Annotated in this window: 42 protein-coding genes and 1 pseudogene; 11 read left to right on the forward strand and 32 right to left on the reverse strand. The window is 63.9% G+C overall.

Annotation, left to right across the window (positions count from 1 at the left end; translation table 11 throughout):
* Positions 1–128 precede the first annotated feature (128 nt).
* The 5 genes from NKJ94_RS28860 to NKJ94_RS28880 form a co-directional block, all read right to left on the reverse strand.
* A complete protein-coding gene (locus NKJ94_RS28860; RefSeq protein WP_352530016.1) occupies positions 129–1,067 on the reverse strand; it encodes an ABC transporter substrate-binding protein in 939 nt (312 codons plus the stop codon).
* 77 nt (positions 1,068–1,144) lie between these two features.
* The gene (locus NKJ94_RS28865) at positions 1,145–2,122 is read right to left on the reverse strand and encodes an ABC transporter permease subunit (RefSeq protein ID WP_502904224.1); all 978 of its coding nucleotides are present in this window, start codon (positions 2,120–2,122) and stop codon (positions 1,145–1,147) included.
* A 20-nt stretch (positions 2,123–2,142) separates the two neighbouring features.
* Positions 2,143–3,687 (reverse strand): sugar ABC transporter ATP-binding protein, encoded by a 1,545-nt coding sequence (locus NKJ94_RS28870; RefSeq protein WP_352530020.1) that lies wholly within the window; start codon positions 3,685–3,687, stop codon positions 2,143–2,145.
* Complete coding sequence (locus NKJ94_RS28875) at positions 3,684–5,063, reverse strand: FGGY-family carbohydrate kinase (RefSeq protein ID WP_352530022.1); 1,380 nt, start codon at positions 5,061–5,063, stop codon at positions 3,684–3,686. Before NKJ94_RS28875 ends, NKJ94_RS28870 begins: the two co-directional genes overlap by 4 nt.
* Complete coding sequence (locus NKJ94_RS28880) at positions 5,060–5,842, reverse strand: DeoR/GlpR family DNA-binding transcription regulator (RefSeq protein ID WP_352530024.1); 783 nt, start codon at positions 5,840–5,842, stop codon at positions 5,060–5,062. Before NKJ94_RS28880 ends, NKJ94_RS28875 begins: the two co-directional genes overlap by 4 nt.
* Before the next feature lie 213 nt (positions 5,843–6,055).
* Between NKJ94_RS28880 and NKJ94_RS28885 the strand changes: the two genes are divergently transcribed.
* Genes NKJ94_RS28885 through NKJ94_RS28895 form a run of 3 tightly spaced genes read left to right on the forward strand, consistent with a single transcriptional unit; the run spans position 6,056 to position 9,241 of the window.
* On the forward strand, positions 6,056–7,099 hold the full coding sequence (locus tag NKJ94_RS28885; RefSeq protein ID WP_352530026.1) for a class II aldolase/adducin family protein: 1,044 nt from the start codon (positions 6,056–6,058) through the stop codon (positions 7,097–7,099).
* A 1-nt stretch (position 7,100) separates the two neighbouring features.
* Positions 7,101–8,399 carry an FGGY-family carbohydrate kinase gene (locus NKJ94_RS28890; protein WP_352530028.1) on the forward strand — a complete coding sequence of 433 codons (1,299 nt, stop codon included), beginning with the start codon at positions 7,101–7,103 and terminating at the stop codon, positions 8,397–8,399.
* Positions 8,396–9,241 (forward strand): TIGR01459 family HAD-type hydrolase, encoded by an 846-nt coding sequence (locus tag NKJ94_RS28895; protein ID WP_352530030.1) that lies wholly within the window; start codon positions 8,396–8,398, stop codon positions 9,239–9,241. The genes NKJ94_RS28890 and NKJ94_RS28895 overlap by 4 nt, the downstream gene beginning before the upstream one ends.
* 20 nt (positions 9,242–9,261) lie before the next feature.
* Here the strand turns inward: NKJ94_RS28895 and NKJ94_RS28900 are convergent, their stop codons facing one another.
* The 7 genes from NKJ94_RS28900 to tesB all read right to left on the reverse strand — a co-directional run bounded on the left by NKJ94_RS28900 (position 9,262) and on the right by tesB (position 17,594).
* The gene (locus NKJ94_RS28900; RefSeq protein ID WP_352530032.1) at positions 9,262–10,068 is read right to left on the reverse strand and encodes an exodeoxyribonuclease III; all 807 of its coding nucleotides are present in this window, start codon (positions 10,066–10,068) and stop codon (positions 9,262–9,264) included.
* A gap of 372 nt (positions 10,069–10,440) precedes the next feature.
* Positions 10,441–11,124: an outer membrane lipoprotein carrier protein LolA gene (locus tag NKJ94_RS28905; RefSeq protein WP_352530034.1), complete on the reverse strand. Its 684-nt coding sequence runs from the start codon at positions 11,122–11,124 to the stop codon at positions 10,441–10,443.
* Positions 11,125–11,327: 203 nt separating this feature from the next.
* Positions 11,328–13,988 carry a DNA translocase FtsK gene (locus tag NKJ94_RS28910; RefSeq protein WP_352530036.1) on the reverse strand — a complete coding sequence of 887 codons (2,661 nt, stop codon included), beginning with the start codon at positions 13,986–13,988 and terminating at the stop codon, positions 11,328–11,330.
* Positions 13,989–14,261: 273 nt separating this feature from the next.
* Complete coding sequence (locus tag NKJ94_RS28915) at positions 14,262–14,537, reverse strand: hypothetical protein (RefSeq protein WP_352530038.1); 276 nt, start codon at positions 14,535–14,537, stop codon at positions 14,262–14,264.
* Positions 14,538–14,788: 251 nt separating this feature from the next.
* Positions 14,789–16,111, reverse strand: coding sequence for an ammonium transporter (locus NKJ94_RS28920; RefSeq protein ID WP_352530094.1), 1,323 nt, complete (start codon positions 16,109–16,111; stop codon positions 14,789–14,791).
* 49 nt (positions 16,112–16,160) lie between these two features.
* Positions 16,161–16,499 (reverse strand): P-II family nitrogen regulator, encoded by a 339-nt coding sequence (locus tag NKJ94_RS28925; protein ID WP_352530040.1) that lies wholly within the window; start codon positions 16,497–16,499, stop codon positions 16,161–16,163.
* A gap of 219 nt (positions 16,500–16,718) precedes the next feature.
* Positions 16,719–17,594 (reverse strand): acyl-CoA thioesterase II, encoded by an 876-nt coding sequence (gene tesB, locus NKJ94_RS28930; RefSeq protein ID WP_352530042.1) that lies wholly within the window; start codon positions 17,592–17,594, stop codon positions 16,719–16,721.
* Between the two features lie 108 nt (positions 17,595–17,702).
* Here tesB and NKJ94_RS28935 point away from each other — a divergent pair, with 108 nt between their 5' ends.
* Positions 17,703–18,953, forward strand: a complete 1,251-nt coding sequence (locus tag NKJ94_RS28935) for a ubiquinone biosynthesis hydroxylase (RefSeq protein WP_502904223.1) — start codon at positions 17,703–17,705, stop codon at positions 18,951–18,953.
* 7 nt (positions 18,954–18,960) lie between these two features.
* Here the strand turns inward: NKJ94_RS28935 and NKJ94_RS28940 are convergent, their stop codons facing one another.
* The 3 genes from NKJ94_RS28940 to NKJ94_RS28950 all read right to left on the reverse strand — a co-directional run bounded on the left by NKJ94_RS28940 (position 18,961) and on the right by NKJ94_RS28950 (position 20,227).
* Positions 18,961–19,488, reverse strand: a complete 528-nt coding sequence (locus tag NKJ94_RS28940; RefSeq protein ID WP_352530046.1) for a hypothetical protein — start codon at positions 19,486–19,488, stop codon at positions 18,961–18,963.
* A gap of 140 nt (positions 19,489–19,628) precedes the next feature.
* Positions 19,629–19,985 (reverse strand): YciI family protein, encoded by a 357-nt coding sequence (locus tag NKJ94_RS28945; protein ID WP_352530048.1) that lies wholly within the window; start codon positions 19,983–19,985, stop codon positions 19,629–19,631.
* 2 nt (positions 19,986–19,987) lie between these two features.
* The gene (locus NKJ94_RS28950; protein ID WP_352530050.1) at positions 19,988–20,227 is read right to left on the reverse strand and encodes a hypothetical protein; all 240 of its coding nucleotides are present in this window, start codon (positions 20,225–20,227) and stop codon (positions 19,988–19,990) included.
* A 222-nt stretch (positions 20,228–20,449) separates the two neighbouring features.
* Here NKJ94_RS28950 and NKJ94_RS28955 point away from each other — a divergent pair, with 222 nt between their 5' ends.
* Entirely contained in the window at positions 20,450–20,875 is a 426-nt protein-coding gene (locus NKJ94_RS28955; protein WP_352530052.1) for an OsmC family protein, read from the forward strand.
* 229 nt (positions 20,876–21,104) lie between these two features.
* On the opposite strand, the gene NKJ94_RS28960 is transcribed toward NKJ94_RS28955, so the two are convergent.
* From NKJ94_RS28960 to NKJ94_RS28990, 7 genes are all read right to left on the reverse strand, one after another.
* Positions 21,105–21,740: a YceH family protein gene (locus NKJ94_RS28960; protein WP_352530054.1), complete on the reverse strand. Its 636-nt coding sequence runs from the start codon at positions 21,738–21,740 to the stop codon at positions 21,105–21,107.
* A 233-nt stretch (positions 21,741–21,973) separates the two neighbouring features.
* The gene (locus NKJ94_RS28965; protein WP_023722699.1) at positions 21,974–22,753 is read right to left on the reverse strand and encodes a succinate dehydrogenase iron-sulfur subunit; all 780 of its coding nucleotides are present in this window, start codon (positions 22,751–22,753) and stop codon (positions 21,974–21,976) included.
* Complete coding sequence (locus tag NKJ94_RS28970) at positions 22,753–23,190, reverse strand: DUF3052 family protein (protein ID WP_352530056.1); 438 nt, start codon at positions 23,188–23,190, stop codon at positions 22,753–22,755. The genes NKJ94_RS28965 and NKJ94_RS28970 overlap by 1 nt, the downstream gene beginning before the upstream one ends.
* 2 nt (positions 23,191–23,192) lie before the next feature.
* Positions 23,193–25,031, reverse strand: coding sequence for a succinate dehydrogenase flavoprotein subunit (gene sdhA, locus NKJ94_RS28975; RefSeq protein WP_352530058.1), 1,839 nt, complete (start codon positions 25,029–25,031; stop codon positions 23,193–23,195).
* Positions 25,032–25,034: 3 nt separating this feature from the next.
* The gene (gene sdhD / locus NKJ94_RS28980) at positions 25,035–25,430 is read right to left on the reverse strand and encodes a succinate dehydrogenase, hydrophobic membrane anchor protein (protein WP_352530060.1); all 396 of its coding nucleotides are present in this window, start codon (positions 25,428–25,430) and stop codon (positions 25,035–25,037) included.
* Between the two features lies 1 nt (position 25,431).
* Positions 25,432–25,851, reverse strand: coding sequence for a succinate dehydrogenase, cytochrome b556 subunit (gene sdhC, locus NKJ94_RS28985; protein ID WP_352530062.1), 420 nt, complete (start codon positions 25,849–25,851; stop codon positions 25,432–25,434).
* Between the two features lie 241 nt (positions 25,852–26,092).
* Positions 26,093–26,311 carry a hypothetical protein gene (locus NKJ94_RS28990; RefSeq protein WP_352530064.1) on the reverse strand — a complete coding sequence of 73 codons (219 nt, stop codon included), beginning with the start codon at positions 26,309–26,311 and terminating at the stop codon, positions 26,093–26,095.
* A gap of 408 nt (positions 26,312–26,719) precedes the next feature.
* On the opposite strand from NKJ94_RS28990, the gene NKJ94_RS28995 reads away from it, so the two are divergent.
* Complete coding sequence (locus NKJ94_RS28995; protein WP_352530066.1) at positions 26,720–27,079, forward strand: hypothetical protein; 360 nt, start codon at positions 26,720–26,722, stop codon at positions 27,077–27,079.
* On the opposite strand, the gene NKJ94_RS29000 is transcribed toward NKJ94_RS28995, so the two are convergent.
* A complete protein-coding gene (locus tag NKJ94_RS29000) occupies positions 27,063–28,283 on the reverse strand; it encodes a GGDEF domain-containing protein (protein ID WP_352530068.1) in 1,221 nt (406 codons plus the stop codon). The genes NKJ94_RS28995 and NKJ94_RS29000 overlap by 17 nt on opposite strands.
* A gap of 78 nt (positions 28,284–28,361) precedes the next feature.
* Positions 28,362–29,558 carry a GGDEF domain-containing protein gene (locus tag NKJ94_RS29005; protein WP_352530070.1) on the reverse strand — a complete coding sequence of 399 codons (1,197 nt, stop codon included), beginning with the start codon at positions 29,556–29,558 and terminating at the stop codon, positions 28,362–28,364.
* Between the two features lie 246 nt (positions 29,559–29,804).
* Here NKJ94_RS29005 and NKJ94_RS29010 point away from each other — a divergent pair, with 246 nt between their 5' ends.
* A complete protein-coding gene (locus NKJ94_RS29010) occupies positions 29,805–30,032 on the forward strand; it encodes a hypothetical protein (protein WP_352530072.1) in 228 nt (75 codons plus the stop codon).
* A gap of 61 nt (positions 30,033–30,093) precedes the next feature.
* Here the strand turns inward: NKJ94_RS29010 and leuC are convergent, their stop codons facing one another.
* The 5 genes from leuC to rplS all read right to left on the reverse strand — a co-directional run bounded on the left by leuC (position 30,094) and on the right by rplS (position 35,073).
* The gene (gene leuC / locus NKJ94_RS29015) at positions 30,094–31,503 is read right to left on the reverse strand and encodes a 3-isopropylmalate dehydratase large subunit (RefSeq protein WP_352530074.1); all 1,410 of its coding nucleotides are present in this window, start codon (positions 31,501–31,503) and stop codon (positions 30,094–30,096) included.
* 303 nt (positions 31,504–31,806) lie between these two features.
* Positions 31,807–32,442 (reverse strand): class I SAM-dependent DNA methyltransferase, encoded by a 636-nt coding sequence (locus NKJ94_RS29020; protein ID WP_352530076.1) that lies wholly within the window; start codon positions 32,440–32,442, stop codon positions 31,807–31,809.
* 56 nt (positions 32,443–32,498) lie between these two features.
* A complete protein-coding gene (locus NKJ94_RS29025; RefSeq protein WP_352530078.1) occupies positions 32,499–33,317 on the reverse strand; it encodes an amino acid ABC transporter permease in 819 nt (272 codons plus the stop codon).
* Between the two features lie 155 nt (positions 33,318–33,472).
* Entirely contained in the window at positions 33,473–34,270 is a 798-nt protein-coding gene (locus tag NKJ94_RS29030) for a transporter substrate-binding domain-containing protein (RefSeq protein ID WP_352530080.1), read from the reverse strand.
* 263 nt (positions 34,271–34,533) lie between these two features.
* Complete coding sequence (gene rplS, locus NKJ94_RS29035; protein WP_352468080.1) at positions 34,534–35,073, reverse strand: 50S ribosomal protein L19; 540 nt, start codon at positions 35,071–35,073, stop codon at positions 34,534–34,536.
* A gap of 358 nt (positions 35,074–35,431) precedes the next feature.
* On the opposite strand from rplS, the gene NKJ94_RS29040 reads away from it, so the two are divergent.
* The gene (locus tag NKJ94_RS29040) at positions 35,432–36,184 is read left to right on the forward strand and encodes a sulfite exporter TauE/SafE family protein (protein ID WP_352530082.1); all 753 of its coding nucleotides are present in this window, start codon (positions 35,432–35,434) and stop codon (positions 36,182–36,184) included.
* Here NKJ94_RS29040 and trmD read toward each other — a convergent pair.
* Both trmD and rimM read right to left on the reverse strand, forming a co-directional pair.
* Positions 36,166–36,864 carry a tRNA (guanosine(37)-N1)-methyltransferase TrmD gene (trmD, locus tag NKJ94_RS29045; RefSeq protein WP_352530084.1) on the reverse strand — a complete coding sequence of 233 codons (699 nt, stop codon included), beginning with the start codon at positions 36,862–36,864 and terminating at the stop codon, positions 36,166–36,168. The two genes, NKJ94_RS29040 and trmD, sit on opposite strands and share 19 nt — an antisense overlap.
* Positions 36,861–37,460 (reverse strand): ribosome maturation factor RimM, encoded by a 600-nt coding sequence (gene rimM / locus NKJ94_RS29050; RefSeq protein WP_352530086.1) that lies wholly within the window; start codon positions 37,458–37,460, stop codon positions 36,861–36,863. The genes trmD and rimM overlap by 4 nt, the downstream gene beginning before the upstream one ends.
* Positions 37,461–37,592: 132 nt before the next feature.
* Here rimM and NKJ94_RS29055 point away from each other — a divergent pair, with 132 nt between their 5' ends.
* From NKJ94_RS29055 to NKJ94_RS29065, 3 genes are all read left to right on the forward strand, one after another.
* The gene (locus NKJ94_RS29055) at positions 37,593–38,531 is read left to right on the forward strand and encodes a tyrosine recombinase XerC (RefSeq protein WP_352530088.1); all 939 of its coding nucleotides are present in this window, start codon (positions 37,593–37,595) and stop codon (positions 38,529–38,531) included.
* Positions 38,532–38,616: 85 nt separating this feature from the next.
* Positions 38,617–39,684 carry a TraB/GumN family protein gene (locus tag NKJ94_RS29060; protein WP_352530090.1) on the forward strand — a complete coding sequence of 356 codons (1,068 nt, stop codon included), beginning with the start codon at positions 38,617–38,619 and terminating at the stop codon, positions 39,682–39,684.
* Positions 39,685–39,698: 14 nt separating this feature from the next.
* Entirely contained in the window at positions 39,699–40,103 is a 405-nt protein-coding gene (locus NKJ94_RS29065; protein WP_352530092.1) for a hypothetical protein, read from the forward strand.
* A gap of 366 nt (positions 40,104–40,469) precedes the next feature.
* On the opposite strand, the pseudogene NKJ94_RS29070 reads toward NKJ94_RS29065, so the two are convergent.
* Positions 40,470–40,571, reverse strand: a pseudogene (locus tag NKJ94_RS29070) (IS481 family transposase); the annotation flags it as partial.

Raw genomic sequence — 40,571 nt, forward strand, 5'->3', positions numbered from 1 at the left:
TGCGCTCCTTTCTCTTCTCGGTGTGGGTCTTTAGTTCTATTATATTAGCCAAACCTGTTTTTGTTTACACACAATCATCAACTCCTGGGGGCGGCCGTCACCCCGCGCCCCCACCAGGCTTGGGAGGCTTAGCGAGCCGCGGTCCAGCCCTTGTAGTCCTTCAGGTTCCCGGCCGTGATCAGCTTCGGGTCGAGCAGCACGGTGGGCTCGGCCGGCTTCTTGCCGGCAAGCAAGTCAGCCGCCATCGTCAGCGACTGCCCGGCCATCACGTAGGGATCCTGCGAGGCCGAGGCCTTGATCATCGACGTGCCGGAAGCGAGTTCCTTCTCGATATCGGGCGCGCCGTCGACCGCGGTGAAGATGAACTCCGAGCGGTTGAGCTGCTTGGCCGCAAGCTGGGCGCCGATCGCCGTCGGATCGTTGATGGCGAATACCGCGTCGATCTTGTCGAAACGGGTCAGCAGCGACTGGAACACTTTCAGGCCGCCGTCACGTGAGCCTTCGGCGTTCTGGTCGTCGGAAAGGATCTTGATGTCGGGGTGTTTTGCCAGGACGTCCTTGCAGCCCTTGACCCGCTCCAAGATCGACGATGACGACGGGCCGTTGAGGATGACGTAGTCGCCCTTGCCGCCGGTATGGTCGACCAGATACTGGCACGCCTCTTCGCCGGCCTTGACGTTGTTGGTCATCACAGTGACGTCGGCGCCCGGCGCCGAAACGTCGAAAGCGGCAACGACGATGCCGGCCGCCTGCGCCTTCTTCACCGCCGGCGCGATCGCCTTGGCATCGACGGCGTTGAGCATGATGACGTCGACGCCGGCGGCGATAAAGGAATCGACCTGCGAAACCTGCTTGTTGAGGTCGTAGTCGGCCGATACCGACGTCACCTGCACGTTCGGGTTGATCTTCTTGGCCGCGTCCTCGATGCCTTTGATGGTGGCGACGAAGAACGGGTTGCCGAGCAGGCCGACCGAGATGCCGACCTTGTTCAAATCCTTGGCCGATGCCGGCGCGATGACGGCGGCCGCAAGGGCGACGCCGCAGAGCAGTTTAGCGATGGTCTTCATTACTTTCCTCCGATTGCCCCGCGCCTCTCACGGTGCGTTACACATGAAACCGGCTCCTTGCCGGCGACTAAGGGCCATCACGTTCTTGCTCCTGCCTGGAGCCTGTAGCGGTCGAGGGCGACCGCCACGATGATGACCAATCCCTTGATGATGTACTGCCAGATGTCGGAAACACCGGCGAGGATGAGCCCATTGGAGAGCACCGCGATGATCAGGCCACCGATCAGCGTGCCCCAGATCGAGCCGACGCCGCCGACGAAGCTGGTGCCGCCGAGAATGACCGCGGCGATCGCATCCAACTCGTAGGACTGCCCGAGCTGCAGCCCGTTGGCGGCATAGAGCCGGGCCGCCGACATGGCGCCGCCAAGGCCGGCCAGAAGGCCGGAAACGCCGTAGACAAAGAGCAGCACCAGCGGCACCTTGATGCCGGTCAGCCTAGCGGCCTCGGCGTTGCCGCCGACGGCGTAGATCCAGGTGCCGAGCACGGTGCGCTTGAGCACCAGCCAGGACAGCACCACGACCGCCAGCGCGATGATCACCAGCCAGGGAATACCGAACAGCGAACCGTTGCCGATGAAGTCGAACGGCAGGTCCGAGTTGAATACCGTGGTGTCCTGGCCGAGCAGGCGGGCGACGCCGCGCACGGCGGTCAGCGACCCCAGCGTGACGATGAAGGGCGGCAGCTTGATATAGGCGATCAGCAGCCCGTTGATGATGCCGAAGCCGAGGCCGACGAGAATGGCCGCCGGCACGCCCAGCAGTCCCCAATCGGGCACCAGCGACACCATCACCGCCACCATCGCTGAGGCGGCAAGGATCGAGCCGACGGACAGGTCGATGCCGCCGGTCAGGATGACGAAGGTCATGCCGGCCGCCAACACGATGTTGATCGACGATTGCTGCATGACGATCAGCAGATTGGTCTGGGTGAAAAAGCGCGGGTTGATGAACTGGAAGCCGACGGCCAGCAGGATCAGGATCGGCAGCATGCCGAGCGCGGCAATAGCAGTGCGCCACCTTGTGCTCCTGCCGATCGCCCGGTCATCCGCTTTCATCGTGTCGGCCACCTTGTCGGTCATTGCTGAGCCGCTCCCGTTGCAAGTTCCATGATCGCTTCCTGCCGCAGTGGCTCGCCTCCCGACGCCGTCACCTCGCCGGCAATGGTGCCGTCGCGCATCACCAGCACGCGGTCGGCGATGCCGATCACCTCCGGCAATTCGCTGGAGATCATCAGGATGGCGATGCCTTTCTTGGCCAGATTGTCGATCAGCCGGTAGATCTCCGACTTCGCCCCGACATCGACGCCGCGGGTCGGCTCGTCGAGGATGACGACCTGCGGCTCTGTTTCCAGCAGGCGGGCGAGCAGCACCTTCTGCTGGTTGCCGCCCGACAGCGAGCCGGTATTGGCCTGCACAGGGCTGGTGCGGATGGAGAGGTCTGAAACCGCCTTGGCGGCGCGCTTTTCGGCAGCATTGAAGTCGCGCAGACCGCCGGCCTTCGCGTCCTTTGCCAGCACGCCCATGCTGATGTTGTCGGAGATCGACATGTCGAGGAACAGGCCAAGTTGCTTGCGATCCTCGGTCAGGTAGGCGATGCCGGCATCGAGCGCCTCGCGCGGCGAATTGATGGATATCGATTTGCCACCGAGTTCCAGCGTGCCGGCGGTGCGCCGGTCAGCCCCGAAGATCAGCCTTGCGAGTTCGGTGCGGCCCGAACCGACCAAGCCGGCCAGAGCCAGCACCTCGCCTTTGTGGAGGTCGAAGGAACAATTTTTTATGAGATTGCCATCCGACATGCCGCGCACCGACAGCGCGACGGCGCGCTTGCTGTCCGGCGGGCGGTGATCCTTCTTGTAGAAGGTCGACAGATCGCGCCCGACCATCATCGATACCAGGCGCGAGGCGTTCAGATCAGCGCGATCGAGCGTGCCGACATAGCCGCTGTCGCGCAGCACGCTGACGCGGTCGGCGAGCTGGTAGACCTCCTCCATGCGGTGGCTGATGTAGATGATGGCGATACCTTGCGACTTCAGCGTCGCGATCACCTCGAACAGCCGGTCGGTCTCACGCGAGGTCAGCGACGTGGTCGGCTCGTCCATGACGATGATGCGCGCATTGGTCGACAGCGCGCGGGCGATTTCGACCAGTTGGCGCTCGCCGAGCGACAGGCTGGCGACGGGAGTGCGCGCCGAAAAAGTCACGCCGAGCCGCGCGATGATCTCGCTGGCGCGCCGGTTGCACTGCTCGCGGTCGACGATGCCGAACCGTCGCGGCTCGTTGCCGAGGAAGATATTCTGCGCCACCGACAGATTGGGCGCCAGCGACAGCTCCTGATAGATGACCGCAATGCCGGCGGCGCGTGCCTTGATCGGGTCGCCGGTGGCGGCCGGCACGCCGTCGATCAGGATCTCGCCGCCGGGATCCGGCCGGTAGGCGCCGGACAGCACTTTCATCAGCGTCGACTTGCCGGCACCGTTCTCGCCCATCAGCGCGTGCAGCTCGCCGGCATGGACGGTCAGCGACACATCGTGCAAGGCGCGGATCGGGCCGAATGTCTTGGAGATATGGCGCATTTCCAGCACCGGCTGGCGGGCCGTCTCGATCCGGGCGGCGGCGCTCATCGTGCACCTCCCGCAGCTGCGCTGGCTACACCCCGGTCGGCGGCAAGGCCGCGCCAGTCGTTGCGGTAGCCGGCAAGGCCGCTGAAGCTTGCCGCATGCACCGCCTCCGGCGCCTCAGTGGCAAATTCGCGTCCGGCACTTTCGAAGGCAAGTGCCGCAGCACCGGTGGCGCTGCCCTCCAGCGTTGCGCCTTGCAGGAAGGCCTGCCCGGGGCGCAATTGCGCCAAGAGCGCGGCAAGCATGCCGCCATTGTTCAGGCCGCCATCGACGATCACCGTATTGTCGGAATGGATCAGCTCAAGGCACAAATCGACCATCAGCGCGACATAGAGCAGCGCCATGGCCGCCCGTTCCTCGGCATTGGGCGTACGCCCGACCAGTTCACCGCGGCGGTGTGGCATCGGGCCGCCGGGCGCGAAGCTCGGCAGCGCCATGATGCCGGCGTCGATCACCCGCTGGATCGAGGACGGCGCGATCGCACCCTGCCAGCCGGCGCTGATCGTCGCGAATTCGCGGCCGCCCATGAAGCGGATGGTCGGCACCGGGCCGCCACCGATATCGACGTTGACCAGCATGTCGCGCTCACCGTCGAGCGCGTCGAGCGGACAGTCCGGATTGAGCACGACGACCCAGGTGCCGGTCGAGACCACGGTCACCGGCCCGAGCTGCTGCCGGCGATAGGCATAAAGCGCGGCATTGCTGTCGTGGACGCCATTGTGGATGGCGACCGGCTTCGCGGCTTGGCCGAAGCGTTGCTCGCCGATCACCGCGCCGGCACGCTCGAAGGCGGGCATCTGGCCGCGCCAGCCCTCTTCGTCGACCAGCGAACTGAAATCTTGGCTGCGCGGCGCCCATAAATGCGAATGGCAGCCGAGATAGGACACTTCCGATACCGGCCGACCACCAAAACGCCAGCTCCAATATTGGGGGTAGCCGAGGATCGATTTCGCTGTGGTGAAGGCGTCGGGCTCCACCTCCTTCAGCCACAGCATGTGGCGGCCGTAATTGAAGCCAAGCGGCAGGCGCGGCGAAAAGGTCTCGGCAAAATCCGGAATGCGGCGGTCGATCCGCGCGGCGATTTCGGCTGGCGGTTCCTGCTCGTAATCGAGGATCGGATACGTCAGCGCAGCGTCGTCGATCAACGCGAAGGTGCAGCCATGGCCGGATACCATCAGCCCGTCCACGCCATGCGTGTCGACCGCGTCATCGATGGCGCGGGCCGCCCAGTCGTGCAGCGCTGCCTCGTCGAGCACGCTGAAGCCGCCTTTGCGGATCCAGCTCGGCTGGGTGCGGCGCTCGTCAAGGATGCGCCCGTCCTGGCCGAAGACGAACAGCTTCGAATTGGTCTTGCCGAAATCGAGGACCGCGATGTTCACTGGGCGCCTCCCGAGGACGCGGCGATCCGCACCATGACGCCGGCGTCTTCGAGCACGCGCGCATCGGCGTCGGACAGGCCGTCATCGGTGACCAGCGTACCGATCCGCGACAGCGGCAGCGCCACGTTACGCGCATGGATCGACAGTTTGCGGCTGTCGGCCAGCACGACGATCTGGTCGGCGCACAGGCTGAGCTCGACGATCGAGCGGACCAGCAGCGGGTGCGATTCCAGCAGGCCTTCCTGGCCGATGCCTTGCGCGCCGAGAAAGAACTTCGAGGCGTAGAACGGCACCGCCTGGGTCAGCGAATGGATGATGCCCGGCTCACGGTGCAGTTCGCCGCCGGCGACGGTCAGGCTGCAATGGCCGTGGTCGCTGAGATAGGCCGCGAGCGGCATCGAGTTGGTGTAGAGCCGGATGTTGCGGTCGGCGAGCTTGACGCCGAGATGGAAGCAGGTCGAACCGCCATGCACGATGACCGCGTCGCCGTCGCGCACCATGGTCGCCGCCAGAGCGGCGATCTGCCGCTTGGCCTCGACGGCGAGGTCGCGGTTCTCGTCATAGGGCCTGGCATAGGCGACGCCGGCTTGCGAAGCGCCATCGAGCGCCGAGATGCCGCCATAGACCTTGCGCGCTTCGCCGGCCTCGTCGATCTTGTCGATATCGCGCCGCACCGTCGCCGCCGACACGCCAAGCCGCTCCTGCAGTTCCCGCACCGATGCGAAAGGCCGGTCCCGCAAAAGCTCGACAATCTGACGCTGGCGGCCGGAGTCGCTCAAACCTTACCTCCCAATGCCCTTTGCCTCCCCAGTGCCATTTGCGTGGCAATTGGTGCAACTTACTCAACGCACCTCGGATTGCAAGCGTGATTTGACGCGATAACATCACTGTTGACGTAACTTACTCGCATCTGCGATACCAGCGTCAGTCTCGTCCCGGCAACGGGACGTCCAAAGCCGTGGCCACGCGGCCGGTTTGTGGAGGAATTTCCGATGACGATCAGTGCGGATGCGCAGGAATTGGCAGCGCTGCGGTCGCTTTCAGCCGAGATCGGCAACGACCCGCATCTGACCCAGGCCGCCGGCGGCAACACCTCGCTGAAAGCCGGCGACACGCTGTGGATCAAGGCCTCGGGTACCTGGCTAAAGGACGCGCTGGCCGAGGACATCATGGTGCCGGTCAGCATCCCGCCGCTGCTTGAAGCCATCGAACGGCGCGACCTGGCCGCCGAACAGCCGCAGGCCTTCGCCATCGAAGCGCTCAATGCCCGCGGCCTGCGCCCGTCGATCGAGACCACGGTGCATGCGCTGATGCCGCAGCGCATCGTTCTGCATGTCCACTGCGTCGAGACCATTTCGCTGGCCGTGCAGGCCGACTGCGAGGCCGAGGTCGCCAGGCGGCTCGATGGCCACCAATGGGCCTATGTTCCCTATCGCCGGCCGGGACTGCCGCTTGCCCAGGGCATCGCCGAGCGCTTGCGGCCCGGGGTGGACATCCTGATCCTCGGCAATCACGGCCTGGTCGTTGCGGCCGAGACCGTCGCCGAGGCCGACATGCTGCTGCGTCGCGCGACACGGCTGCTGGCGCGGCCGCCACGCCAGGTGGCGGAGCCGGACATCGCGGCGCTGACGGCGCTGGCCGGCGACAGCGGCTACAGATCGCCGGGCGATGTCGAGGCGCATGCGGTGGCGATCGACCCCGAAAGCTGCCGCATGGCTTCGGGGGGCAGCCTCTACCCCGACCACGTCATCTTTCTCGGCGAGGGTTCGGTCGTGGCGAGACCGGGCGAGGACGTGAAGCGCGTCGTCGGGCGGTGCGGCACGGCGCCGGTGGCGATCCTGTTTCCCGGCCTTGGCGTGCTGATGCGCGGCGGCGCCAGCGCCGGTGCCGACGCCATGCAGCGCTGCCTCGCCGACGTGACCGCGCGGGTCGACGTCGCGGCGAAGCTGAACTATCTGACAGCGGCGGAGAATGACGAACTGATCAACTGGGACGCCGAGCAGTATCGCCAGAAACTCAATGCTGCCGGCAGCTGACATGTCGCTTTCAATCGGCCCACTTGCCATCGGCATCGACATCGGCACATCCGGCGCGCGCGCCGTCGCCATGCGCCCGGATTTTTCGATCGCCGCGCAGTCCACCGTTCCACTCGACAGATTTGGCCAGAACGCCCGCGACCCCGCTACCTGGTGGTCGGCGGTAAGCGCAGCACTGACTGAGCTGCTTTCCCAGGTCGATCGCACCGCGGTCCGCTCGATCGCCGTCGACGGCACTTCGGGCACGCTGCTGCCGGTCGAGGCTGCCGGGCGGCCGCTGGCCGAGCCGTTAATGTACAACGACAAGGTCGCTGACAAAGCTATCCTGGCCGCTGTCGCTCGCCAGGCGCCGGCAGCGAGCGCCGCGCATGGCCCGACCTCGGGTCTTGCCAAGGCGCTCTGGTTCCAGCGCCTGCCCGGTGTCGTCCCCGAAATCATCAGGGTGCTGCACCAGGCCGATTGGATCGCGGGACAGTTTTCCGGTCGCTTTGACATCAGTGACGAGAACAATGCCCTGAAAACCGGCTACGACGTCGAGGCCCGCCGCTGGCCGGACTGGATCGCCGCAACCGGCATGCACATGGACCTTCTGCCTCGCATTGTCCGGCCGGGCGACATCACAGGCACGCTCTCGCCGAGCACCGTGGATCTGTTTGGCCTGCCGCATGACGTGGTCGTGGTCGCCGGCACCACCGATGGCTGCGCCTCGTTCCTGGCGACCGGTGCAACGGCTGCGGGCGACGGCGTCACTGCGCTCGGCTCATCGCTGACCATCAAGATCCTCTCCGATCGGCCGATCTCGGCGCCGCAATTCGGCATCTACAGCCACAGGCTGGGAGACACCTATCTGGCGGGCGGCGCCTCGAATTCCGGCGGCAAGGTGCTGGCCCAGCATTTTCCCGTCGGCCGCATCATCGAACTCAGCAAAAAAATCGACCCCGCGACGCAGACCGGCCTCGACTATTACCCGCTGCCGGTGCCCGGCGAGCGCTTCCCCATAGCCGATCCGGCGCTGCCGCCGCGTCTCGAGCCGCGGCCTGCCGACGACGCCGATTATCTGAAAGCCATGTTCGAGGGTATTGCGGCGATCGAAGCGCTCGGCTATCGCCGGCTTGCTGAACTCGGCGCACCCCGGCTGACATCGGTCAGGAGCGTCGGTGGTGGCGCGGCAAATCCGGCCTGGACGGCGATCCGGCGGCGCAAGCTTGGCGTCGCCCTCTTGCCGGCTCTGTCGGATGAGGCCGCCGCCGGCACGGCGCGGCTGGCGCTGATGGGCGCAAGCGCAGCGGGGCTTTTATGACGGCAGTTCAACATCTCGACGGCATCGGCGCGCTGGCCGAGCGCTACCAGGTGTTCCTGGTCGACCAGTTCGGCGTGCTGCACGACGGCATCAACCCGTATTCCGGCGCTGTCGAAGCATTGTCGGCGCTCAAGCGCGCCGGCAAGACCACCGTGCTGATCTCGAATTCCGGCAAGCGGGCCGAACCCAATGAGCGCCGCCTGCTGAAGCTCGGCTTCGAACCGGGAAGCTGGGATCACTTTGTCTCCTCTGGCGAGGTGGCGTGGCGCTCGTTCCACGAAATGGCGGCATCCGGAGCCCTGCGCTCGGAGACAAAATGCCTGCTGATCAGCCGCGACAATGACCGGTCGGCGGTCGACGGCCTGCCCTTCGTCCTGGCAAAGGACGGTAGCGATGCCGAACTGGTGCTGATTTCCGCCAGCGAGGGCGACCGTTACGACCTCGACCACTATCGCCGGCTTCTTGGTCCGGCGGCAGCGCGGCAGGTGCCATGCTTCTGCACCAATCCCGACAAGATCATGCTGACTGCCGTCGGCCCTCGCTTCGGCGCCGGCCGGCTCGCCGATCTCTATGAGAGCCTCGGCGGCAGCGTCACGCGCATCGGCAAGCCCTATCCGCAGATATTCGAGGCAGCCCTGGCACTGGCGGACAATCCGGATCGCGACAGCGTGGTCTGCGTCGGCGACAGCGTCGAACACGACATCGCCGGTGGTATCGGCGTCAGCGTCGCGACCACGCTGGTCCTGTCAGGCATATTGGCGGACACGCCTGATCTGGAGGATGTTTTCGCCTCGCTGAACGCCCGCCCGGACTACATCGCCGAGTCCTTCAGGTTTCCCTGAGCTGCGTAAGGCGGACAAAACTAATCCAGGTCGAAGCGTCCGATCACCGGCACATGGTCCGAGGGCCGTTCCCAGCCGCGTGCCAGCCGCTGGATTTCATAGCCGGCAAAATGCGGCACAAGGTTTGGCGACGACCAGATATGATCGAGGCGCCGGCCGCGATTTGAGGCTTGCCAATCCTGGGCGCGATAGCTCCACCAGGTGTAGAGCTTCTGCTCGTAAGGGACATTGAGCCGCATCAGGTCGACCCAGTTGCCGGCGAGCCGCATCGCCTCGAAATTTTCCGTCTCGACCGGCGTATGGCTGACGACGTTGAGGAGCTGCTTGTGCGACCAGACATCGTGCTCGAGCGGCGCGATGTTGAGATCGCCGACCAGGATCGAGCCGGAGTGATCGTCATGCTCGGCGCGGACGGCATTCATTTCGGCAACGAAATCGAGCTTGTGCTTGAACTTGCGGTTGACGGTCGGGTCTGGCTCGTCGCCACCGGCCGGAACGTAGAAATTGTGCAGCAGGATCGTCTTGCCGCCGGCCTTGACGGTGACCGATAGATGCCGGCTGTCCTCGATCTCGCAGAAGCGGCGCTTTTCGACGATCTCGATCGGCCGGCGCGCTATGGTCGCAACGCCGTGATAGCCCTTCTGGCCATGGAAGGCGATGTGCTCGTAGCCGAGCTTACGGAAGGCCTTCTCCGGAAACAATTCGTCTGGAACCTTGGTTTCCTGCAGGCAGAGCACGTCCGGCCCCTGCTCGACTAGCGGGCGCTCGACGATCGGCATGCGCAGCCGGACGGAGTTGATGTTCCAGGTAGCGACGGAAAAGGACATGCACAAAGGATCCGGAGCCGCGCATGAAATGCCAAAGGTGAACGCCTTTGGCCAGGGGTCATGCGCCCATGAAAGAGTCGGCCCGGAATCTGCCAGCCGCAAGCCTCAAAGACAAGCCGCCGCACTGAGCTGGGGGGTGTTGATGTTCAAGAAGGTCGGCGCCGCCCCTCATTGCCCTGCCGGGCATTTCTCCCCGTATAGTGACGGGGAGAAAGACGCTGGCCGTGGCCTCGGGGTCCTTTTTCTCACGCTGGGAATTGGCGAAATCTTCCGTGGCTGCGTCCTTCTCCCCGTCACTATACGGGGAGAAGATGGCGGCAGCCAGATGAGGGGCAGCACCAACGCCGGACCCCTTCCCACAGCGGTGGAAAGCTACCGCGACTTGGTGTTCAGTTCCCGGTTCGCCGTATAGTCGATGGCAAAAGTGTCGGGGGCGAAGCTGACGCCCTCCTTGGTGTTAAAGATCATCACCGTCGTGTCCTTCCCTTGCGCATCGGTGATGGTCCACTGCCGCAATTCATAGGATTTCGGATCGAACATCATGGTGATCTTCGAATTGCCGAACACCGATTTGTCGGCAAGCTGGATGGTGGTGAGGTCGTCTTCTTCCTTGACGGCTCTGACACGCCCGCCCGACAGATCGATCTTGTCGTCCAGCAGCAGCTTCAGCGGCGTTTTCGACAGCGGGTAGAGGTCGGAGGTCCGCAGCTTCTTGTTGAGGATGACCACCGACTTGCCGTCGGAAATCACCCTGAAATTCGAGGCGCCGTCATAATTGAAGCGGATCTTGCCCGGCCGTTCCAGAAAGAACTTGCCGCCGGTCTGCTCGCCCTTGGGCCCGAACTGCACGAACTCGCCGCTCATCGATTTGACCGAGGAGAAATGGTCGGCAATTTTCTGCGCCGTCGCCGGAACCGCTGCTTGCGCCGACGCCAGCAGCTGGAAGCCGGGCACGACGTTGAGGGCTGCGGCACCAACCAGGACCAGGCCGAGGCCGAGCACCTGCCGGCGGGTTGGGGCGAAATCCCTGCTTGGGGCGAAAGATGCGTTTTTCATGCCGGTCACCATCATCTGATTGCTTGCTCGTTGTATTGGTCTGGCCCCCCAGTTGGGCTTAAGTTTGGCGGGCAGCGCAGCGCTCATCCGTTGCAACGCGCCAAGAGGTTCACAGTTGCCGGCGCGGTCCGGCCGGTGGATCGGAGCATGATCCTGAAAAGTGGATAGAGTTCCATCCCGATTCTACCGGGATGGAACGGGCGCTAGAATTTGTCGTCCTCCGTCGGCACCAGGATTTCGCGTTTTCCGGCATGGTTGGCCGGGCCGACAATGCCTTCCTTCTCCATCTTCTCGATGATCGACGCGGCGCGGTTGTAGCCGATGCCGAGCCGGCGCTGGATGTAGCTGGTCGAGGCCTTGCCGTCGCGCAGCACCACCGCAACCGCCTGATCGTAGGGATCGTCGGAATCCTCGAAATTTCCGCCGTCGCCGCCGCCACCACTACCTTTGCCCGACGGCTCGTCGTCATCCTTGTCGTCGTCCTCGGTGATGGCGTCGAGATATTCCGGCACGCCCTGCAATTTCAGATGCGCGACGATCCTCTCCACCTCGTCGTCGGAAACGAAGGGGCCGTGCACGCGCTGGATGCGGCCGCCGCCGGCCATGTACAGCATGTCGCCCATGCCGAGCAGTTGCTCGGCACCCTGCTCGCCCAGGATGGTGCGGCTGTCGATCTTCGACGTCACCTGGAACGAGATGCGGGTCGGGAAATTGGCCTTGATGGTGCCGGTGATGACGTCGACCGACGGCCGCTGCGTCGCCATGATGACATGGATGCCGGCGGCGCGTGCCATCTGCGCCAGGCGCTGCACCGCGCCCTCGATATCCTTGCCGGCGACCATCATCAGATCGGCCATTTCGTCGATGATGACGACGATGTAGGGCATCGGCTCGAGGTCGAGGTTCTCCGTCTCGTAGATCGCCTCGCCGGTCTGCCGGTCGAAGCCGGTCTGCACCGTACGGGAGATCCTTTCGCCTTTTTTCTCGGCCTGCTGCACGCGCGCATTGAAGCCGTCGATGTTGCGAACGCCGACCTTCGACATCTTGCGGTAGCGGTCCTCCATCTCGCGCACGGTCCATTTCAGTGCCACCACCGCCTTCTTCGGATCGGTGACGACCGGCGTCAGAAGATGCGGGATGCCGTCATAGACCGAGAGTTCCAGCATCTTTGGATCAATCATGATCAGCCGGCAGTCCTGCGGCGTCAGCCGGTAGAGCAGCGACAGGATCATGGTGTTGATGGCGACAGACTTGCCCGAACCGGTGGTGCCGGCGACCAGCACGTGCGGCATCTTGGCGATGTCGACGATGACCGCCTCGCCATTGATGGTCTTGCCCAGCGCCAGCGCCAGCTTTGCCTTGGTGGTCTCGAAATCGCGGCTGGCCATGATCTCCCTGAGATAGACGGTCTCGCGCTTGGCGTTCGGCAATTCGATGCCGATGGCATTGCGGCCGGGCACTACGGCGACGCGGCAGGCGATCGCGCTCATCGAGCGGGCGATGTCGTCGGACAGGCCGATCACCCGCGACGATTTGATGCCTGGCGCGGGTTCCAGCTCATAAAGCGTGACGACCGGGCCGGGGCGGACATGGATGATCTCGCCCTTGACGCCGAAATCCTCCAGCACGCCCTCGAGCAGGCGGGCATTCTGCTCCAGCGCGTCCTTGGACAGGCTGGCGTCGCGCACCACGTTCTTTGGCTCCGACAGGAAATGCAGCGACGGCATCTCGAACTTCTCCGAGCCGATCAGCGAGGTCTGTGCCTCGCGCTGGACCCGGGCGCCGGGTGCCGGCCGTGGCGCCGGCGCCTCGACGCGTGTCGCCGCATCGGAGCGGAAGTTCTGCACCTTCGCCGTCGGCGCGGCGCGGCGTTGGCCGGCCGGCTCGGGCGCGAAATCCATGTCGTCGTCATTGTCCTCGTTATCGAAGACATCGGCATCGTCGGGGTCGATCGAGGCACTGCGGTCGTTGACCATGGCGGCGAAGAATTCCGGCTCGACGCGGGCGCGCCCGCCCGGGCTCATCCGCGCCTCGGCGAACTCGGCCGATTCGACCCGTTCGGCCGCCCGCCGCCAGGCGCTGGCGCGCGGCTCCATCTCGGGCTCGAAATCGTCGCGCTCGCGCCGGCGCGCGGCGCGGCGGCGCAAATAGGCCCGCAACGACAGCCACCAATGGGTGATGGCGCCAAGTGCCAATATGCCTTCGTCGCCCTCGTCCTCTTCATTGTCGAAAAGCAGGTCGTCCTGCGGATCGGGCGCGGCAGGCTGATCAAGGACGGCAAAGCCATTCTTGCGTGAAATCAGCGCCGAACCATACAGAAACAGCCCCAGCGCCGGTGCTGCAAGGAGCACGGCGAGCACGCTGGCGACGAGGCCGGTCGGGTAGCCGCCGATGACCAGGCCGGGAATGTTGAGCACCATATCGCCGAAGACGCCGCCGAGACCGGTCGGCAGCGGCCAGGTCTTGGGTGGCACCACGCAGCCGGCAATTGCCGCGCCAAGCAGCGAAAAGCCGAACCCGGCGAGCGCGCGCTTCGGCAGCCGGTCGACGCCACGTGCGGTAAACAGCAGAAATCCCCAGATCACCGCCGGCACCAGTGCCGCAACCGCGGCAAGTCCGAAGAACTGCATCGCAATGTCGGAAAAGACGGCGCCCGCATAACCCATTGCATTGGTGACGACGTTGTCGGTGGCATGCGAAAAGCTCGGATCGGCGACGTTCCAGGTGGCAAGGGCGGCAACGCCGAAGCCAACCACCGCAAACAGCCCGGCACCGACCAGCCGGCCGACCTGGCGCCTCGCGAACGCCCGGATGCCGTGCCCCGTATCGGCCAGCGCAAGCGGTGCTGAAGCCCCTGAACGCATGCTCTTCCCCGTCTGTCGTTGCCCGGCCGGGCGCGGACGCGCAACACGGCAGATTCGGCTGTCAGACTAGCGGCGGGAAGGTTAAGGGCGCATTAACCATGGGCAGTCTGCGTCTCCGGAACTGGCGCGAGATGTCATGCCTGGCTTCCTGTTCGAACACGGCGCTGATCCTGCGACGGGCATTGGAAGCCACCCCGGCTCGGCAATAATGGCGGGCACGCTGGCCCGCCATCGTGGTGATGAAACGATCAGGCTGCAGCCTGATCGAGATTGTCAGTTGGCGCCGCCGAGTGCCTGCACATTGGCGCAGAATTCGGCATGCGGCTTGCTCATCGCCGCATCGTTGCATTCCTTCTTCATGGCTTCCTGCTTTTCCTTCGGCATCGCCATGAACGCGGTCTTGAATTCCGCCATCGGCTTCATGGTTTTCATGCCGGAATCGGTGAAGAACGGCGCCATGTTGTCCGGCTCGTCCAGCGCACCGGCCAGTGCCGTCCCGCTGACCAGGGCAAGAGCGAGTGCTCCGAGGCAGATTTCCTTGATGTTCATGATGGTTCCTTCCCTATGTTTTGACGACGTCCAAATGACGACCGCCACCACAGTTCGGAGCCGCTGCGGCCGATATTTCACGCCGCCGGCGGATCGAGCACCTGATCAAGCGATTGTGATCGAGCCATCACGGCCATCTGCGCACAAAAAGAGGCCCGGAAGATTTCCGGGCCTCAAGGCGTGAGCCCTTTCGGGAGCATCACGACGGGATCTTTCCGGCACCGGCAAAACGCCGGTGCCGGCCAAATACCTTACGGCACCACTTCGCCGTGCTGGCTGATGTCGAGGCCTTCGACCTCTTCCGGGGTGGAAGGACGCAGGCCGACCAGCGCCTTGACGATATAGAGGATCACGAAGCTCGCGATCGCCGTCCACAGGATGGTGAAGACGATACCGTAGAGCTGCTTGCCGACAGAGGCACCCGCCCCGAGGCTGTTGATCGCTGGATCGGCGAGCACGCCGGTCAGCAACGCGCCGATGATGCCGCCGATCCCGTGCACGCCGAACGCATCGAGCGAGTCGTCATAGCCGAACGCGTGCTTGAGCTTGACGGCCGAGACGTAGCACAACACGCCGGCGACGATGCCGACGATGAAGGCGCCGGTCGGATTGACGAAGCCGGAAGCCGGCGTCACCGCGACCAGGCCGGCGACGGCGCCCGAGATGATGCCGAGAACGCTCGGCTTCTTGGCGACGATCCATTCGGCGAACATCCAGGCGAGCGCCGCAGCGGCAGCGGCAACCTGGGTGTTCAGCATCGCGGCACCGGCAAGGCCGTCGGCGGCCAGTTCCGAGCCGGCGTTGAAGCCGAACCAGCCGACCCACAGCAGCGAAGCGCCGATTACGGAGTAGACAAGGTTGTGCGGCGCCATATTGGTGGTGCCGTAGCCTTCACGCTTGCCGAGAACCAGCGCGCAAACCAGGCCGGCGACACCGGCATTGATGTGAACGACCGTGCCGCCGGCGAAATCGAGAACGCCGGCCGTGCCGAGGAAGCCGCCGCCCCACACCCAGTGCGCGATCGGGGCATAGACCACCAACAGCCACGCCCCCATGAAGATGAGCAGCGCCGAGAACTTCATGCGTTCGGCGAAGGCGCCGGCAATCAGCGCCGGCGTGATGATGGCGAAGGTCATCTGGAACATCGAGAAGACGAATTCAGGAATGTTCGCCACCCCCGGCAGCCACAGCGACGAGGTGGTGATGCCGTTGTGGAAGAACTTCGAGAAGCCGCCGAGATAGGCATTCATGCCGCCGCCATCCGAGAAAGCCAGCGAATAGCCGAACATGAACCACAGCACCGTCACCAGACAGGTGATGGCAAAGCTCTGCATGATCGTGGCGAGCACGTTCTTCTTGCGCACCATGCCGCCGTAAAACAGCGCCAGGCCCGGGATGGTCATCATCAGCACCAGCGCCGTCGAGGTCAGCATCCAGGCGGTGTTGCCGGTGTCGAGCGCGGGCGCAGGGGCGGCCGGTGCTGCCGGAGCCGCTTCCTGCGCGAACGCAGCAACCGTGCCCAATGCAGCGAGAGCGAGCGAGCCCAAAACGGCCGCGCGCCCCGTTATCTTCAAGGTGGAAGGAATATTCATTGAACTCTCCATTGGAATACGTATCCGCAGCTCAAAGCGCGTCGGTGTCTGTTTCGCCGGTGCGAATGCGCACCGCCTGGTCGATGCCGAAAACGAAGATCTTGCCGTCGCCGATCTGGCCGGTCTTGGCCGCCGCGGTGATGGCTTCGACGGCCTTGTCGACCATGTCGATGGCGACCGCGACTTCGATCTTGATCTTCGGCAGGAAGCTGACCGCGTATTCCGCCCCGCGATAGATTTCCGTGTGCCCCTTCTGACGTCCGTAGCCTTTGACTTCGGTGACGGTCAGGCCCTGGATGCCGACTGCGGTGAGCGCCTCGCGCACCTCGTCGAGCTTGAACGGCTTGATGATTGCCATCACGATCTTCATAAGGTTTCACCCTTTGCTGTTGCGCGTTCCCGCGTTTGTACGACTTCGCCGATCCCCATGAGAGCCGGAGAGTGCCCGCTAGGATTCAAGCTCCGTGCCAATTGCCGAAGCAGGGTGTTAAGCTATTGTTAAACAAGGAAATCGGGAAGGTTTGCCGGCTGCCTGTTCACAGTCGCGGCAGTGCATCTGATTAAAAAATAGGCAAATTTCGAAAAATGCCTACTCCGCAGGCGGCCGCTTCAGCCGGATGAGCCCCTCCTGGGCAACCGAGGCGATCAACGTGCCGTCGCGGGCAAACAGCGAGCCGCGGGTAAAGCCACGCGATCCTTGCGTCGACGGGCTGTCTTGGGTGTAGAGCATCCAGTCGTCGAGCGGGTGGCTGCGGTGGAACCACATGGCGTGGTCGAGGCTCGCCGCCTGGATGTCGCGATCGAAAATGGCGCGGCCATGGGCAAAGGTCGAGGTGTCGAGCAGCGTCATATCGGAGAGATAGGCGAGCACGGCCGCCTGCGTGGCGCGGTCGGCCGGCACCGGGCCGGTGGTGCGGATCCAGATGTTCTGCTTCGGCTCGAGCTTTTCCCGGCTGGTATAATGCTTCAGCATCACCGGCTTCATCTCGATCGGCCGGTCGCGCTCCCAATAGCGCTTGATGCCGTCGGGCACGGCTTCGCCGAACTTGCCCAGCAATTCGCGCTGCGACAGCAATGTGTCGGGCGCCGGCACGTCCTGCGGCATCGGCACCTGATGTTCCAGGCCGACCTCATCTTGCTGGAACGAGGCTTCCAGCGAAAAGATCGCCTGGCCGTGCTGGATCGCCACGACGCGCCGGGTGGTGAAGGAGCCGCCGTCACGAATGCGGTCGACCTCGTAGATGATCGGCACCTTGGTGTCGCCCGGCCGCATGAAATAGCCATGCAGCGAATGCACGTGGCGCTCGGGCTGGACCGTTCGCTGCGCGGCGACCAGCGCTTGGGCGATGGTCTGGCCGCCGAAGATGCGCTGCCAGTCGAGCTTGGGGCTGCGACCACGATACAGGTTGTGTTCCAGCTGCTCGAGGTCGAGAATGCCGAGAAGCTCGTCCATGGCTGCCGTCATGTTTCGTGACCTCGCCGCAAAATTACCATGGCGGTTTCCGACAGGAATGGCGGGCAGTCAAGGGCGGAATGGCCCCGGCTAGGTCAAGAGGCTGGCGCCGTAAAAGGAATGGTCATGGTGGACAGCAAGAATTCGCTCGACGTTCTGGTCGCCGGCGCCGGCTATGTCGGCTTGGCCGCCGCCGTATCACTGAAGCAGGCGCGGCCGAGCCTCGCCGTCGCCGTCGTCGACGCCGCGCCCGCCGGCGTCTGGCGGAAGGACGGCCGCGCCTCGGCGATTGCCGCCGCCGCTTGCCGCATGCTCGACCAGCTCGGCGTCTGGAACGAGATCGCGCCGGAGGCGCAGGCGATCACCGAAATGATCGTCACCGATTCGCGCACTTCGGATCCGGTCCGCCCGGTGTTCCTCACCTTCGACGGCGAGGTTGCGCCAGGCGAACCGTTTGCGCACATGGTCGCCAACAAGGATTTGAACGGCGCCTTGCGCCGGCGCGCCGAACAACTCGGCATCGGCATCATTGAAGGCGTCGCCGTCAGCGCCTTCGACATCAACGGCGCCGGCATCACCGTGCATCTTGCCGACGGGGCGACGCTGAAGGCGCGGCTGCTCGTTGCCGCCGACGGCGTCAACTCGAAGCTGCGCGACATGGCCGGCATCAAGACCGTGAAATGGGAGTATGGCCAGTCTGGCATCGTTTGCACCGTGGCGCATGAGCGGCCGCACAACGGCCGCGCCGAAGAGCATTTCCTTCCCGCAGGCCCCTTTGCCACGCTGCCGCTCAAGCCGGGCAAGGGCGGCACCAACCGTTCGTCGATCGTCTGGGTCGAACGGTCGCAGGATGCCGAAAAGCTGGTCAAGGGCGACACCCTGGTCCTGGAATATGAGCTCGAGCAGCGCTTTGGCCTCAAGCTCGGCGAAATCCATATCGCCGACAAGCCCCGCGCCTGGCCGCTCAGGCTGACCATTGCGCGCGCCTTCGTTGCGCCGCGCATCGCGCTTGCCGGCGACGCCGCCCACGGCATCCACCCGATCGCCGGCCAGGGGCTCAATCTCGGCTTCAAGGACGTGGCTGCGCTGGCCGAAGTGGTGGTCGAGGCCGACCGGCTCGGCCAGGACATCGGCGCGCTCGACGTGCTCGAGCGCTACCAGCAATGGCGGCGCTTCGATACGGTGCAGATGGGCATCACCACCGATGTGCTGAACCGGCTGTTTTCCAACGATTTCGGCCCGCTGCGCACTTTGCGCGACGTCGGCCTCGGCCTCGTCGAGCGCATGCCGCGGCTGAAGGAGTTCTTCATCCGCCAGGCGTCGGGTCTGTCCGGCGACACGCCGAAACTGTTCAAGGGCGAGGCGATCTGAGCGTTGCTCAGTTGACCTCGAAGCCCAGCTTCTGGCGCAGCCGGAGCATTCGCTGATCGGAAATCTGCAAGCTTTGCTCGCCGGCTTTCGCCACACGGCCGACCATCTGCAGCAGATCGTTCCTTTCAGCCGCGTCGAGGTGCTCGCGCAGGAACGGCGCCAGCTTGTCGATGACGATCGTGGCGTCATCGATTTGCGAAGCCGCCCATTTTGCATAGATCACCGCCTCATCGGTCTGCTTTTTGTCGGCAATCTCCGAAATCACCGATCGAATGGCGGCTTCGCGTTGCGGCAGCATGGGACCATTCTCGGAGACGATGGCGGTGATCAGCGTCGCGGCCGCCACGACCGGATCGTCGATCGCCGTCAGCGGCGAGAGCGCCGCCTGCTTGCGCAGTTTCTTGCGGCGCACATTGCCCTGGACCCGGCCGACGACGTCGGCAACCTCACGCGCCGCGTCGTTCATGATCTTCAGCCGGTACCACCAGAAGGCCGCTGCTCCCAACAGGCCGATTGCCGCAATCAGTATATGCATGCCCCGAGATCCCCCAATCTCGGCGACGATAGGAGAAGTATTGCTTCGCTTCAACACGCAAAAGTTGCGTCCGACGAAGAAAGCGAAAGTCCGCGCCAGTTGTTGGTCGGCACCGCTCCGCGGAGCAGCTATCGAGATCTCTATGATCCCGGCACGTTGTAGATCGCCCGCACCTCGATCGTGCCGATTTCGGCCAGCGGAATCTCGCCCGCGATCTCCAGCGCCCCGTCGAGACTCTCGGCCTCGATCATGACGAAGCCGAGCAACTGCTCCTTGGTTTCGGCGAAGGGGCCGTCGGTGACCAGCCGCTTGCCCTGGCGCCTGCGAACGGTTTTCGACGTTTTCACCGATTGCAGCGCCTGCGCGATGATCAGCATCCCGCGTTGGTCCAATGACCGGTCATGGGCCATCGAATCGGCGTCGAGCTTGGCCAGCCTCTCGGGCGTCATTGCGTAGAGATCTTTTTCTTCACCATAGACCAGACAAACATACTTCATTTTTATCTCCATTCCTGGCTTGAAGTGGAAGACGAGGCTACGGAAATCTCCGCGGAGCCCTTGCCTGCCGTAGAATCGAGACCGGCCGCAGCATAGTCGAGAAGAGACACCGCAATCCCGATAATGGCAATCGCCGCAAGCAGTCGGCCGAAGCCGGAGGGCTGCAGGCGCGACCAGTCGGCTTGTTGTTCACCGGCCCTGTGGCCGGTGCTTGTCCAGTGAGCAGAAAACAGATTGTTCATGTGGTCCTCCATCCGGCCACCAAGTCCATGGCCGCCCGCAGGACGGCCGGGACAGATGGAAGTCGACATTTTTGCACGCGTATTTTTTTCGAATTTTTTTCGCTCGACATGATGCGTCACGCTGCCGCCGATACGAAAGCGTGGGTGGCCTTCGCTCCAGCGCGCGCTATAGTCGACCGGACGCCGACTACGGGCTCAATCACGACAATCAAGGAGGAATTGATGGACCGCACCGCCAACGCCGTTTGGAAAGGCAGTTTCAAGGAAGGCAAAGGCACGCTCGAAACCCAGAGCGGGACGCTGAAGGGCACGCCCTATTCCGCCAAGATGCGTTTCGAGGACGAGAGCGGCAAATCCGGCACCAATCCGGAAGAGCTGATCGCCGCCGCCCATGCCGGTTGCTATGCCATGCAGCTTTCGCATTTTCTCGCCGAAAATGGCACTCCGGCTTCCGAGCTCGACGCCAAGGCCGTGGTGACGCTGGTCCCCGGCACCGGCATCACCGGCAGCGCGATCACGCTGGTCGGCAAGGTGCCGGGCATCGATGCCGCCAAGTTCAAGGAATTGGCCGAGAAGGCCAAAGCCGAATGCCCGGTGTCAAAGGCGCTCGGCGCCATCAAGGTATCGCTCGACGCCAGGCTCGGCTGAGAGAGCCATCGGCAGACCAGCGAAGGATATAAACGTCGACGATCCTTCGCGCCCCCCTCTGCCCTGCCGGGCATCTCCCCCACGAGGGGGAGATTGGCAGCTTCGCCGGTCTCGCCCTCTTTTCAGCGTTAGAGATTGGCGGAAGCCAGGGATGACGTCCAATCTTCCCTCGTAGGGAGATGTCCGCCAAGGCAGAAGGGGCGCTGTCCGCCGACGTATCGAAGGTTCGTTATCGTCTGTCGCCGGTCAGCGCGTCGATTCGGGCGCGCAGCTCGGCAATTTCTTCCTCGAGGGCCTGCACGCGCATTTCCAGATCCGAGGCCGGCGAGGACGGCAGGGGCGCGGCGGCAGCCGACAGCTGCGGCGGCCCACTGAGGAGATGGACATAACGGTCTTCGCGCTGGCCGGGGCCGTGATCGATCTGCTGCACGAGCGGCGGCCTGCGGCCGATCAGCAGATCGAGATTGCCGCGAAGCTCGTCGATCGACGGCAACCGTGCCATGCGCTCGCTTCGTGCCAGCAATTCATAGGCTGTCTGCGGGCCGCGCAACAACAACAGGCCAAGCAGTGCGATCTGCGCCGAGGTCAGGGAAAAGCGCTGCGCCACGACATGCTCGTAGCGTTCGACGCGCGACGCAAACACCTGCCTGACGAGGCCCTTCTGCTCCAGCTGGCCAAGCGCCCGTCTGACCTCGGCAAGCTCGACCGACATCACCGGCTCGCGCGCCGTCTTCTGGTTGGCGGCGGCAAGTGCTGCATTGAGCGTCAGCGGATAGACGTCCGGCGTCAGCTCCTTCTTCTCGATCAGGCAGCCGAGCACGCGCGCTTCGATGGGGGAGAGGATGGGCAATTCGATATCGGTCATAGGATCGGCTACCCTTCTGAGGCTGGAGGGACGGCGCCCCTCTGTCCTGCCGGACATCTCCCCCACTTGGGGGGAGATTGGATGTCACGTCGGCTTTCGCCAACCTCCAACATTGCAGACGGGCGATGTCAGCTGCCGATTTCCCTCCTTGTGGGGAGATGTCCGGCAGGACAGAGGGGGGCGCGAAGGATCACTACCGACGAGATGATCCCTGCAGCACAACCCGTCCGCCGCTATACCCGTCGCTCCACCATCATCTTCTTGATCTCGGCGATCGCCTTGGCCGGGTTGAGCCCCTTCGGGCAGGTCTGGGCGCAGTTCATGATGGTGTGGCAGCGATAGAGCCGGAACGGGTCTTCGAGATTGTCGAGCCGCTCGCCCGTGGCCTCGTCCCTGGAATCGATCAGCCAGCGATAGGCCTGCAGCAGTGTCGCCGGGCCGAGATAGCGCTCGCCGTTCCACCAGTAGCTCGGGCAGGAGGTCGAGCAGCAAGCGCACAATATGCATTCGTAGAGCCCGTCGAGCTTCTCGCGGTCCTCGTGGCTTTGCAGCCATTCCTTGGCCGGCTCGGGCGACACCGTCTTCAGCCACGGCTCGATCGAGGCATGCTGGGCGTAGAAATTGGTGAGGTCGGGCACCAGGTCCTTGACCACTTGCATGTGCGGCAGCGGATAGACCTTGATCGCGCCGGAAATGTCGTCGCAGCCCTTGGTGCAGGCCAGCGTGTTCGACCCGTCGATGTTCATGGCGCAAGAGCCGCAAATGCCCTCGCGGCAGGAGCGGCGCAGCGTCAGCGTCGGGTCGATCTTGTTCTTGATCCAGAGCAGCGCGTCGAGCACCATCGGCCCGCAATCGTCCATGTCGACGAAATAGGTGTCCATGCGCGGGTTCTCGTCATCATCCGGCGACCAGCGGTAGATGCGGTATTCGCGCAGATTGGTGGCACCCTCCGGCTTCGGCCAGGTTTTTCCGGCCATGATCTTCGAGTTTTTCGGAAGCGTCAGTTCGACCATTACCTCAGGTCCTTTCGGATGACGAGCTTCAGCCCGGACCAGATCCCGTTGACGGCGGCGACCTTGACGTCGACGAGGTCGAGCTTCAGCGCCTCGGCGCGGATAACGTCCTCGGTGACGTCGGTCGGCACTTTCGACGCCTTTTTCGGCCAGGACACCCAGACCATGCCGTCGCGCTTGATCGCCGCTTCGACGTCGGCGAGACGGTCCTCGATCTCTGCACGCTGTCTGGTGAAGGCGTGAACGGCATCGTATTTCAAGGCAGCATTTGAAATCTTCGACCAGTCGGCCAGCCTGTCGACATGGGCAAAGTCGACGGCTTCGGCCAGATCGTCGAGTTCCGCCGGCAGTGCGATAAACGCGGCGGTCATCCCGTCCTTCAGGCCGAGCTTGGCCGGAAGGGGCGTGCCGGAATATCCAGCTGCCGCCAGCGCCATCGTCAATACACCCTGGCCTTTGGCGCGATCTTGGCCGGGTTGATGCCGCCGTCTGCTTCCCTAAGCAGCGTTTCGGTGTGCACCGGCCGGTAGCTGAGCGCCACCTCGCCGGCCTCGTTGAGCCGGGCCAGCGTGTGCTTGCGCCAGACCGCGTCGTCGCGGGCCGAAAAATCTTCGCGCGCATGGGCGCCGCGGCTTTCCTTGCGCGCCTCGGCGCCATAGACGGTGGTGATGGCGTTGGCCATCAGGTTTTCCAGCTCCAGCGTCTCGACCAGATCGGAGTTCCAGATCATCGAGCGGTCGAACACCTTGACGTCGCTGAGTTCGCCCCAGATCTGCGAAATGCGGTTGCTGCCGCTTTCCAGCGATTCCTGGGTGCGGAATACCGCAGCGTCCTCCTGCATCGCCTTCTGCATTTTTTCGCGCAAAACCGCTGTCGGCGTCGAGCCGTTGGCGTGGCGCAGCCGGTCGAAGCGGTCCATGATCTTCTCGACCGAGGCCTCGTTGGGCGACGGGACCGCCGATGTGCGGTCGATCACCTGCCCGGCCCGGATCGCCGCCGCGCGGCCGAACACCACCAGGTCGATCAGCGAGTTCGAGCCCAGCCGGTTGGCGCCGTGCACCGAGGCGCAGCCGGCCTCACCGACCGCCATCAGCCCGGGCGACACCTGGTCCGGATTCAACGCCGTCGGGTTCAGCACCTCGCCCCAGTAATTGGTCGGCACGCCGCCCATATTGTAGTGGACGGTTGGCAGCACCGGGATCGGTTCCTTGGTCAGGTCGACGCCCGCAAAGATCTTTGCTGACTCCGAAATACCCGGGAGCCTTTCGTGCAAAACGGCCGGATCAAGGTGGTCGAGGTGGAGAAAAATATGGTCCTTCTTGGGACCGACGCCACGGCCTTCGCGGATCTCCAGCGTCATGCAGCGTGAGACCACGTCTCGGGAAGCAAGGTCCTTGGCCGACGGTGCATAGCGCTCCATGAAGCGCTCGCCCTCGGAATTGACGAGATAGCCGCCCTCGCCGCGCGCACCCTCGGTGATCAGGCAGCCGGCGCCGTAGATGCCGGTCGGATGGAACTGCACGAACTCCATGTCCTGCAGCGCCAGGCCTGCCCGTGCTGCCATGCCGCCGCCATCGCCGGTGCAGGTATGCGCCGAGGTGGCCGAGAAATAGGCACGGCCGTAGCCGCCGGTCGCCAGCACCACCATTTTGGCCGAAAAACGGTGGATGGTGCCGTCGTCGAGGTTCCAGGCGACGACGCCGGTGCAGGTGCCGTCCGGCTCCATAATCAGGTCGAGCGCGAAATACTCGATGAAGAACTGCGCATTGTGCTTCAGCGACTGGCCATAGAGCGTGTGCAGCATGGCATGGCCGGTGCGGTCGGCGGCAGCACAGGTGCGCTGCACCGGCGGCCCCTCGCCGAAATTCATCATCATGCCGCCGAACGGCCGCTGGTAGATTTTCCCGTCCTCCGTGCGGCTGAAGGGAACGCCGTAATGTTCGAGTTCGTAGACCGCCGCCGGCGCCTCGCGCACCATGTATTCCTGCGCGTCGGTATCGCCCAGCCAATCCGAGCCCTTGACGGTGTCGAAGAGATGCCACTGCCAGTTGTCGGGGCCCATATTGGCGAGCGAGGCGGCGATGCCGCCCTGCGCCGCGACGGTATGCGAACGCGTCGGGAACACTTTGGTAATGCAGGCGGTGCGCAGGCCCTGTTCGGCCATGCCGAGCGCCGCGCGCAGGCCGGCACCGCCGGCGCCGACGACCACGACATCGAATTTGTGGTCGACATAGGTATAGGCGGAAGCCGTGTTGGCGTTCTTCGCGTCCTTGGCCAAAAATCAGCCTCCAAAAGCCAGTTTAAGCAGGGCGAAGACCGAGGCGACGCCGACCACTAGGGGGAAAAATGTGTTGAGGGCGAGCAGCGCCAGCCTGGTGCCCTCGCCATGCACATAGTCTTCGATGATCGCCTGCATGCCGAGCCGCATATGGTAGAGCACCGACAGCAGCACCAACGCCAGGACCAGCGCCACGAACGGATTGGCAAGTGCGGCGCGCACCTCACCATAGCTGGCGCCATTGAGCGCAATCAGGAAGCCGACGAAGAACAATATCAGTGGGATGTTGGAAATCGCCGTCAGCCGCTGACGCCAGAAATGGCCGGTGCCTTCGCGGGCGGAACCGAGGCCGCGGACCTTGGCCAGCGGCGTGCGCATGTCGGTGTTTTTGCTGCTCATGTCAGGCTCCCCGCGCCATATAGCCGGCGATCCAGATCAGCAGCGTCAGTACAACGGAGCCGGCGAGCGTCGCCCAGGCGATCCTCGACGCCGTATGCTTTTCAAGGCCCGTGCCGGTGTCCCAGATCAGATGACGCACACCGCCCAGCATGTGGTGCATCAGCGCCCAGGTGTAGCCGAACAGCACCAGCCGTCCGAGCCACGAGCCGAAGGCCCAGTTGATGGCATTGAAGGTCGCCTCCGAACTCGCCGCCGCCATCAGCCACAGCGCGACCAGCAGCGTGCCGAAATAGAGCGCCCCGCCGGTGATGCGATGGACGATCGACATCGTCATCGTGATCGGCGGCCGATAGACGGTCAGATGCGGCGAAAGCGGCCGTTCACGTCTGGCAAATTCGCGGGTGGCTGGTGATTTGCTCATGGCTCCCCCAGTTCGGCGTCTCTGGAGCCTCAGGTGGAAATGCGGCATTGCCGCTTCCGGTTGCGACTTCGGACAGCCGGTTTCTAATGCTCTTTTTGCACCGCGTCAAAGCCGGAAAATCGTTTTGAAAACGTAATTTAGTCTGATGAAAGCCAGGCTTTTGGCTTCAATCGATTAGGCTGTGGGCTTGAGCCGGCACAACGTCGCTGCACTGCGGAACATGGCTGCCGCGCCGGGTCGATCAGCGTGTACAGACCACCGGTGAGGCACCGCCCTTCATCACCAGCGCATCGCGCCCGTCGATCACGATTGCGTCATGCGCCTCGCCGTAACGGCTTGTCTGATTGGCGGGTGAGGCCGGCAACTCGGCGCTGGTGCCGTCCGGGCCGAGCACGCGCACCGACGTCCCGAGATTCTCGATGGTCATTATGCCGCCGTCGGCGCACTTGTACGTTGCCATGCGCGGCTGCGGTGCCGTCGATTGGGTGGGAGTGATCGCGGCAGACGCGGCCACTGTATTCCCGAGCTTGGGCGCACTGCTCTGCGGCGCGCAGGCGGCGGCAACCAGCAGAGGCGGAATGCCCAGCGCCATCCGAAACGTTCGGCGTAACATCATATGCTGCTTTCCCCGCCCATCGAACCGGCCGCGATGTTCCGGCAAGCCACCGGATTTTCATGCTTTTTGAGTCGCGCTCGATGCCGGCGATGGTGGGAACAAGCATGGCCGAATGATGGCCGGTGGGCCGCCGGATATTAACCATGTTTTCCGAGACCTCGCAGCGGCGGCGGTTGCCCTCTTAACAAAGGTTAATAAAAGGTTAATTTCTGATTCGAGGAGGCTTGCCTCTCAGCAATGGAGCAGCACGCCGTGCATTCGAATTCAGCAAGATCGCGCCTTCCCGGGCTCGTATTGGCGGCGCTCGCCGTCGGCATCGCCGCACCGGCACTTGCCGGGGCGCGCCACCACGACCGCGTCTACGCCGATTCCTTCGGCAATCTCGTCATCGAAAGCGCCGCCGGCTACAAGCGTATTCTCGTCGGCGAGGGCAAGCTCGCCAAGGAATTGTCCGACTACACCAGCGCCGGCCAGCCCGACGTGATCTATGAAAACGAATCGGACGATGTCCGCGGCGGCGACTGCTACAGGCCGCCGGTTTTCGTGAAGGGCCGCAGCTATATGTACGGCCTCGCCGACGGCGAGATGCCGGAGCTCAGCCCCTGCCGCTGACGGCCGCGCTGCCGTTTGTCGCCGGCGCCGGCTGGGCAGCGGCCGGCCCGGCCGAGACACGCACGCAATCGCGGCCGCTGCCCTTCGCCTGATAGAGCGCTTTGTCGGCGCGCCGCAGCAGGTCGGAAAAGCTTTCGCCCGAACCAAGCTCGGCAACGCCGAAACTGGCGCTGCAGCGATGATCCGCCGGCAGGCAGTCGATGGGCGTGGCACCGAAGGCGGTACGCGTGCCCTCGGCGAAGAGCCGGGCGGCGGCGAGGTTGGTCCCCGGCAGGAAAATAGCGAATTCCTCGCCGCCGATGCGGCCGGCGACATGATGGTCGGCCGCGGCATCGCGGAGAAAACCGGCAAAGGTCTCGATGACCCGATCGCCGGACGCGTGGCCGTACGTATCGTTGATGCGCTTGAAATGGTCGAGATCGGCAATGACCAGTGCCGCCGGGACAGCCCGCCGCATGGCGTCGCGCAGTGCGATCTCGGCATGGCGCTCGAAGCCGCCACGGTTGAGCAGCCGTGAAAGCGTATCGGTTTCCGATTTCGACGTCGCCTCGGCGAGCACGTCGCGGACCAGGATAGCCAACGTCACCAGCGCAAGCGCCAGGCCGAACACGGTGCCGATAGACTGCGACACCAACGCGTAGCTGGTCTGCGCATAAGATTGCGGGTTGGCGCCCCAGCCGCCAAGCGCATGGGCGATGAAGGGTTTGCTGGCGAACTGCAAGGTGCTGGCCGCCAGGACAGCCATCAGCATATAGTCGAGCCGCTCGCGTCTTTGCCTGGACGACAAGACGATCGTCAGCCCGGTGAATTGCATAGCCGCATAGGGAAGCTGGTAGGCCGCCATTCGCACAAAGGATTGACGTGGCAGGTCCTGTACGAAGTAGACCGCCACGGTGGCGAAGACCAGGAAGAAGAGCATCGGCGGCCACGGGCGCGAAACGCCGTATTTATGGGCAAGCCCGCCATTGAAGGCGACGGTAGCGCCAAGGAAAGCGGCAAAGGCTGCAACAACCACCGGTCGTGCATTGTCGAAGGCAGGGATGCTGAATTCGATGGCGAAATAGGCCATGCCCAGTACATAGCCGAACGCAAGCCGGCGAGCCGACACCCGCCCTGCGTCATAGACGGCGATCGTCATGAAGGCCGCCGCCAGCAGCCCGGCAACGAACAGGTTGATCACCAGGATGAAATTGGCGCTGCCCATTGCGTTTTTGGCACTCCCCGCCGAACAGCAAACCACCGAGGCGCGAAAAAGACGTTAATTCGAGGCCGCCGCTGACGCTCAGCCGGCACTGGTCCGATGGGGAAAGAACACCGTTTCAGGCCGCTGATAGGACAGGCACACGCTGTCGCGGCCATTCCTCTTGGCTTTGTAGAGCGCTTCGTCGGCACGGCGCATCAGCGGGTCCAGCCCTTCGTCGCCGGTACGGGCGGCCACGCCGAAGCTCGCGGTCACTCTTGTGTCAGGCGGAAGCCCGTCGATTCTGCCCGCCGAATAGAGCATGCGAATGGCTTCGGCAAACAATCTTGCCGCGCCAAGGTCGCTGAGCGGCAAAAGCACGGCGAACTCCTCGCCGCCGATGCGGCCAGCAACGCCGCGCGTGCCTGCAGCCGACAGAAGCTTGGCGGCGAAGTCGGCGATGACGCGATCCCCGGCCGCGTGGCCATGCTGATCGTTGAGCGCCTTGAAATGATCGAGATCGGCCAGCACCAGCGCAACCGGCAACCGCGCCGTGGCACAGTACTGCAGGACAAGCATGGCGCGCTCCTCGAAGCCGCGGCGGTTGAGCAGGCCCGATAGCGGGTCCGTCAGGGTTTCGGTCTTCAGGGCCTTCATCACATCGAGCGCGGCGGCGCCGAACAGGCAAAGCGCGATAAGCAGCGACAGCAGTGCATGCGACAGCAGCGCCGTCGTCCAATAGGACGAGGAGTAAAGCCCTTCATAGCTCGTGAACGGCCCATGCGCGATGACAACGGCAAGGGTCCGCACCAGGAAGTTCAGACCGGAAAGCAGCGACAGCACGAACAGGATCATTTCCGTCGGACCGTTGTTGCGCACCGCGCGCAACTCGGCCGCGACAACCAGGCTGATGCCGCCGAAGCTGAAATTGATGGCAAGGATCCGCCAGGTGATATCCGGCCGGGCAAAGAGAAACCACGAGACCGCGGCCAGGCCGCCGCCCGCCAGAATGCCGATCGCTGGATAAGGCACGCGCCGCCCATAGCGTGCAATGACCGCGCCGGCGAGACAGCAGGTCGCAAAGGTGAAGCATAGGATGGACATGAGCTTGGTCGGCGCCATACCGACCGGCAGCGTGAAATACTGGAGCAGGAAGCCTGCGGCCGAGGCCGAGTAGCCCGCCGCCAGCACGATCAGATAGGGACGGTGGCGTTGATAGAACCACAGCACGAGAAATGCCGCGCCGAGTGTGAGGGCGATGCCTGGATTGAGCAGCGCTATGAGCAGGCCGGTGTCCAAGCGCTGTAACTTCCCCTCGCTTCCCCTCAGGAGACCTTAGAGCGGAAGCCCAAACAAGCGGTTAAGCGAAGGCGAATATACGACGGATGCGTCGGTGAAGCTGCTAGACGGAACCGGGAACGGCGGGCGGCGTTTCACGACGGCAACCAGGAGACGCTCTGATGGCCGACACGATCATGCTGGACCGATCACGATGCAATTCGCTCATGGGTCGCGGCGCGCGCCGGCTTTCCGGCGATCGTCGACGTGTCGCCCGAAACCGGAACGCAGGCCATGCTGAGGCTGGTCTTCGGCCAGCACGCCTACCAGGACCAGGACGAGGCCGAACGCCCGGTCCATGCCGGCGGCTACGAACTGGTTGAATGGGACGAATGGTTCAAGCTTTTCGACGAGCGCCAACTGGCGCTGGTCGTGGCGAAGGATCAACCCGGCCGCCGTGAGGAATTCCACGAATTCATCAGGCGCCCCGGCTGAAGAAAGGCCCGAACCGCATTGCGGCTCGGGCAAGTCATATCAGATCCCGGTGCTCCGGGTGCTATTTCCACTCGCGGATGTCGACGAAATGGCCGGCGATCGCCGCCGCCGCCGCCATTGCCGGCGACACCAGATGGGTGCGGCCCTTGAAGCCTTGGCGCCCTTCGAAATTGCGGTTCGAGGTCGAGGCGCAGCGCTCATGCGGCTTCAGCCGGTCGTCGTTCATGGCAAGGCACATCGAGCAGCCCGGCTCGCGCCAGTCGAAACCGGCGGCGAGAAAGATCTTGTCGAGACCTTCGGCTTCTGCCTGTTCCTTGACCAGGCCGGAGCCCGGCACAATCATCGCATTGACCCGCGGATTGACCTTCTTGCCCTCGATCACCTTGGCGGCGGCGCGCAGATCCTCGATGCGGCCATTGGTGCAGGAGCCGATGAAGACGCGGTCAACTTCGATATCGGTGATCTTGGTGCCCGGCGTCAGGCCCATATAGTCGAGCGCGCGTTGCTTGGAGCTGCGCTTGTTCTCATCAGTGATGTCATCCGGGTTCGGCACGATGCCTTGCACCGAGACGACGTCCTCGGGCGAGGAACCCCAGGAGACGATCGGCGGCAGTTTTGCCGCGTCGAGCACGACCACCTTGTCGAAATGCGCGCCTTCGTCGGATTGGAGCGTCTTCCAATAGGCAAGCGCGGCATCCCAGGCTTCGCCTTTGGGAGCGCGTGGCTTGTCCTTGACATAGGCGAAGGTCGTCTCGTCGGCCGCGATCAGGCCGGCGCGCGCGCCGGCTTCGATCGACATGTTGCAGATCGTCATGCGGCCTTCCATCGACAGCGCGCGGATCGCCTCGCCGGCATATTCGATGACATAGCCGGTACCGCCGGCAGTGCCGATCTCGCCGATGATGGCGAGGATGATGTCCTTGGCGGTGACGCCTTCCGGCAGCGCGCCGTCGACGCGCACCAGCATGTTCTTGGCCTTGCGCTGGATCAGCGTCTGCGTCGCCAGCACGTGCTCGACTTCCGAGGTGCCGATGCCATGCGCCAAGGCGCCGAAAGCGCCGTGCGTCGAGGTGTGGCTGTCGCCGCAGACGATGGTCATGCCGGGCAGCGTAAAGCCTTGCTCCGGGCCGATGATGTGGACGATGCCCTGGCGGATATCCTTCTCTGAATAATACTCGACGCCAAAATCCTTAGCGTTCTTGGCCAGCGCCTCGACCTGGATGCGGCTTTCTTCATTTTTGATGCCGAATTTGCGTTCCGGCGAGGTCGACACATTGTGATCGACCACGGCCAGCGTCTTTTCCGGATGCCGAACCTTGCGGCCGGTCATGCGCAGGCCTTCGAAAGCCTGCGGGCTGGTCACTTCGTGGACCAGGTGGCGGTCGATATAGAGCAGGCAGGTGCCGTCGTCCTGGCGGTCGACGACATGGTCGTCGAAAATCTTGTCGTAGAGGGTGCGCGGTGCGCTCATGTGCATAAATCCGTCGATTTAAAAAGGGAAAAGGACGCCGGTCGGCCCGGCGAAACAGCCTGGCGGATCGCCCTAGCTAAGTCGGCTGGTCAGTGCCCCGCAGACGCGCGCGGAAAATCGCGACGGCAGGCGTTTTCTGTCCTGCAGCACGAAACCCTTATAGGCCGGATCGCCAAAAAGCTCTTCCATGGCGCTGCTCTTATCAATGTTTTGGCTTTTCAGCAATCGCGGCTGCCTTCGCAGAACCTGGGTTCCTCCCCCGCTACGCGAGGGCGAGGAACCCAAGTCCTGCAAACAGGCGCTTCAAAGCACCTCGAACACGAAGGTCTTCACCAGCGCCTCGGGCTCGGCGATCGCGTAGCAGCGGAACCACGGGCTCTCTTCGACCGGCCGCCATTTTGTCGCCTGCTCCAGTTCGTCAAAGACGTCGCGAAACCCGCCGCTTGCAAAAACCTGGTCGCGAACCGTGAAGATGGCGTGGCCGCCCTTCTTGGTGATGCGCACCAGCTCCGGCAGGCCGGACGCCGGCGCATGGCTGATGGTGAACACGCCGGTCGAGAAGAACGCGCGGAAATGGCCATCGGGCCAAGGCAGTGGCCCGCCGAGCATCGCCTGTTTCAGCTCGCTGTAGGCCTGCCGACTGCCGGCAATTTTCAGCATGTCTTGCGACAGGTCGAGCCCGGCAATGTCGTGGTAGCCGAGCGCCTTGAGCGACGGTCCCGACAGGCCGGTGCCGCAGCCGGCGTCGAGCAGCGGCCCTTCGCCTGATGGCACATGGCGCGCCACCCAGGCGGTGATCAGGAACGGCAGGAGATAGCCGAGCGCCGCGGTTTCGCCGTCATAGGTCGCGGCCCATTCTGCATAGGCCTTGGCGAGCGCCTCAGGCGTATCGGCCGTATAGACCGATTCCAGCGCCGCATTGGCTTTGTCGACGATCATGGGTCCTCCTGGGGCGGTCGCATTCACTCGATAGTAGCGCCTCCTTCGCCCGCCTTCTATTCCCCATTCTGGTGGCGCAGCCGCTTCTCCAGCGACCGCAAGGCCAGTGACAGACCGACAGTCAGGATGAGATAGATATAGGCGACGATCGAATAGGTCTCGAAGAAGCGGAACGAGCCCGCGGCGTAGATCTTGCCCATCTGGGTGATGTCGGCGACGCCGAGCACCGAGACCAGCGAAGAATCCTTGACCATAGCGACGAAATCATTGCCGAGCGGCGGCAGAATGGTGCGGATCGCCTGCGGAAAGACGATCAGCCGAAAGCGCTGCGTGCGCGTCAGCCCGAGCGCCTTGGCCGCCTCGATCTGGCCTTTCTCGACCGCCTGGATGCCGGCGCGGAAAACCTCCGAGATGAAGGCCGAATAGCCGATGGTCAGCGCCATGATGGCGCGCCATAGCAACGACACGTCGCGTACCAGCAGTTCGCCGAACAGGCCGGCGCTTTGCAGCGGCGCCGTCAGTGCGTTCCACGCCGCGACGAAGGCCGGCGCGCCGGCAAAGGCGATCCAGAACAACAGCACCAGGATCGGCACGCCGCGGATGATCTCGACATAGAAGCGGGCGATCTGGCTGAGCCAGCGCGAGCCCGAAAGCCCCATCAGCGCGACGGCAAGCCCGATGGCGCAAGCCAGCGCGAAGGCAATCACGGTGACGAAGATAGTGACGCCGATGCCCTTGGCGACGGTCGCGAAAACCGGGGCATAGAGGTCGCTGGCGGCGATGAAGACGGCGGCGGCCAGCGCGATCGCCACGGCCACCGCAAGCCACCACGGGAAGTCGGGTTTTGGCGTGGATGATGGAGGTGCAGGGGGCATCAAGCGACGCTGGCAAAGCAGATACCGGAGATCTCTCCCGCAAGGGAGGTCGGCAGTGCCTCCTTTGCAAGGTTAGCGATTGGCGAAAGCGCTGGTGACGGCCAATCCTGTTCATCAACGTTAGCGACTAGCGAAAGCCGAAGCGCCAAGACTAACTACTGCCCCATCTTGTAGTCGAGGAACCACTTCTTATTGAGCGCGTCGAGCGTGCCGTCGGCCTTCAGCGCGGCGATCGCGGCGTTGACCGGCCCCACCAGATCCGAGCCCTTGGGGAAGATGAAGCCGAAATCCTCGGTGCCGAGCGGACCGCCGATCAGCTTCAGCCCGCCATTGGACGCATCGACATAGCCCTTGCCGGCGGTGCCGTCGGTGAGCACGACGTCGACGTCGCCGGCCTTTAGCGCCTGCACCGTCGCGCCGAACGTCTCGAACAGCTTTATGCGCGGGTTCTGCTCATTGCCGTCGAGCACGCTGTAGACGGCGGTGTAGAACGGCGTGGTGCCGGCCTGCGCGCCGATCAGCCCGTCCTTGAAGGCGGCAAACGTCTTGGCGTCGGTGAAGCGCTTCTCGTCGCCGCGCACCAGCATGAACTGTTCCGAGCGCATGTAGGGATCGGAGAAATCGACCTTCTGCTTGCGGTCGTCCTTGATCGTGATGCCGGTCATGCCGATGTTGTACTGGTTGTCGGAAACCGCCTGGATCATCGCGTCCCAGGAGGTGTTCTGGTACTCGACCTTGAAATTCAGCCGTTTGGCGATCTCGTTCATCGCGTCATATTCCCAGCCGATCTGCTTGCCGGTCTTTGCATCGATAAACTGCAGCGGCGGATAGGCGTTTTCGGTCACCACCACCACTTTCTTGCCGCCGAGGTCGGGCAGCGCCTGCGCCAGAGCCGCGACAGGCACGAGAAGGCAGGCCACCAGGCCGGCCAGCAGCAGTTTCGATTTGGTCATGACGCGCTCCCCAGGAACTGAACCGCCTCGATCGGCCGAGGCATGCAGGAAATCCGGCGCCGACTTTAGCTTTCCGCAGGCGCCTTGCAAGCCGGTCCGATGCGCCGCTCGGCATGAAAATGAATTCCAATGCTTTCAACGGAGGGATTACGGAACGATCCGTATCGATTGTGGACCGATGCGGCCCGGCAAAATCGAATCCACCTCGCGAACCAAAAAGGCGGCCGAAGCCGCCTTTCCGAAAACATGGGTTTGAAGACGCCTTATTCGGCGGCAGCTGCTTCCGCGGCCTTGGCGGCCTCGTCGGCGGCCTTCTTCTCGGCGGCGTCCTGCGCTGCCTTCTCGGCGGCCAGCGCCTGGGCGGCGGCCACTTTCTCGGCCTCGATGCGCGCCTTCTCGGCGTTCAGCGCATCACGCTCCTCATCGTTGAGCTTGCGGGCGCGCACGCCGGTGTTTTCCGAAATACGGGCCGACTTGCCGCGACGGTCACGCAAATAATACAGCTTGGCGCGACGCACCTTGCCGCGGCGCACGATCTCGACGCCCTCGACCATCGGCGAATAGACCGGGAACACACGCTCTACACCTTCGCCGTAGGAGATCTTGCGGACGGTGAAACTTTCCTGGAAGCCGGCGCCGGCGCGGGCGATGACCACGCCCTCATAGGCCTGGACGCGGGTGCGGGTGCCTTCGGTCACGCGGACCTGGACGCGCACGGTATCGCCGGGCTGGAATTCGGGGAGCTTGCGCTTGGCTTCGATCTTGGCGGCCTGCTCGGCCTCGAGCTGACGGAGGATGTCCATCTCAAAAATCCACTTCTTGTTCTTCCGACAGTCAGAGCGTCCGACACTCGCCTTGCAGTCCCATCGACCGCTCGGCTATGCCCTTCGTTCGAGAACATCTGTTCGAGAACATCGGGCAGGGGCGACTACACCGTCATTGTTGACGGGTCCGGCAAATTTTTCTTCCGGTTCGGCGCGCACATACAGCTATTTCGGCGCGTTGTCACGTCTTCGCTGTTTCTTTTTTGGTGCCGCGTTCCTTTTTGACTAGCGCCCGCTGTGGCACTCCTGCGATCGCTTGTGGTCCAGGGGGTTGCGCCCGCGCGTCAAGCTTTCTAAGCCGGATGATAGGCATTTTCCTCCAGCGACGACGGCCCTCATGCCAATTTTGGACGCGGTCCTGCTCTTCCTCGCCGGCTTTCTATCAGGCGCGGTCAACGCCGTTGCCGGCGGCGGCACGTTCATAACCTTTGGCGCCATGACGCTGGCCGGCCTGCCGCCGATCGTCGCCAATGCGACATCGTCGGTGACGCAGTTCCCCGGCTACATCACCTCGACGCTCGCCTATTGGGACGACATCAAGCATTTCTGGCGCGGCGCACTGCTGCTCAGCCTCATTTCGGCTCTCGGGGCGCTGGCTGGCGCGCTAATCCTGTTGGCGCTCGACAACCCGTCGTTCCGCGCCTTGGTGCCGTGGCTGCTGCTGGCGGCAACCGCATTGTTCGCTGCCGGGCCATGGCTGAAGCCGGCGCCCAAGCCCGGGCATGAGGCCGCGGTGGGTTCGCTGGTCGGTTCCCTGGCGCAGTTCGCCACCGCCGTCTATGGCGGCTTCTTCGGCGCCGGCATGGGCGTCATGATGCTGGCAACTCTCGGCCTCACCCAGTCCGGCGACTATCACCGGCTGAATGCACTGAAGAACATGCTGGCCGTGGTTATCGCGGCAATAGCCATCCTGGTTTTCGTCTCCGGCGGCGTCATCGCCTGGCTGCAGGCGATCATCATGATCCCGGGTGGCGCGCTCGGCGGCTATGCCGGCGTCTGGATCGCCAGGCGCGTCCCACAGAACGCGGTGCGCGGCTTCGTCATCGCGGTCGGCCTGTTCCTGGCATTTTACTATTTCGACAAGGGCTGAGCGGCTAAAAGATCCGGCCTTCGCTCTTTCGTCAGCCTCTCCGCTTCGGCCCGCCGCCATGCGGCGATCTTCTTGTGATTGCCCGAAATCAGCACCTCGGGGATCGGCCGGCCCTCGAACGCCTGCGGCCGCGTATAATGCGGATGTTCGAGCAGGCCGTTTTCAAAGCTCTCTTCCTCGCCCGATACCGCATTGCCCATGACGCCGGGCAGCAGGCGCACCACCGCGTCGAGCAGCACAAGTGCTGCCGGCTCGCCGCCGGACAGGATGAAGTCGCCGATCGACACTTCTTCGAGCTCTCGCGCTTCGATGACCCGCTGGTCGACGCCTTCGAAACGGCCGCAGACGATCACCGCACCCGGCCCGGCGGCGAGCTCGCGCACACGGCGCTGCGTCAGTGGTTTTCCACGCGGACTCATTAGCAGTTTTGGACGCCGATCGCCCGGCGACGAGGCATGGTCGACGGCGCTGGCCAGCACGTCCGCCCGCATCACCATGCCGGCGCCGCCGCCGGCCGGCGTGTCGTCGACGGTACGGTGACGATCACTGGCGAAGTCGCGGATCTGGATTGTTTCGAGCGACCAAGTGCCGGTCTCCAGCGCGCGTCCGGCCAGCGACAGGCCGAGCGCGCCGGGAAACATTTCGGGATAGAGCGTCAGCACCGAAGCAAAAAAACTCACCGGTTGCCTCCGGCGTCCCTCGGCCCGCGCGGCCTGCCCTTCGGGTCGAAACCGTCGTCACCGGGAGGCTCGCCGTCCTCGTCCTCGACCAGCCCTGCTGCGGCTGGATCGATGCGGACAAAGCCGCCGGCGATCGAGACTTCCGGAACGGCGGCCTGCGTGAACGGGATGAGCACGCCTTTGCGTTCCGCCAGCGTCACGTCGAGAATGTCGCCGCCGCCGAAATTGTGCACGGCGACGACCTTGCCGATGATCGCACCAGTGTCGTCCTTGACCTCCAGCCCGACGAGGTCGGCATGGTAGAATTCGTCCTCTTCGCCCTCGTCCGGCAACACCGAACGGTCGACGAACAATTCGGTGCCAGCGAGCGCCTCGGCGGCATTGCGATCGCTGATGCCCTTAAAGCGCACCACCACCACGGTGTTGGCAGGCCTGATGTCGACGATCTGGAAGGCGCGGCCATCCCTGGCATAGAGCGGACCGTAATCGGCCAGCGCCAGCGGATCGCCGGTAAAGCTCTTGACGCGCAATTCGCCCTTGATGCCATGCGCGGCACCGATCACGGCCATCTGGACGGGGTTTTGCGGCTTGGTCATCTGCGGAAAATCCTTTGCCTTGCTCTAACCCCAGCCAGTCGTCATTTCAATGACGACGCTCTTCACCGCTTCCTAACCCGACTGTCGGAAGATGGCCCAGAATTGGATGGGCGGAATACTGGAAGAGCGCAAATGCAGGAATTCCTCATACCGGCGAAACCCGACCTTCAGGCGGCGCGCGAGAACTGGCTGAAGATGCTGGCGCGAGAACGCCGGCTGTCGCCCGAAACCGTCGAGGCCTATGAGCGCGACACGCGCCAGTTCCTGCATTTCCTCACCGGCCATTGCGGCGGCTCGCCCGGCATTTCCGACATCGCCGATCTGCGCCCCGCCGATTTGCGCGGCTTTCTCGCCGCCCGCCGTGCCGAGGGCGCCGGTGCCCGCACGCTCGGGCGCGGGCTGGCCGGCATCCGCTCGCTGCTGCGTTTCCTCGAACGGCGCGGCCTCGCCAATGCCGCGGGTGCCGCAGCCTTGCGCGCGCCGCGCCAGCCGAAATCACTGCCCAAGCCGCTGACGGCAAGCGATGCAAAACACGTCGTGTCGGTGGAAGGCCAACTGGCGGAGGAGCCGTGGATCGCCGCCCGCAACGCTGCCGTGCTGACGTTGCTTTACGGTTCGGGCTTGCGCATTTCCGAGGCGCTCGGCCTGTTGGGCGCCGATCTGTCCTCGCCTGGTGATACCGTGCTGCGCGTCACCGGCAAGGGTGGCAAGACCCGGCTGGTACCGGTGCTGCCGGTGGCGCTGCGGGCGATTGCCGAATACCGCCGCCTCTGCCCCTGGCATCTCGATCCCAAGGGCCTGCTGTTTCGCGGTGCCCGCGGCGGCCCGCTGAACCCGGCAATCGTCCAGCGCGATATGGCCAAGCTGCGCTCGGCGCTCAACCTGCCCGACACGGCGACGCCGCATGCGCTGCGCCATTCCTTCGCCACGCATCTGCTTGGGCGTGGCGGCGACCTGCGCACCATTCAGGAATTGCTGGGCCATGCCAGCCTGTCGACCACCCAGATATACACCGGCGTCGACACGGCAAGGCTGCTCGAGATTTATGAAGCAGCACATCCTCGTGCGTGATGGATGCATGAATCCGTGGCCATCTCGCAACAATTTTGATGCGCCGGTTAACCGTTTTGCCGCTTTTTGCGCCTAGAACCGCAGCATGAAACGCCTCATCGTCATCGCCGACCGCGCGACTCATGTGTCGCTGAAGCTGCTTGTCGCGCTCAACGCCCTGTTTTTCCTCTCCTTCCTCATCATCGCGCTGCTCGCCGCCGGCAAGGCACGCGCCGAGACCCCGGTCTGCGCCGGTACCGATATGCTGAGCGCGCTGCAAAAGGGCGACCCGGCCACCTACGGCAAGATCGAGGCGGACGCGGCAGCGACGCCGAACGGCAAGGGCTTGCTGTGGAAGCTCGAAAAATCAGGCGAAAAACCGTCCTTCCTGTTCGGCACCATGTACGTGACCGACCCGCGCGTCACCACGCTGCCGCCCGCCGCGCAGAAGGCATTCGATGCCGCCGGCACCGTCATCATCGAGACCACCGAAGTGCTCGACAAGCAGAAGATGATGGCAGCACTGCTGAAAGAGCCGGATCTGATGATGTTCACCGACAAGACGACGCTTTCGTCGCTGCTGTCGCCGGACGATGCGGCGGTGGTCAACAAGGCGCTCGATGCGCGTGGCATCCCGCCAGCGACCGTCGCCAAGATGAAGCCCTGGTTGCTGTCAGCGATGGTGGCGCTGCCTGCATGCGAAGTCGCCCGCCAGGCTGGCGGCGCGCCGGTGCTCGACGTCAAGCTTGCCAAGGACGCCAAGGCTTCGGGCAAATCGGTCGAGGGGCTGGAGACAGTCGCCGACCAGCTGCGCGCCATGGCCTCGCTGCCGATCGCCTTTCACTTGAAGGGGCTGGTCGATACGCTGAAGCTTGGTGACAAGGTGAACGACGTCAACGAAACCATGATCGTGCTTTACCGGCGTGGCGACACCGGCATGTACGTACCGCTGTTTCGGACCGTCATTCCCGAACAGGTCGACGACCAATCGGGTTACGCCGAATTCGAGCAGACCATGATCACCAGCCGCAACAAGGTGATGGTCGATCGTGCCGCGCCGATCCTCGCCCGCGGCAACGTCTTCATGGCGGTCGGCGCCATGCACCTTCCTGGAGCGCAAGGCTTGGTCGAGGGTTTCCGCAAGGCCGGCTACACCGTCACCGCCGTCAACTGAACAGCACGGCGGAGTTGCACACCGAATCATTGCCAAGCTGGGTCAACCCTGATTCGTGGCGCGACGGCGGACCAGCCGCGCTTCGTGCCAAGAAACTGAAAAAGGTTCGGTTTGGCTCGATCGAAACCCATTTCGCGGTGGAAATGCATGCCTGCAAGCGATTCCGGATCAGAATTGCCCTGTTTTCGGCGTTTTCGACGCCTAATGTGAAACCCATTCAACGATTGTACGTTGATGGCTATTACTTGATGTTTTTCATCCACGGAGGACACTTTTATGGCGAACACACCCAATCCGAACGACCCATTCACCTCGCCCGGCACCGCAAGGCCAAGTCGCGGCGGTGGCAGCGGCTGGCTGATTGCCCTGGTTGTCGTTATCCTGGCAATTGTCGCCTATTATGTTTTTGGAAGACGTAGCGAGGCACCTGCGCCTGCCGAACCGCCCGCAGCCAGCACCCCGGCTCCGGCTCCTGCACCCGCCGAGCCGATGAAGCCAGCCGAACCGGCTCCTGCGCCAGCAGCTCCGGCAACGCCCGCTCCCGCTCCAGCTCCGGCAGAACCAGCACCCGCTCCGGCCCCTGCGCCGGCACCCGCTCCGGCACCGGCACCGGCGCCTGCCCCAGCACCGGCTCAGTGATCAGACTGCTGATTTCATGACGAACGGCCCGCTGAAAGGCGGGCCGTTTGGTTCAAGCTCCAGTCGTCGATCATTCTGCTAATAGCCAAAGGACGCCATGCCTTCGTCATCCTGGGGCGGAGCGAACGCGAAGCGGAGCGCAGATCCTAGGTGTTTAGTCCCGGCGTTTGATGGGTGGGATCGAGTCGGAACCGTTCGGGCTCTTTTGCCCAAATTTTGCAGATGAACTCATAGGGTGTGAGACCCTT

Source organism: Mesorhizobium sp. M0060, from assembly GCF_040323155.1.
GTDB lineage: Bacteria > Pseudomonadota > Alphaproteobacteria > Rhizobiales > Rhizobiaceae > Mesorhizobium.

Bases quoted from the DNA above. Each gene is read 5' to 3' on its own strand.
- NKJ94_RS28860 (WP_352530016.1), bottom strand. From the start codon at position 1,067: ATGAAGACCATCGCTAAACTGCTCTGCGGCGTCGCCCTTGCGGCCGCC.
- NKJ94_RS28865 (WP_502904224.1), bottom strand. From the start codon at position 2,122: ATGAAAGCGGATGACCGGGCGATCGGCAGGAGCACAAGGTGGCGCACT.
- NKJ94_RS28870 (WP_352530020.1), bottom strand. From the start codon at position 3,687: ATGAGCGCCGCCGCCCGGATCGAGACGGCCCGCCAGCCGGTGCTGGAA.
- NKJ94_RS28885 (WP_352530026.1), top strand. From the start codon at position 6,056: ATGACGATCAGTGCGGATGCGCAGGAATTGGCAGCGCTGCGGTCGCTT.
- NKJ94_RS28890 (WP_352530028.1), top strand. From the start codon at position 7,101: ATGTCGCTTTCAATCGGCCCACTTGCCATCGGCATCGACATCGGCACA.
- NKJ94_RS28895 (WP_352530030.1), top strand. From the start codon at position 8,396: ATGACGGCAGTTCAACATCTCGACGGCATCGGCGCGCTGGCCGAGCGC.
- NKJ94_RS28900 (WP_352530032.1), bottom strand. From the start codon at position 10,068: ATGTCCTTTTCCGTCGCTACCTGGAACATCAACTCCGTCCGGCTGCGC.
- NKJ94_RS28905 (WP_352530034.1), bottom strand. From the start codon at position 11,124: ATGAAAAACGCATCTTTCGCCCCAAGCAGGGATTTCGCCCCAACCCGC.
- NKJ94_RS28910 (WP_352530036.1), bottom strand. From the start codon at position 13,988: ATGCGTTCAGGGGCTTCAGCACCGCTTGCGCTGGCCGATACGGGGCAC.
- NKJ94_RS28915 (WP_352530038.1), bottom strand. From the start codon at position 14,537: ATGAACATCAAGGAAATCTGCCTCGGAGCACTCGCTCTTGCCCTGGTC.
- NKJ94_RS28925 (WP_352530040.1), bottom strand. From the start codon at position 16,499: ATGAAGATCGTGATGGCAATCATCAAGCCGTTCAAGCTCGACGAGGTG.
- tesB (WP_352530042.1), bottom strand. From the start codon at position 17,594: ATGACGGCAGCCATGGACGAGCTTCTCGGCATTCTCGACCTCGAGCAG.
- NKJ94_RS28935 (WP_502904223.1), top strand. From the start codon at position 17,703: ATGGTCATGGTGGACAGCAAGAATTCGCTCGACGTTCTGGTCGCCGGC.
- NKJ94_RS28940 (WP_352530046.1), bottom strand. From the start codon at position 19,488: ATGCATATACTGATTGCGGCAATCGGCCTGTTGGGAGCAGCGGCCTTC.
- NKJ94_RS28945 (WP_352530048.1), bottom strand. From the start codon at position 19,985: ATGAAGTATGTTTGTCTGGTCTATGGTGAAGAAAAAGATCTCTACGCA.
- NKJ94_RS28950 (WP_352530050.1), bottom strand. From the start codon at position 20,227: ATGAACAATCTGTTTTCTGCTCACTGGACAAGCACCGGCCACAGGGCC.
- NKJ94_RS28955 (WP_352530052.1), top strand. From the start codon at position 20,450: ATGGACCGCACCGCCAACGCCGTTTGGAAAGGCAGTTTCAAGGAAGGC.
- NKJ94_RS28960 (WP_352530054.1), bottom strand. From the start codon at position 21,740: ATGACCGATATCGAATTGCCCATCCTCTCCCCCATCGAAGCGCGCGTG.
- NKJ94_RS28965 (WP_023722699.1), bottom strand. From the start codon at position 22,753: ATGGTCGAACTGACGCTTCCGAAAAACTCGAAGATCATGGCCGGAAAA.
- NKJ94_RS28970 (WP_352530056.1), bottom strand. From the start codon at position 23,190: ATGGCGCTGGCGGCAGCTGGATATTCCGGCACGCCCCTTCCGGCCAAG.
- sdhD (WP_352530060.1), bottom strand. From the start codon at position 25,430: ATGAGCAGCAAAAACACCGACATGCGCACGCCGCTGGCCAAGGTCCGC.
- sdhC (WP_352530062.1), bottom strand. From the start codon at position 25,851: ATGAGCAAATCACCAGCCACCCGCGAATTTGCCAGACGTGAACGGCCG.
- NKJ94_RS28990 (WP_352530064.1), bottom strand. From the start codon at position 26,311: ATGGCAACGTACAAGTGCGCCGACGGCGGCATAATGACCATCGAGAAT.
- NKJ94_RS29000 (WP_352530068.1), bottom strand. From the start codon at position 28,283: ATGGGCAGCGCCAATTTCATCCTGGTGATCAACCTGTTCGTTGCCGGG.
- leuC (WP_352530074.1), bottom strand. From the start codon at position 31,503: ATGAGCGCACCGCGCACCCTCTACGACAAGATTTTCGACGACCATGTC.
- NKJ94_RS29020 (WP_352530076.1), bottom strand. From the start codon at position 32,442: ATGATCGTCGACAAAGCCAATGCGGCGCTGGAATCGGTCTATACGGCC.
- NKJ94_RS29025 (WP_352530078.1), bottom strand. From the start codon at position 33,317: ATGCCCCCTGCACCTCCATCATCCACGCCAAAACCCGACTTCCCGTGG.
- NKJ94_RS29030 (WP_352530080.1), bottom strand. From the start codon at position 34,270: ATGACCAAATCGAAACTGCTGCTGGCCGGCCTGGTGGCCTGCCTTCTC.
- rplS (WP_352468080.1), bottom strand. From the start codon at position 35,073: ATGGACATCCTCCGTCAGCTCGAGGCCGAGCAGGCCGCCAAGATCGAA.
- NKJ94_RS29040 (WP_352530082.1), top strand. From the start codon at position 35,432: ATGCCAATTTTGGACGCGGTCCTGCTCTTCCTCGCCGGCTTTCTATCA.
- rimM (WP_352530086.1), bottom strand. From the start codon at position 37,460: ATGACCAAGCCGCAAAACCCCGTCCAGATGGCCGTGATCGGTGCCGCG.
- NKJ94_RS29055 (WP_352530088.1), top strand. From the start codon at position 37,593: ATGCAGGAATTCCTCATACCGGCGAAACCCGACCTTCAGGCGGCGCGC.
- NKJ94_RS29060 (WP_352530090.1), top strand. From the start codon at position 38,617: ATGAAACGCCTCATCGTCATCGCCGACCGCGCGACTCATGTGTCGCTG.